At 65.0% G+C, this 57,516-nt stretch carries 53 protein-coding genes and 1 riboswitch; of the genes, 18 read left to right on the top strand and 35 right to left on the bottom strand.

From position 1 onward, the window contains the following. Window positions 1–29: 29 nt before the first annotated feature. From CFR71_RS02660 to fzlA, 3 genes are read right to left on the bottom strand one after another with little or no spacing between them, the layout of a single operon-like run. Complete coding sequence (locus CFR71_RS02660) at window positions 30–1,409, bottom strand: MBOAT family O-acyltransferase (protein WP_110526751.1); 1,380 nt, start codon at window positions 1,407–1,409, stop codon at window positions 30–32. Then, window positions 1,409–2,638, bottom strand: a complete 1,230-nt coding sequence (locus CFR71_RS02655) for a BaiN/RdsA family NAD(P)/FAD-dependent oxidoreductase (RefSeq protein WP_110526749.1) — start codon at window positions 2,636–2,638, stop codon at window positions 1,409–1,411. Before CFR71_RS02655 ends, CFR71_RS02660 begins: the two co-directional genes overlap by 1 nt. Before the next feature lie 8 nt (window positions 2,639–2,646). Beyond that, complete coding sequence (gene fzlA / locus CFR71_RS02650; RefSeq protein WP_110526747.1) at window positions 2,647–3,315, bottom strand: FtsZ-binding protein FzlA; 669 nt, start codon at window positions 3,313–3,315, stop codon at window positions 2,647–2,649. 243 nt (window positions 3,316–3,558) lie between these two features. Between fzlA and minC the strand changes: the two genes are divergently transcribed. From minC to minE, 3 genes are all read left to right on the top strand, one after another. After that, entirely contained in the window at window positions 3,559–4,290 is a 732-nt protein-coding gene (minC, locus tag CFR71_RS02645) for a septum site-determining protein MinC (RefSeq protein WP_110526745.1), read from the top strand. 138 nt (window positions 4,291–4,428) lie between these two features. Then, window positions 4,429–5,241: a septum site-determining protein MinD gene (minD, locus tag CFR71_RS02640; RefSeq protein ID WP_110526743.1), complete on the top strand. Its 813-nt coding sequence runs from the start codon at window positions 4,429–4,431 to the stop codon at window positions 5,239–5,241. 2 nt (window positions 5,242–5,243) lie between these two features. After that, on the top strand, window positions 5,244–5,519 hold the full coding sequence (gene minE, locus CFR71_RS02635; RefSeq protein WP_110526740.1) for a cell division topological specificity factor MinE: 276 nt from the start codon (window positions 5,244–5,246) through the stop codon (window positions 5,517–5,519). Window positions 5,520–5,606: 87 nt separating this feature from the next. Here minE and CFR71_RS02630 read toward each other — a convergent pair whose 3' ends face one another. The 5 genes from CFR71_RS02630 to CFR71_RS02610 form a co-directional block, all read right to left on the bottom strand. Next, complete coding sequence (locus tag CFR71_RS02630; protein ID WP_110526738.1) at window positions 5,607–6,281, bottom strand: GntR family transcriptional regulator; 675 nt, start codon at window positions 6,279–6,281, stop codon at window positions 5,607–5,609. 135 nt (window positions 6,282–6,416) lie between these two features. After that, window positions 6,417–7,271: a carboxylating nicotinate-nucleotide diphosphorylase gene (nadC, locus tag CFR71_RS02625; protein WP_110526736.1), complete on the bottom strand. Its 855-nt coding sequence runs from the start codon at window positions 7,269–7,271 to the stop codon at window positions 6,417–6,419. Further along, window positions 7,268–8,836 (bottom strand): L-aspartate oxidase, encoded by a 1,569-nt coding sequence (locus CFR71_RS02620; protein WP_110526734.1) that lies wholly within the window; start codon window positions 8,834–8,836, stop codon window positions 7,268–7,270. Before CFR71_RS02620 ends, nadC begins: the two co-directional genes overlap by 4 nt. After that, window positions 8,833–9,813 (bottom strand): quinolinate synthase NadA, encoded by a 981-nt coding sequence (nadA, locus tag CFR71_RS02615; RefSeq protein ID WP_110526732.1) that lies wholly within the window; start codon window positions 9,811–9,813, stop codon window positions 8,833–8,835. Before nadA ends, CFR71_RS02620 begins: the two co-directional genes overlap by 4 nt. Before the next feature lie 163 nt (window positions 9,814–9,976). Then, a complete protein-coding gene (locus tag CFR71_RS02610; RefSeq protein WP_408889191.1) occupies window positions 9,977–10,879 on the bottom strand; it encodes an NUDIX hydrolase in 903 nt (300 codons plus the stop codon). 194 nt (window positions 10,880–11,073) lie between these two features. On the opposite strand from CFR71_RS02610, the gene CFR71_RS02605 reads away from it, so the two are divergent. Then, on the top strand, window positions 11,074–11,637 hold the full coding sequence (locus CFR71_RS02605; RefSeq protein WP_110526730.1) for a ferritin-like domain-containing protein: 564 nt from the start codon (window positions 11,074–11,076) through the stop codon (window positions 11,635–11,637). 231 nt (window positions 11,638–11,868) lie between these two features. Next, entirely contained in the window at window positions 11,869–13,317 is a 1,449-nt protein-coding gene (gene aldA / locus CFR71_RS02600) for an aldehyde dehydrogenase (RefSeq protein WP_110526728.1), read from the top strand. 112 nt (window positions 13,318–13,429) lie between these two features. Here aldA and coaA read toward each other — a convergent pair whose 3' ends face one another. Beyond that, the gene (gene coaA / locus CFR71_RS02595; protein WP_239019217.1) at window positions 13,430–14,335 is read right to left on the bottom strand and encodes a type I pantothenate kinase; all 906 of its coding nucleotides are present in this window, start codon (window positions 14,333–14,335) and stop codon (window positions 13,430–13,432) included. A gap of 375 nt (window positions 14,336–14,710) precedes the next feature. Here coaA and CFR71_RS02590 point away from each other — a divergent pair, with 375 nt between their 5' ends. Continuing rightward, a complete protein-coding gene (locus tag CFR71_RS02590) occupies window positions 14,711–16,033 on the top strand; it encodes a glycerate kinase type-2 family protein (RefSeq protein ID WP_110526723.1) in 1,323 nt (440 codons plus the stop codon). A 22-nt stretch (window positions 16,034–16,055) separates the two neighbouring features. Here CFR71_RS02590 and CFR71_RS02585 read toward each other — a convergent pair whose 3' ends face one another. From CFR71_RS02585 to CFR71_RS02575, 3 genes are all read right to left on the bottom strand, one after another. Further along, window positions 16,056–16,451, bottom strand: coding sequence for a hypothetical protein (locus tag CFR71_RS02585; RefSeq protein ID WP_239020241.1), 396 nt, complete (start codon window positions 16,449–16,451; stop codon window positions 16,056–16,058). A 101-nt stretch (window positions 16,452–16,552) separates the two neighbouring features. Then, a complete protein-coding gene (recA, locus tag CFR71_RS02580) occupies window positions 16,553–17,593 on the bottom strand; it encodes a recombinase RecA (protein ID WP_110526721.1) in 1,041 nt (346 codons plus the stop codon). Window positions 17,594–17,833: 240 nt separating this feature from the next. After that, a complete protein-coding gene (locus tag CFR71_RS02575; RefSeq protein ID WP_408891640.1) occupies window positions 17,834–19,246 on the bottom strand; it encodes a gamma-glutamyltransferase in 1,413 nt (470 codons plus the stop codon). Between the two features lie 285 nt (window positions 19,247–19,531). On the opposite strand from CFR71_RS02575, the gene CFR71_RS02570 reads away from it, so the two are divergent. Beyond that, window positions 19,532–20,329 (top strand): DsbA family protein, encoded by a 798-nt coding sequence (locus CFR71_RS02570; RefSeq protein ID WP_239020240.1) that lies wholly within the window; start codon window positions 19,532–19,534, stop codon window positions 20,327–20,329. A 7-nt stretch (window positions 20,330–20,336) separates the two neighbouring features. Beyond that, entirely contained in the window at window positions 20,337–20,882 is a 546-nt protein-coding gene (locus tag CFR71_RS02565) for a GNAT family N-acetyltransferase (protein ID WP_110526717.1), read from the top strand. A 181-nt stretch (window positions 20,883–21,063) separates the two neighbouring features. On the opposite strand, the gene hemA is transcribed toward CFR71_RS02565, so the two are convergent. Together hemA and CFR71_RS02555 are read right to left on the bottom strand one after the other, a co-directional pair. Continuing rightward, the gene (gene hemA, locus CFR71_RS02560; RefSeq protein ID WP_110526715.1) at window positions 21,064–22,359 is read right to left on the bottom strand and encodes a 5-aminolevulinate synthase; all 1,296 of its coding nucleotides are present in this window, start codon (window positions 22,357–22,359) and stop codon (window positions 21,064–21,066) included. A gap of 246 nt (window positions 22,360–22,605) precedes the next feature. Beyond that, window positions 22,606–23,124 (bottom strand): hypothetical protein, encoded by a 519-nt coding sequence (locus CFR71_RS02555; RefSeq protein ID WP_133250246.1) that lies wholly within the window; start codon window positions 23,122–23,124, stop codon window positions 22,606–22,608. Window positions 23,125–23,305: 181 nt separating this feature from the next. Between CFR71_RS02555 and CFR71_RS02550 the strand changes: the two genes are divergently transcribed. Genes CFR71_RS02550 through CFR71_RS02540 form a run of 3 tightly spaced genes read left to right on the top strand, consistent with a single transcriptional unit; the run spans window position 23,306 to window position 27,679 of the window. Beyond that, entirely contained in the window at window positions 23,306–25,414 is a 2,109-nt protein-coding gene (locus CFR71_RS02550) for a transketolase-like TK C-terminal-containing protein (protein WP_408891574.1), read from the top strand. Window positions 25,415–25,433: 19 nt separating this feature from the next. After that, a complete protein-coding gene (gene gap / locus CFR71_RS02545) occupies window positions 25,434–26,456 on the top strand; it encodes a type I glyceraldehyde-3-phosphate dehydrogenase (RefSeq protein ID WP_110526711.1) in 1,023 nt (340 codons plus the stop codon). Further along, window positions 26,456–27,679 (top strand): phosphoglycerate kinase, encoded by a 1,224-nt coding sequence (locus tag CFR71_RS02540; RefSeq protein WP_110526709.1) that lies wholly within the window; start codon window positions 26,456–26,458, stop codon window positions 27,677–27,679. Before gap ends, CFR71_RS02540 begins: the two co-directional genes overlap by 1 nt. 238 nt (window positions 27,680–27,917) lie before the next feature. Here CFR71_RS02540 and ftsY read toward each other — a convergent pair whose 3' ends face one another. From ftsY to CFR71_RS02520, 4 genes are all read right to left on the bottom strand, one after another. Further along, complete coding sequence (ftsY, locus tag CFR71_RS02535; RefSeq protein ID WP_110526707.1) at window positions 27,918–28,910, bottom strand: signal recognition particle-docking protein FtsY; 993 nt, start codon at window positions 28,908–28,910, stop codon at window positions 27,918–27,920. Window position 28,911: 1 nt separating this feature from the next. Then, on the bottom strand, window positions 28,912–30,162 hold the full coding sequence (gene mtaB / locus CFR71_RS02530) for a tRNA (N(6)-L-threonylcarbamoyladenosine(37)-C(2))-methylthiotransferase MtaB (RefSeq protein WP_110526705.1): 1,251 nt from the start codon (window positions 30,160–30,162) through the stop codon (window positions 28,912–28,914). Continuing rightward, on the bottom strand, window positions 30,159–30,983 hold the full coding sequence (gene dapF / locus CFR71_RS02525; RefSeq protein ID WP_110526703.1) for a diaminopimelate epimerase: 825 nt from the start codon (window positions 30,981–30,983) through the stop codon (window positions 30,159–30,161). Before dapF ends, mtaB begins: the two co-directional genes overlap by 4 nt. Window positions 30,984–31,060: 77 nt before the next feature. After that, complete coding sequence (locus CFR71_RS02520) at window positions 31,061–31,462, bottom strand: VOC family protein (protein WP_110526701.1); 402 nt, start codon at window positions 31,460–31,462, stop codon at window positions 31,061–31,063. A gap of 142 nt (window positions 31,463–31,604) precedes the next feature. Between CFR71_RS02520 and CFR71_RS02515 the strand changes: the two genes are divergently transcribed. From CFR71_RS02515 to CFR71_RS02505, 3 genes are all read left to right on the top strand, one after another. Further along, on the top strand, window positions 31,605–32,252 hold the full coding sequence (locus CFR71_RS02515; protein ID WP_110527448.1) for a class I SAM-dependent methyltransferase: 648 nt from the start codon (window positions 31,605–31,607) through the stop codon (window positions 32,250–32,252). 149 nt (window positions 32,253–32,401) lie between these two features. Then, window positions 32,402–34,273 (top strand): hypothetical protein, encoded by a 1,872-nt coding sequence (locus CFR71_RS02510; protein ID WP_110526699.1) that lies wholly within the window; start codon window positions 32,402–32,404, stop codon window positions 34,271–34,273. Between the two features lie 111 nt (window positions 34,274–34,384). After that, on the top strand, window positions 34,385–34,756 hold the full coding sequence (locus CFR71_RS02505; RefSeq protein WP_239019210.1) for a hypothetical protein: 372 nt from the start codon (window positions 34,385–34,387) through the stop codon (window positions 34,754–34,756). A 165-nt stretch (window positions 34,757–34,921) separates the two neighbouring features. On the opposite strand, the gene CFR71_RS02500 is transcribed toward CFR71_RS02505, so the two are convergent. From CFR71_RS02500 to gcvT, 6 genes are all read right to left on the bottom strand, one after another. Beyond that, a complete protein-coding gene (locus tag CFR71_RS02500) occupies window positions 34,922–35,668 on the bottom strand; it encodes an ABC transporter ATP-binding protein (protein WP_110527442.1) in 747 nt (248 codons plus the stop codon). Window positions 35,669–35,685: 17 nt separating this feature from the next. Continuing rightward, window positions 35,686–36,696: a FecCD family ABC transporter permease gene (locus CFR71_RS02495; RefSeq protein ID WP_110526697.1), complete on the bottom strand. Its 1,011-nt coding sequence runs from the start codon at window positions 36,694–36,696 to the stop codon at window positions 35,686–35,688. A gap of 11 nt (window positions 36,697–36,707) precedes the next feature. Next, the gene (locus CFR71_RS02490) at window positions 36,708–37,808 is read right to left on the bottom strand and encodes an ABC transporter substrate-binding protein (protein WP_239020239.1); all 1,101 of its coding nucleotides are present in this window, start codon (window positions 37,806–37,808) and stop codon (window positions 36,708–36,710) included. Between the two features lie 177 nt (window positions 37,809–37,985). Continuing rightward, on the bottom strand, window positions 37,986–40,871 hold the full coding sequence (gcvP, locus tag CFR71_RS02485) for an aminomethyl-transferring glycine dehydrogenase (protein WP_110526692.1): 2,886 nt from the start codon (window positions 40,869–40,871) through the stop codon (window positions 37,986–37,988). A 44-nt stretch (window positions 40,872–40,915) separates the two neighbouring features. Next, a complete protein-coding gene (gcvH, locus tag CFR71_RS02480; protein ID WP_110526691.1) occupies window positions 40,916–41,281 on the bottom strand; it encodes a glycine cleavage system protein GcvH in 366 nt (121 codons plus the stop codon). Window positions 41,282–41,334: 53 nt separating this feature from the next. Further along, window positions 41,335–42,468, bottom strand: a complete 1,134-nt coding sequence (gene gcvT / locus CFR71_RS02475) for a glycine cleavage system aminomethyltransferase GcvT (protein ID WP_110526689.1) — start codon at window positions 42,466–42,468, stop codon at window positions 41,335–41,337. Window positions 42,469–42,767: 299 nt separating this feature from the next. After that, window positions 42,768–42,855, bottom strand: a riboswitch (glycine riboswitch). A gap of 147 nt (window positions 42,856–43,002) precedes the next feature. On the opposite strand from gcvT, the gene CFR71_RS02470 reads away from it, so the two are divergent. Next, complete coding sequence (locus CFR71_RS02470; protein ID WP_110526687.1) at window positions 43,003–43,317, top strand: putative quinol monooxygenase; 315 nt, start codon at window positions 43,003–43,005, stop codon at window positions 43,315–43,317. A 354-nt stretch (window positions 43,318–43,671) separates the two neighbouring features. Here the strand turns inward: CFR71_RS02470 and CFR71_RS16385 are convergent, their stop codons facing one another. After that, window positions 43,672–43,866, bottom strand: a complete 195-nt coding sequence (locus CFR71_RS16385) for a hypothetical protein (RefSeq protein WP_165832024.1) — start codon at window positions 43,864–43,866, stop codon at window positions 43,672–43,674. A gap of 40 nt (window positions 43,867–43,906) precedes the next feature. On the opposite strand from CFR71_RS16385, the gene CFR71_RS02460 reads away from it, so the two are divergent. Next, the gene (locus CFR71_RS02460; protein WP_165832023.1) at window positions 43,907–44,617 is read left to right on the top strand and encodes an FkbM family methyltransferase; all 711 of its coding nucleotides are present in this window, start codon (window positions 43,907–43,909) and stop codon (window positions 44,615–44,617) included. Window positions 44,618–44,712: 95 nt separating this feature from the next. Here CFR71_RS02460 and CFR71_RS02455 read toward each other — a convergent pair whose 3' ends face one another. From CFR71_RS02455 to CFR71_RS02430, 6 genes are read right to left on the bottom strand one after another with little or no spacing between them, the layout of a single operon-like run. Then, on the bottom strand, window positions 44,713–45,513 hold the full coding sequence (locus CFR71_RS02455) for a M55 family metallopeptidase (RefSeq protein WP_110526681.1): 801 nt from the start codon (window positions 45,511–45,513) through the stop codon (window positions 44,713–44,715). Then, window positions 45,497–46,558 carry a DmpA family aminopeptidase gene (locus tag CFR71_RS02450; RefSeq protein ID WP_207781316.1) on the bottom strand — a complete coding sequence of 354 codons (1,062 nt, stop codon included), beginning with the start codon at window positions 46,556–46,558 and terminating at the stop codon, window positions 45,497–45,499. The genes CFR71_RS02455 and CFR71_RS02450 overlap by 17 nt, the downstream gene beginning before the upstream one ends. Further along, complete coding sequence (locus tag CFR71_RS02445; RefSeq protein ID WP_207781315.1) at window positions 46,555–47,301, bottom strand: ATP-binding cassette domain-containing protein; 747 nt, start codon at window positions 47,299–47,301, stop codon at window positions 46,555–46,557. Before CFR71_RS02445 ends, CFR71_RS02450 begins: the two co-directional genes overlap by 4 nt. Next, window positions 47,298–48,365: an amino acid ABC transporter permease gene (locus CFR71_RS02440; protein WP_207781314.1), complete on the bottom strand. Its 1,068-nt coding sequence runs from the start codon at window positions 48,363–48,365 to the stop codon at window positions 47,298–47,300. The genes CFR71_RS02445 and CFR71_RS02440 overlap by 4 nt, the downstream gene beginning before the upstream one ends. 11 nt (window positions 48,366–48,376) lie before the next feature. Beyond that, on the bottom strand, window positions 48,377–49,219 hold the full coding sequence (locus CFR71_RS02435; RefSeq protein WP_110526677.1) for a type 2 periplasmic-binding domain-containing protein: 843 nt from the start codon (window positions 49,217–49,219) through the stop codon (window positions 48,377–48,379). Then, window positions 49,216–50,106, bottom strand: a complete 891-nt coding sequence (locus tag CFR71_RS02430) for a D-amino-acid transaminase (RefSeq protein WP_110527433.1) — start codon at window positions 50,104–50,106, stop codon at window positions 49,216–49,218. The genes CFR71_RS02435 and CFR71_RS02430 overlap by 4 nt, the downstream gene beginning before the upstream one ends. A gap of 153 nt (window positions 50,107–50,259) precedes the next feature. On the opposite strand from CFR71_RS02430, the gene CFR71_RS02425 reads away from it, so the two are divergent. Beyond that, on the top strand, window positions 50,260–51,273 hold the full coding sequence (locus CFR71_RS02425) for a LysR family transcriptional regulator (RefSeq protein WP_110526675.1): 1,014 nt from the start codon (window positions 50,260–50,262) through the stop codon (window positions 51,271–51,273). A 69-nt stretch (window positions 51,274–51,342) separates the two neighbouring features. On the opposite strand, the gene speE is transcribed toward CFR71_RS02425, so the two are convergent. From speE to uvrA, 3 genes are all read right to left on the bottom strand, one after another. Beyond that, window positions 51,343–52,221, bottom strand: a complete 879-nt coding sequence (speE, locus tag CFR71_RS02420; protein ID WP_110526673.1) for a polyamine aminopropyltransferase — start codon at window positions 52,219–52,221, stop codon at window positions 51,343–51,345. Window positions 52,222–52,355: 134 nt separating this feature from the next. Continuing rightward, on the bottom strand, window positions 52,356–52,820 hold the full coding sequence (gene speD, locus CFR71_RS02415; protein ID WP_110526671.1) for an adenosylmethionine decarboxylase: 465 nt from the start codon (window positions 52,818–52,820) through the stop codon (window positions 52,356–52,358). Between the two features lie 172 nt (window positions 52,821–52,992). Continuing rightward, window positions 52,993–56,058, bottom strand: coding sequence for an excinuclease ABC subunit UvrA (gene uvrA / locus CFR71_RS02410; RefSeq protein WP_239020238.1), 3,066 nt, complete (start codon window positions 56,056–56,058; stop codon window positions 52,993–52,995). A 280-nt stretch (window positions 56,059–56,338) separates the two neighbouring features. On the opposite strand from uvrA, the gene ssb reads away from it, so the two are divergent. Further along, a complete protein-coding gene (ssb, locus tag CFR71_RS02405) occupies window positions 56,339–56,881 on the top strand; it encodes a single-stranded DNA-binding protein (RefSeq protein ID WP_110527430.1) in 543 nt (180 codons plus the stop codon). Window positions 56,882–56,933: 52 nt separating this feature from the next. Here ssb and CFR71_RS02400 read toward each other — a convergent pair. Continuing rightward, on the bottom strand, window positions 56,934–57,516 hold a 583-nt coding region (locus CFR71_RS02400; protein WP_133251085.1), incomplete at its 5' end, for a transposase.

Here is a 57,516-nt window from a genome sequence, read left to right as displayed (position 1 = left end):
CATCCTTTTGCGCGCCAATTATCGCGCCATCAGAACTGGAAATAGATGAACGGGTCGGGAATGCGCCCCCCGATCAGCAGCACCAGCAGGACAAAGGCAATGCCCGCGCCAGCCGCGACCCATGGCGCGGGCGGCATGTCGCGCAGGATCGCGCGTTGCGAGGACGGGCCGGCCAGCGCGACGACCAACGCGATCAGCAGCACCGTCCCGTGATGCCCGACCGTGACAGGTTCATGCCCGCCCCGCCCGGCCAGCGCCATGAACATCCGCCATGCCGTTGGCATGTCCGCGGCGCGGAAGACCACCCATGACAGCACGACGAACGACAGGGTCAGCACCCATCCCGCCAGCGCGGGCATCGCGCGCTGGCGTCGCCGCCACGCATGCGCCATCGCCAGCGCCACACCATGCGCGCCGCCCCATGCCAGATAGGTCCAGCCCGCCCCGTGCCATGCCCCCGCCAGCAGCATTGTCGCCACCACGTTCGTGGCCTGCCGCGCCGCGCCGCACCGGCTTCCCCCCAGCGGGATGTAGATGTAATCCCGCAGGAACCGCGACAGCGTCATATGCCACCGCCGCCAGAAATCACGGATGGAAACCGCCCGGTACGGCGCATCGAAATTGAACGGCAGGCGCAGGCCGAACATCAGCGCCATGCCGATCGCCATGTCGGAATACCCCGAAAAATCGAAATAGATCTGAAGCGTATAGGCCACCGCCGCCATCCATGCCTGACCCGTCGGCGGAAGATGTCCCTGCGCGCCCAGGGCGAAGACCGGGTCGCACATGCTGCCCAGCGTATCGGCAAGCCCGGCCTTTTTCGCCAGCCCCACCAGCAGCAGGATCGCCCCGCGCGACAGGTTTTCCCACATCGCGTCGCCTCGCGGGCTGCGGGCGAACTGGGGCACGATTTCATTGTGCCGCACGATCGGCCCCGCGATCAGCTGCGGAAAGAACGTCACGAATTCAAGAAAGTCCACCAGCCCGTACACCGGCGCCTGTCCGCGCAGCAGATCCACGAGGTAGGAGATTTTCTGGAACACGAAAAATGACAGGCCCAGCGGCAGGACGATATCCCACGGCTGATGCATCTGCCCGCGCAGGGCCGCAAGCATGGCCGCGATCCAGTTGGCGTCCTTGAAAAACACCAGCACGCCCAGATTAAGGACGATCCCCGCGATCGGCCATGCCCGGCGTCGCGTCCGGCCCCACAGGCAGGCCAGCACCCAGTTCAGCACCGTCATGCCCACCAGGAAGGGCACGAAACGCCAGTCCCACAGGCCGTAGAACACCAGCGACGCCGTAATCACCAGCCACTGCCGCGCAGGCCGCGACGACGCGCACAGGTAATACAGCGACAGCACCACCGGCAGGAACAGCAGCAAGAAGCCCTGCGTGCTGAACAGCATCAGTCTGGCCGTTCAGCCAGGGCCCGTCCCGCCGCGTGCCCGCTGGACCATGCCCACTGGAAATTATGACCGCCCAGCCAGCCGGTCACGTCCACCGCCTCGCCCACCGCGAACAGGCCGGGGACATCGCGCGCCTCCATCGTCTGGGACGACAGGCCGGCCGTGTCGATGCCGCCGCGCGTGACCTCCGCCTTGGCATATCCTTCGCTGCCGGTCGGCATGAGACGCCATGACGACAGCAGGCCCGCAAGCGCGTCCAGCACGCCATCAGGCATTTCCCCGACCGGGCCATCGGGCAGGTGACGCGCGGCAAGCAGGTGCGCCAGGCGCTGCGGCAGCAGGCTTGCCAGCATGGCCGCCCCCCCCATGCGGGGACGGGCCTTTTTCAGTTCCCGCAGGCATCGCGCCGCGTCGCGTCCCGGCAGGCAGTCGATATCCAGCGACGCGCCCGAACGCCAGTAGGAGGACGCCTGCAGGATGGCAGGACCGGACAGGCCGCGATGGGTGAACAGCATCCCGTCGCGAAAGACGATGTCACGGCCGCGCCGCCCCTGGGACACATGGCATTTCGCGCCGATTTCCATGGAAACGCCCGCCAGCCCGGTCATCCATTCGCGATCGCACGGCCCGAATGTCAGGGGCACCAGCGCGGGCGCGGGCTCGATGATCTTCAGCCCGAAACGACGCGCCACGTCATGCGACAGCCCCGTCGCCCCCAGCTTGGGAATCGACAGCCCGCCCGTCGCCAGCACGATGGCGCGGGCGTGCAGGACCATGCGGTCCGTCTCCACCACGAAAATGCCATCGGCATCGCGACGCACGGCAATGATGCGGTTCGACAGGTGCATCGCCACATTGCCCTGCTGGCACTCACGCACCAGCATCCCGACGATTTCACTGGCGGAACGGTCGCAGAACAGCTGGCCCGGCGTCTTGGCGTGCCATGCGATGCGATGGCGCTTTACCAGTTCAAGGAAATCGGCGGGCGTATAGCGCGCCAGCGCGGATTTCGCGAAATGCGGATTGGCCGACAGGAACATGCCCGGCCCCGAATCCAGATGCGTGAAATTGCACCGCCCGCCCCCCGAAATCAGGATCTTGCGCCCCGGCTGCGCCGCATGGTCCAGCACCGCGACGCGACAGCCCCCCTGCCCCGCGGTCGCCGCCGCCATCATCCCGGCCGCCCCGGCCCCAAGGATCACGGCATCCAGCGCGTCGGCCCGTTTCACCGAAACGCTCAGAAATCGAGGTCGGCGTAATGGGCGGGGGGCGTCATGCCGCTGACACGGTCCTGCAGCAGCGTGCGGAAACACGGCCTGCTCTTGATCCGGGCGTACCAGTCCTTGGCCGCCGGGGCCTTGTCCCATGCCACGTCGTCAATGAAATCGAGGCATGACAGATGCGCCGCCGCCGCGAAATCCGCCAGCGACAGCATGTTGCCCGCCATCCACTGCCGCGTTTCCGCCAGCCAGTCGATATAGGACAGGTGGAAACGGATATTGGCGTACCCCGCCCGCAGCGCCCCGCCATCGGGATTGCCGCGCCCGGAAATGCGCTTCATCACCTTTTCATTGAGCAGGTTGCGCGAAACCTCGTTGCCGAATTTCTCGTCGAACCAGACGACAAGGCGTCGCACCTCCACCCGTTCCGCAAGCGTGCGCCCCAGAAGCGGCGTGTCGGGATAGGCTTCCTCCAGGTATTCGCAGATGACCCACGAATCGGGGATGGACAGGCCGTTCTCCTCCACCAGCATGGGAACGGTGCCCGCCGGATTGACCGCGAGATAATCGGGACGACGTTCCCATACCCGCTCCATCTTCAGTTCGAACGGCAGTCGCTTTTCCCCCAGGGCAAGGCGGACCTTGCGGGAATAGGGTGAAAGGGGAAGATGATAGAGGATACGCATGCATCCGCTTTATTGCATCGCCCCACCCTAAGCCAAGCCTTCATGTCAACAAAACCGCATTGCATCGGACAGGGGGCATGGCGGCGCGACATCATCCCATGCGCCGCACGAGCCCGTCATGGATGAAGGGCCATTACGGACCGTGGCCTCGGCCGTTTTTTTCTGGCACATTGCACGCGCAGAAACGATAACCCACCGGTTCCAGACATACGAATCCCAAGGCAGACGAAGGCTGTAACCACTTTGTCCGACGAATTGCGTTCCCTTCCGAAAATACGCGCCCGTGGCCGTTCCTTTCTGGCGCTGGTCCTGTCCCCCGAACCCGGCCTGTCCGACTGGATGGCCGGACTTGATGCGCAGATCGCGCGTTCCGCCGCCTTTTTCGCCAGCAAGCCCGTCATCCTCGACCTGTCGCTCCTCGGGCCGGATGAACCGGGCCTGGGCAAGCTGTATCCCGCCCTGCTCGAACGCGGAATCCGCATCATCGCGATCGAGGGGGCGGATCCCGCGACCCCCGCGATCTCCCACTGGCAGTGGCCCGCGGGGCTGGATGGCGGACGGGCTTCCGGCGCGGTGACAATCCCCGAGGACCATGTCCCCGTCCCCGAACGCATCCAGGGGTCATCGCTGATTTTCGAGCAGCCGATCCGTTCGGGCCAGACGATCATGAACCCCGATGGCGACATCATCATCATCGGGTCGGTGGGGTCCGGGGCGGAAATCACGGCCGCCGGGTCCATCCATGTCTATGGCACGTTGCGCGGACGCGCGATCGCCGGCATGAACGGACAGCCCGAGGCGCGGATCTTTGCCCATGACATGCGCGCGGAACTTCTGGCGATCGACGGATATTATATGACGGCCGAGGATATCGACCCCCGGCTGTCGGGCAGTCCATCGCAGGCGATGCTTAATAATGACACAATCGTGGTGCAACCGCTCGCGCTGCGGATGGCTGTCGCTCAAAGAAGATGAATTTGAGATACTGTTTTACCCGTATGGCAGTTGCATACCCCCCCGCTGCCCCCTTACTAATTGACAACGATATTTCAACCGTTCCGGCCTACCGTTCCCCGGTCGCGGACGCAAACCACAGGACAAGGAAAATCTAGAATGGCGAAAGTGCTGGTCGTCACCTCCGGAAAGGGCGGGGTCGGCAAGACAACGTCCACCGCGGCACTGGGCGCGGCGCTGGCACAGACAGGGCAGAATGTGGTTGTGGTCGATTTCGACGTCGGGCTGCGTAACCTCGACCTCGTCATGGGGGCGGAACGCCGGGTCGTCTATGACCTCATCAACGTCATCCAGGGCGATGCGAAACTGTCGCAGGCCCTGATCCGCGACAAGCGGATCGAGACGCTGTCCATCCTGCCCGCCTCCCAGACGCGCGACAAGGACGCCCTGACAGCCGAAGGCGTCGCCAAGGTGATTGGTGAACTGCGGGAGAAATTCGACTGGATCATCTGCGACAGCCCGGCGGGCATCGAACGCGGCGCGCAGCTTGCGATGTATCATGCCGACTGCGCCGTCGTGGTCGCCAACCCCGAAGTCTCCTCCGTCCGTGACAGTGACCGCATCATCGGGATGCTCGACAGCACGACCGAAAAGGCCAAGGGCGGCAGCAAGATCGACAAGTACCTGCTGGTGACACGCTATGACCCCGGCCGCGCGGCCCGTGGGGAGATGCTGCGCACCGATGACGTGCTGGAAATCCTGTCGATTCCGCTTCTGGGCATCATTCCCGAAAGCGAGGAAGTGCTGCGGGCCTCCAACCTTGGCTCCCCCGTCACGATTTCCAGCCCCCAGAGCGCCCCTGCCCGCGCCTATTCCGAAGCGGCGCGGCGCCTGGAAGGCGAAAAGCTCGAAGTCACCGTACCCACTGAGCGTACCGGCCTGTTTGGCTGGCTGTTCAAGGGAAGATCATGATCATGGGCCTGCTTGACACCCTTTTCGGCCGTTCCCGCAGTTCCGCGCCCGTGGCGCGGGACCGGTTGCAGATCCTGCTGGCGCATGAACGCGCGGGCGCCGACGGCCCGGAATCAGAACTCCTGAACACGTTGCACAGCGAAATCCTCGCGGTCATCAAGAAGCATATCCCCGTCGATCAGGACAAGGTCCAGATCAAGGTCGATCGCGGCACGTCGGTTTCCATGCTGGAAATCGATATCGAGGTCCCGGCCCTCGAAAAAGGCAGGGAACGCTGAACCGACGGCACGACGGGGCATCGCTGGCACCGACAATGCCCCGTCGTGCTGCATCCGCCCCGGTGGGGGCGGTGCTGTTTCGTGCCGTCAGGCCAGCATCGGTTCGATCCAGATACGCGCCGTATTGAAATCCCGGGTAATCGCCTCGCGCGCGGCCTGCGGGTCGCGCGCGCGCAGGGCGTCGATCAGGGCGGCATGGGGATGGACCTCCCCCATGCTGCGCATGGGCGGCATCGGGCGTGAAAGGGCATAGAGCGGCCCGATCCGCACCCACAGGTTGCGCAGGATATTGGCGGTCAGGGGCAGATCGGCCAATGTCGCGATCGTTGTATGGAAATCAGCGTTCAGCGCGGCCACGGCCCCATCATCGCGAATGGCCAGCGCCTCGGCAAACTGGTGGTGCAGCATGGCAAGCGTCTCGATCCCGTGCTGGCTGGCCTTCAGGGCGGCAGCTTCTGCCAGGCGCACTTCCAGATCGGAACGCAGGGCGTGAATTTCGGCGAAATTGCGCCGCGTCATCGCCGGGACGACCGCCGTGTTGCGGTCATTGAGTTCCAGCGCATGTTCGGAAACCAGCCTCAGCAGCGCCTCGCGCACCGGGGTGGGGCTGAGACCGAGTTCAGCGGCAAGCGGCCGCAGGACAAGACGTTCGCCAGCGCGGTAACGACTGCGGATCAGACCGCGCCGGACATGTTCATAGGCGTCAACGCTGAGTACACGTCGGGGGGTCTTGATGTTCGGGTCCGTACGATCCGCCGCCATGCTGGTTTCTTATCCTTCATGCAAATATATCTTATTAATCCGCATAAATAATGATCTCAGCACAGATGGCAACTTGTACTGCATGTCGATCACGTTTTTTCTGCTTATCCAAACTTGATGACATGCATCCGCATCCTATGGTTGATAATCAAGTCCGATATCCATCGCCCTGACACTGTGGGTCAGCCATCCCATGGACACCAGGTCCACCCCGGTGGCGGCAATGGCGGCGGCGTTGTCCGGCGTGACGCCGCCCGATGCCTCCGCAATGGCGCGATGGTCGATCATGGCGACAGCCCTGCGCAGCTGTTCTGGGGTCATGTTGTCCAGCAGGAACACATCCACCCCGCCGACCTCCAGCCCCTCGGCCAGCTGCTCAAGGGTATCGACCTCCAGCTCTATGCTGACCAGATGACCCGCCACGGCGCGCGCGCGCGTCAGGGCCGGGCGTATCCCACCGGCAATGGCAAGATGGTTGTCCTTGATAAGGATCGCATCATCGAGCCCGAAGCGATGGTTGCTGCCGCCGCCCGCGCGCACGGCGTATTTCTGGATCGCGCGCATGCCGGGCAGGGTCTTGCGCGTACAACTTACCTTGGTGCCATAAGGTTGCACGGCCGCGACAACCTGCGCCGTCGCCGTCGCGATCCCGCAGAGATGGGAGAGGAAATTCAGCGCCACGCGCTCCCCCGACAGGATGCCGCGCGCCGGTCCCCGCACGCTGGCGATCACCTGTCCCGGGGTGACGTGCGTGCCATCGGGGGCCGCGACCTCGAACACGATCGCCGGGTCCATCAGGGTAAAGGCCAGACGCGCCAGATCCAGCCCGGCGACCACCCCGGCCTGCCGCGCCGACAGCACGGCGTGCGCGGACAGGGTTTCATCCCCCAGCGTCGCGTCGGTGGTCAGGTCCCCGCCCCGGCCCAGATCCTCCATCAGGCCGGCGCGGACCAGGGGTTCAAGCATGATGTCAGGCAGGGGGCGGATCATGCGACCACTCCATTGTCAGGGGTTTGTGTCATCTCGCCTGCCTTCGCGGCAGGGGTGGCGGCATGTTCGCGCACGTCCGCCAGCGTCAGGCGCGACGCGGTGGCGACGGCGGCGGCCTGCGGGAAATCCGCCCGGAAATGGCCGCCACGGCTTTCCTCGCGCCGCAGGGCCCCGCACAGCACCATCGCGCGGACAAGCGCCCCGTCATCCCCGTCGGCAAGGGGGGCAAAGACACGCAGGGCCTCGCGCATGTCATCGCGCGTGCGGATGACGCCCGCATCCCGCGCCATCCTTCTGCGCCATGCCTCATGCGACGCGGGCCGGACGGTCGCGGCCGCCCCCATGTCGCGCGGAGGTTCGGCCGAAGTGACAGGCGCAAGCGTGGAAAGGTCGCGCGCGACCCACGTGCCGAACGAAACGGCCTCCAGCAGGGAATTGCTGGCAAGGCGGTTGGCCCCATGCAGGCCGGTGCAGGCGACCTCGCCACAGGCCCACAGGCCGGGCACGGTGCTGCGGCCGCGCCCGTCCACGACGATGCCGCCCATATGGTAATGGGCCGCGGGCCGCACCGGGATCGGCTGGCGCGCCGGGTCAATGCCCTGCGCGCGGCACAATGCGTCGATGGCGGGAAAGCGCGTGGCAAAGCGCGTGCCAAGCACCTGACGCGCATCGAGAAAGACATGGTGGCCCGCGCGCATGTGACGCCACACGGCGCGCGAGACGATATCGCGCGCGGCAAGCTCGGCGGTGAAGCGTTCGCCGCCCTCGTCAATCAGCACCGCGCCTTCGCCGCGCACCGCCTCGCTTATCAGCGGCATCGGGCCTGCGACATGCCGCGCGGCAAGGGCTGTCGGATGGAACTGCACGAACTCCATATTGCCCAGGACGGCCCCGGCCCGCGCGGCCAGCGCAAGCCCCTGCCCCACCGCGCCAAGGGGATTGGTCGTATCGCCAAACAGGCCGCCGATGCCGCCTGTCGCCAGCACCACGGCGGGCGCGGGCCATGCGATGTCGCGGCCATCCATCGTGACGCGCGCGCCCACCACCGCCCCGTCATGGCTTTCCAGCGCATGCACCCGGGCATTTTCAAGGACCGTGATGCGCGGTGTCCGACGGACACGCGCGACCAGTGCCTCCATGATCGCGGCGCCGGAGGCATCGCCACGGGCATGCACGATACGGTGGCGCGAATGCGCGGCTTCCAGCCCGAGGACCAGCGCGCCATCGGCGGCCCGGTCGAAACGCACCCCGAACGCCGCCAGCCGGGCGATGGCGTCGGGTCCATCGGCGGTCACGCGTTCGACCACGTCCGGGTCGCACAGGCCCGCCCCCGCCGCCAGCGTGTCGGCGGCATGCAGTGCCGGCGTGTCGTCCGCGCCCACGGCGGCGGCAATGCCACCCTGCGCCAGCATGCTGGACGCCGCCGCCGGATGGCTGGCCCCCAGCGGTCCGGATGACAGCAGCACGCACGGCCGGTCATACATCAGGGCGGTCATGACCCCCGCCAGCCCGCCGCCGACAATGACGGGCTGTCCGGCCAGGCCACGCAGGTCGGGAATGGTCATATCGCCAGCATGCGTTCGACCGCACGCCGCCCGCGCGCCGCCAGCGCCGGGTCGATCGTGACCTCATGCGTCATGGTTTCCAGCGCATGCCGCAGGCCCGACAGGGTGATGCGCTTCATGTGCGGGCACATGTTGCACGGACGGACGAAATCGATGTGCGGATGCAGCAGGGCGAGGTTGTCGCTCATGGAGCATTCGGTCACCAGCAGCACCTTGCCGCTGTCGTGCGCCTGCACGTAATCGCTCATCATCGCGGTGGAGCCGGAGAAATCGGACACCGCCACCACCTCTGGCGGGCATTCGGGATGCGCAAGCACCGTCACGCCGGGATTGTCCTCGCGCATGCGGGTGATTTCCCCGGGCGTGAAACGTTCATGCACCTCGCAGTGCCCCGGCCAGGTAATCATCTTTATGCCGGTTTCCGCCTCGATATTACGGGCAAGGAATTCGTCGGGGATCATGATGACCCGATCGGTGCCGAGGCTTTCGACAACACGTTTCGCATTGCCCGAAGTGCAGCAGATGTCGCTTTCGGCCTTCACCTCGGCCGAGGTGTTGACATAGGTCACCACCGGCACGCCGGGATGGCGTTCGCGCAGGGCACGGACATCGCGCGCGGTAATGGAATCCGCCAGCGAACATCCCGCCTTCATGTCCGGGATCAGCACCGTGCTGTCGGGGTTGAGCATCTTGGCCGTCTCGGCCATGAAATGCACGCCCGCCATGACGATGACATCGGCGCTGGCCTCCTGTGCCTCACGCGCAAGGGCAAGGCTGTCGCCACGGATGTCGGCGACGCAGTGGAAGATTTCCGGCGTCTGGTAATTATGCGCCAGGATGATCGCGTTGCGCTGCTGCTTGAGGTCTTCGATGGCGCGGATATCGTCCAGGAACGTCGCCCATTCCATTTCCGGCACGAGATGTCGCACGCGGTCATAAAGCCGGTCAGCCGTTTGCCGGGGACCCAGTTGATTCATGATTGCCCTCCCTGCCGGAGACCTTCGTCCATAATTTTATACTCAATTTGAGTATAAGTGCGACGCCATAACCCGGCCGGACACTTCCAACGTGAAACCCCGCCTGTGTCAATCAGGATTTTCGTGAACGCCGCCCCGCGACCTTGCATGGCCGGGGCCATGCCTAACCCGAATGGACGATCGGAAGCTTGGTGCCCGCGAACTGCCGGGCGCGCCGCACCTCCCCGCAGAAACGGAACAGGCGCGCGGGCCGGCCACCCGTTTTTTCCTCGATCCTGCCTGTTTCCTCAACAAGTTGCTGCTGCGTGATGAGGCGGCGGAAGTTCTGTTTGTGGACATGGCAGCCCGCCAGGCTTTCGACCGCGCGCTGCAACTGGAACAGCGTGAACTCCTCGGGCATCAGCTCGAACACGACGGGGCGGTAACGTATCCTTGCACGCAGCCGTGCCATGGCGGTGGCAAGGATGCGGCGATGGTCGCGATGCATGTAGCGTCCGGGAATCGCCTGATCGGGGGGGCAGGCCGCCTCCATCACCAGCTTCGCCTCGTACAGAAGTTCATAGCGCTGCAGCACGAGTTCGTCGTCCCAGCCCCCCCCGTCGCCGATGGCGAACAGCGCCATGCAGCGCTGCCACTGGCGCATGCGGGTTTCAAGGTCGGTCATCCCCGCCACCCACGCGCACAGGCGGCGTTCGATCAGGTTCGTGATCTCCTTGCGGCTTTCGCTGGTGCGGTCTTCCCACGGGAAATAGTCATACCAGTCCCGCCATCCCGTCTCGCGCGCCTCGCTCCGCGTCAGGGCGAGGTAGGAGATCGAGATGCTGCGCCCCTGTTCGGGATGCAGGGTGCGGTCATGGTCGGCAAAGGTATAAAGCTGCTCCACATGGCCGATGGGATGGCCGGTCTGCTGTTCCACCCACGAACGTACCCCCGCCTGGAGCGAGCGGTGGCCGCTTTCCAGCGGACCGGACGGCAGAAGGCGCCCGTCATCGATCGTCATCACCTGCGGCACCCCGTCGCGCACCGCCGTCAGCACGGCGATGAGTTCGGTGACCACGCGCGACATCCTACCCTGCGCACTTTCCCCCTGCACGTTCACCGCATCGTCCCCCTGTTCCGTCCGCCGGGACGTGCCCGTGTGTTTCATATGCCACTGTTTAATATGCAACCGTTCCGGCCCTATCCCGTTGTGACGGACACAGCCCGACACGAACGCGCAGGACGCAGTTCCCGTTCATCACCCGCAAAGGAGAAACAGGAATGGCGAAAGCCCCGGAAAATACATTCCTTACCGACGTACAGACCCTGCGTGAACGCGCAAGAAAATCCATTGAACAGGGCGCCCTGACCCCTGCCTATCAGGGGAATGTCAAGACGGCCATCGACCTTCTGCAGACGGTTGTCGCAACGGAACTCGTCTGCGTGCTGCGCTATACCATGCATTCGATTTCGGTCGAAGGCATCACCAGCGAAAGCGTCGCCGCCGAATTCGCGACCCATGCGAAGGAAGAGCGCGCCCACATGATGTGGGCGGCCGAGCGCATCGACCAGCTTGGCGGCATTCCCGACCTGTCCCCCGAAGGGCTGGCGACACGTTCGGCCAGCGAATACGGACAGGGCGGCAACCTTGTGGAAATGGTGCGCCAGAACCTTGTGGCCGAACGCCTGGTGATCGAGCATTACCGCGAACTGATCCGCTATTTCGCGGACCACGATCCCACCACGCGCATCATGCTTGAAAAGATCCTCGCCGAGGAAGAGGAGCATGCCACCGACATGCACGACCTTCTGGTGGCACACGAAGGCAAGCCCTTCCTGTCCTGATCCCCTGGCCACCTGCCCCGTCCCGATATCCCGCGCGGCGCCCTGCGCCCCCACCTGCCATGGCCCTGTTCTGGCGGGGGGCAGGCGCGCGCCATGGCGACAACCGTGACGCGGCGGACAGATCCCCGATACGACAACGACATCTCAACCAGTTGGTGTCATCCTGAGGATGACGGCCAGAACGGTTGATGTCGAGCAACACGATCGAACATTCACTACGGAGAAACTGACATGACAGACGTCAGGAACTATGACCTTTTTGTCGGCGGCGAATGGGTGCCCGCCACGGCGGAGGAACGCGACACCATCCGCAACCCCGCCACGGGCGAAACCCTTGCCACCGTCGCGGTCGCCAGCAAGGACGACGTGGACCGCGCCCTGAACGTGGCGCAGGAAGCCTTTGGCACGTGGAGCCGCCTGATCGCCACAGACCGCGCGGATTACCTCTACAAACTGATCGACCTGATCCGCCGGGACGAGGACAGGCTGGCGCGCATCATCACCACCGAAAACGGCAAGCCGCTGAAGGAAGCGAAGGTCGAGGTCAATTTCGCCATCCAGCTGATCCGTTTCGCGGCCGAGAACGCGCGGCGGCTGGAAGGCAACATCATTCCCGGCAGCCGCCCGGGCGAGAAAATCCTGATCGAAAAAATCCCCCATGGCGTCGTCGCCGGGATTTCGGCATGGAACTTCCCCCTTGCCCTGACGGCGCGCAAGCTTGGCCCCGCGCTGGCGGCGGGCAATACCTTCGTCATCAAGCCGCATGAGCTGACGCCGCTGGCAACGCTGGCGCTGGCGGAACTGTCGGTGGAGGCGGGATTCCCCAAGGGCGTGTTCAATGTCGTCACCGGCGGCGGCGCGACGGTGGGCAACCAGCTGGTCACCAGCCCGATCACCAAGCTGATCACCATGACCGGCAGCACCCCCGCGGGCCGCAAGATCATGGCGGCCGCGTCCGAGGGCCTGAAGGAAGTGCGGCTGGAACTGGGTGGCAAGGCGCCGTTCATCGTCATGGACGACGCGGATATCGAGGCCGCCGCCACGGCCGCCGTTTCCGCGCGCTTCATGAACTGCGGGCAGGTCTGCACCGCCAACGAACGGACCTATGTCCATGAAGCGGTGTATGACCGCTTCCTCGACCTGCTGCGCAGGAAGATCGCGGACATCAAGGTCGGCAATCCGCTGGATCCCGAAACCACCATGGGTCCGAAAATCAGCAAGGCCGAAATGGAAAAGGTCGACGGGATGGTCAAGCGCGCCGTGGCGCAGGGCGCGAAGGTGGAACTGGGCGGCAGGGAACTGACGGGCGGCATCTACGACACCGGCAATTTCTATGCCCCCACCCTGCTGACCAACGTGACGAACGAAATGGACATCAGCCAGGACGAAGTCTTCGGCCCGGTCCTTTCGCTCATCAAGGTGCAGGATTTCGACGAGGCCCTGATGATGGCCAACAAGTCGCGCTATGGCCTGTCGGCCTACATGTTCACGCAGGACCTGAAAAAGGTCATGCGCATGAGCAACGAGCTGAATTTCGGTGAAATCTATGTCAACCGCGAAGGCGGCGAAGCGGCGCAGGGTTTCCACCATGGCTATGGCGACAGCGGCATCGGCGGCGAGGATGGCCAGTACGGGCTGGAGGCCTATGTGGATACCAAGACCATCTACCTCAATTACTGATCCGGCATCATCAGCCCGCGATGACGACAGGGGACCTTCGGGTCCCCTGTTTTTTTGGGGGGCTTTTTCCCCGCACCATCACCCGCGCCGCGCAACCCGCGTCAGGACATCCTCAGATCTGGCGCATCCAGACCGTGCTGACGCTGTGGCTGGGTCCCTTGCGAAGGATCAGCCGGGCGCGTTCGCGCGTCGGCAGGATGTTTTCCTCCAGATTGGGCAGGTTGATGCGCTGCCAGATATCGCGCGCCACCTTTTCCGCCTCCGGCGGGGTCAGGTCGCGATAATGATGGAAATAGGAGGTCGGCTTGCGAAAGGCGGTCTGCTGCAGGAACTGGAAACGCTGCACGTACCATCGTTCGATGTCCGCCGTATCGGCATCGAGATAGATCGAGAAGTCAAAGAAATCCGAAGCCATGAAAGGCTGTTCGGAGGCGGTCTGGAGCACGTTCAGCCCCTCGAAAATCAGGATGTCGGGCTGGTCCACCACCTGATAGCGGTCGGGAATGACGTCATAGGCCTCATGCGAATAGATCGGCACCTGCAGTTCGCGCTCCCCGCCCTTCAGCGCGGCGAGGAAGGCGATCATCTGCCGCAGGTCGTAACTTTCGGGAAAGCCCTTGCGCCCCATCAGGCCCCGTTCCTGCAGCACCCGCGTCGGCAGCAGGAAGCCATCCGTCGTCACCAGCGACACGTTGGGATGATCGGGCCAGCGCGACAGCACCGCCTGCAGCAGGCGCGCGAACGTGCTCTTGCCCACGCCCACGCTGCCGGCGATGCCGATGATGAAGGGCATCGTCCGGCGCGGCGCGCCGAGGAAGGCGCTCTTGACCATGTTATTGAGGCTGCGGCTGGCGAGGACATGCAGGTTCAGCAAGCGCGACAGCGGCAGGTACACCTCCGCGATGTCCTCGAGGGAGACAGGTTCGTTGTGGCCACGCAGGGACGCGACGTCCGCCTCGCTCAGGAACTGGGGCACGTTGGCGCGCAGGGCCGCCCATTCGGGGCGGGGGAAAATCATGTATGGCCGGGTCGCGGCGTATGACGGGACCTGCGGCGTGGCGGGACTGTTACCCTTTACGCTCTCCAAGGGCCGCTCTCCTCCTGATGGCGGACCCGGGCACGGATGTCCGGATCACGACCGGCGGCGTAACATCATACCTTTCCCCGATCCAGAGCCATCGGCCCCAATTTCGCGTGTGCAGACCCGCAGGGCGCGTCAGATGGCCCCACCTGATACAGTCGTGAAAATTGTGACACGCCCTCCCCCTTGCCCCATCCCCATGGCTGGACTTCATGAAAGGAAAGATGCCATCCGCCACGCCACGCCCTCATGCCACGCCGCCCGACAGCCACCCATTGCGCCACTTCCCGCACGACGGAACCTTTCATGACCATGCCATCCGCCCCGTCCTTCCCCGCCGACCGCGATGCGTCCGGGGGACATGAATGGCACGATGACAGCGCGCGTCTGGCGCTGCGGCGGATATTCGACGCCGCCGTGCGCAGCGCCCTGCCCGAACGGGTGCTGGCCCGTCACCTTCCGCCGCCACCACGCGGCCAGTGCGTCGTGGTGGGCGCGGGCAAGGCTGCGGCCTCCATGGCGGCCGCGCTGGAACAGGCATGGCCCGATGTCCCGATGCGCGGCGTCGTGGTGACGCGGGACGGGCACGCTGTCCCCACGTCGCGCATACGCGTGATGGAAGCCGCCCATCCCGTCCCCGACAGCCGGAGCGAGGACGCCGCCCGCGCCATGCTGGAGGCCGTGCGGGGACTGGGACCGGACGACCTGGTCATCGCCCTGATTTCCGGCGGGGGATCGGCCCTGATGGAACTCCCCGCGCCCGGCCTGACGCTGGCGGATCTACGCGAACTCAACCAGGCGCTGCTGCATTCCGGGGCGGATATCGCGGACATGAACCTCGTGCGCCGTCACCTCTCCGACATCAAGGGCGGGCGTCTTGCCATGGCGGCGGCCCCTGCCCCGGTGCTGACGCTGGCCATCAGCGACGTGCCGGGCGACAGCCCCCTGACCATCGCCAGCGGGCCGACAGTGCCCGACCCCACGACCCCGGCCGAGGCGCTGGCGGTGCTGCAGCGCCGCGACATCGCGGTGACGCCCCGCATCCTGCACGCGCTGGCGCGTCCCGCACCGCCCCGCGCCCCGATGCAGGGCGCCAATAGGTATGTCCTGATTGCCACCCCCATGATGGCGCTGAAGGCTGCGGCGGACGCGGCGCGCGGCCTTGGCCTGACGCCGCTGATCCTTGGCGATGCGCTGGAAGGGGAAAGCCGGGAAGCCGCGATCATCATGGCCGGCATCGCGCAGTCCGCGCGCCATCACGGCGTCCCCGTGGCGGGGCCAGCCGTGCTGCTGTCGGGCGGGGAGACGACCGTGACGATCCGCGCGCACGATGGCGCGCCGGGACGGGGAGGACGCAATACGGAATTCCTCCTCTCCCTTGCCCTCGGCCTGCGGGGCGAGGCCGGGATCTGGGCCATTGCGGGCGACAGCGACGGCATCGACGGGACGGAAGACGCGGCAGGCGCCATCATCACCCCCGATACGCTGTCACGTGCCCGCATGCTGGGGCTGGACCCGCGCGACGTGCTGCGCCGCCATGACAGCTACACCCTGTTCGACGCCACGGGCGATCTGGTGCGGACCGGCCCCACGATGACCAATGTCAACGATATCCGCGCGATCATGGTGCGATAGGGCGGGAAAAGGACGCAACGCCTCAGTTCGCGCCACTGCCTTTCGGCTTGCCATAGCTGACCTGGGTATCGGGGACGACGAAATGCTTCCCGTCCTCCTGATCCTGGTCGTCATCGTCGCCAGCCTGTGCGGGGTCGTAGCCTGACGAGATCATCTGCATCGCCGCGGCATCGGGCATGGAATGATAGGCTTCGGTCGCGGCATCCGGATCGGGGTCGACACGCGGGAGCTGGCGCACATGCCCGGCGGCGGAAGCCTGGGCCGGTGGCGCCCGCACTGTCGTGCCATTGGCGCGATGCCCGCCGATCGGGGGCATCGCCTCATCAACATCGACCGGATCGGTGGGGTCCCCGTGCATTGTATCAGCGCACGATGACAGGCACAGCAATACCCCGATCATGACAAGACGCGATTTCATATCCGCACAGTATCATCCCGCATCAGCACACAAAGCATGATTATTGCATATCCAGCCGTCACGCCATGGTGACGGCCGCCGATGCGGGTGGGAAGGCGTCCCTATTCGGCGTCATCTTCGGGACCGACCAGCATGGCTTCCGCCACCACGCCGGCCTGTTCACGCACGCGGCGTTCGATATCGGCCGCCATTTCGGGATGGTCGCGCAGGTACTGCTTGGCATTTTCACGCCCCTGCCCGATCCGCTGGCTGTCGCAGGAGAACCAGGCCCCTGATTTCTCGACAATGCCGGCCTTTACGCCCAGGTCGATCAGCTCGCCCATCTTGCTGATGCCTTCGCCATACATGATGTCGAATTCCACCTGGCGGAACGGGGGAGCCATCTTGTTTTTCACGACCTTGACGCGGGTCTGGTTGCCCACGACCTCGTCCTTGTCCTTGATGGAGCCGATACGGCGGATATCCATGCGGACGGAGGCATAGAACTTCAGCGCGTTACCCCCTGTCGTCGTCTCGGGACTGCCGAACATGACGCCAATTTTCAGGCGGATCTGGTTGAGGAAGATCATCATCGTGTTCGAACGCGACACCGATCCCGTCAGCTTGCGCAGCGCCTGGCTCATCAGGCGGGCATGCAGGCCGACATGGCTGTCGCCCATGTCGCCCTCCAGTTCCGCGCGGGGGACAAGGGCCGCGACGCTGTCGATCACCAGCACGTCGATCGCGCCGGAACGCACCAGCGTATCGGCGATTTCCAGCGCCTGCTCACCAGCGTCGGGCTGGCTGATGAGGAGGTTGTCCACATCCACCCCGAGCTTGCGCGCATATCCCGGGTCAAGCGCGTGTTCGGCGTCGATGAAGGCGCAGGTGCCACCCTTCTTCTGGGCCTCGGCAATGGCGTGGAGCGCCATCGTCGTCTTGCCCGAACTTTCCGGTCCATAGATTTCCACGATGCGGCCACGCGGCAGGCCCCCGATGCCAAGGCCGATATCCAGCCCGAGCGAGCCGGTGGAAATCACGTCCACCTCCGTCTTGGGCCGTTCGCCCATGCGCATGATGGAACCCTTGCCGAAAGCGCGTTCAATCTGGCTCAGAGCGCCTTCGAGAGCCTTGCCTTTATCAATACCCGGAGCCTGTGCCATGGCCTGCCTACCTTTTCGACGAAGCTGTGTTTCGCGCATTCCATGTTCCCGTATCCGGGGCGGCACGAGAACCCGCCGGGCATGACGGTCATGCCCGCGACCCTGCTGTGCATGGAGGCTGCGTTGCTCCATCCTATATGGAACAAAACGGGACCATTTACAACCGTGCCCCTGCCTGCAACCCGCCCCTGTCATCCATTATCGCGTTACCCTGTCCGCGCCATGCGCAGCGGGCGATCCCTATCGCGGCCCGACCGCAAGTCCCGTTTCGCGTGGGTCCGATCCTGCGACACAGCTTGCCCCGTCGCCCGGCAGGCCACGGGGACAGGCGATCGCATTGACGCGTCCCTCGGCCGTAACCGCGCGCGACGCGGGCGCCTGCCCTGACAGGACCAGCTTCATTTCCTCAGCCACGGCGGCGGCGGCATCATTCTGGCCCGACCCGGCCACGGCGGCACGGAAGGCATGCCCGTCGCTGGCGATGGCGGCGGACAGCAGCGGGGCAGGCATTCGCGCGGGCGATGCCGCCAGCACGATGCCGGTGTTCCCCGCGATACGCCCCGTGCCGAACAGGTTGTCCATCGTCAGGCTGCATGCAACCGCCATGCCGGCATGGTCCACCACGGCAAAGGAGGTCGAGGCCGGAAGGGGCGGCAGGCTGCCGCTGCCCGATGCGCCCGAATCAAGGAACGCCTGCGCGCGGGCGGTCTGGTCATCGACGGTCTGCTTGCCCTGCGTATCGCCACCGCGCGCGCGCCAGGCCGCGACACTTCCCTGCGACAGGGCCTCGGGGCTGCCCTGTCCGGCAAGCAGCGCGCGGAAGGCGACCGCGCTGCCCAGGCCACCATCGGCGGGTGGCGGCAGGAAGGCGACGGTCAGGCCACCACCCGCATTGACATGCAGCGGCAGGCGTTCGGACGGGATGGCAGCGCGCAGGTCACTGGTCTGCAGCCCGCCGCCCGCCGCCTGACTGCCGGCGCTGAAGGACTGTGCCAGCGCGCCGTTATACATGTCCCCCACGCCCATGCTGCGGATCTGTTCCAGCACGCCGGACAGGCGCGTCTGCACCAGGGCGTCGCCTTCCACCAGCGCCGTGCCGTCGGTGCGGCTGAAGATCGCGCGCATGCCCGCATCCGCCAGCAGCGCGCCCTGCACCGTGGCAAGGTCACTGGCAAGCTGGTGGCTGACATTGATCCCGTTGGCGGCCAGCGATATCGCGTCCGGCAGGATTTCCCCGAACGACGTGGTACCATACTGCAGGTGCATCAGGTACATGCCACGCGCCAGCATCGGCACGGCGGCGGGACGGTCGGCATGGGGCGCGCCGACGATCCCCTCGGTCGTACCCGGACGCGGGGTGAAGACAAAGGCCCGGCCGCCATCGGTGTCACCGGGACGATAGGCCAGGCACGCGCCCCCCGATCCCATCGACGCGCGCGACGGCAGCGTGACCGCCAGCGCCATGCCCATGGCTGCGGCGGCATCCGCCGCGTTGCCGCCACGCGACAGGATGTCGCGCCCGACCATGACGGCCTGCGGTTCGTCGGCGGCGACGGTCCCCACCAGCGCCCCGGGCGAGGGACCGAACATGTGGGTGACAAGGCGCAAGGGAGAGGCGGGGTGGCTGCATCCGGTCACGGACACCGCGAGCATTGCCGAAAACGCAAGTCGTACGGCCCTGCGTGCAGGGGATTTCATGGAATGCTCTGGCACGCGTGTTTTTCTCCATATCGACCACGACAGCATGCGCCACGCCACAGGCTCTGCCACAAGCCATGACACCGGCACACCGGGACATTCCGCCATTAGCGGTCTTGCGCGCCCCCGGCAACAGGCCACATGAGGAGGCAGGCCGCATCTTTCCCATCCCGTCTTCTTTCTTTACCTCGCTGCTTCCTCTACACAACCCCCATCCTGACCGATCAACGGAGGCCGCCCGTGCCCATATCCAACAGCATCCGCCGGCTGCGCCGCCTGTTTCCCGCCGCGACGGCAGCCGCACTCCTTGCGGGGGCGTCCTGCATCCCCACCGCGGGATTTGCGCAGGGTGCCGCCACCGACGTCTTTTCCCCCGCGCAGCGCAAGGCAATCGTGGAAATCGTGCGCAACGCGCTCAAGACCGATCCCACCATCCTGTCCGACGCCATCACCTCGCTGCGGCAGAATGCGGCCAACCAGCAGCAGCTTTCGGCACAGCAGGCGCTGGCGGCCCATCGTTCCGCACTGCTCAACCCGGCGGCATCGGATGCGATCCTGGGCAACGCGCAGGCCAAGGTGACCGTCGTCGAATTCTATGACCCCCGCTGCCCCTACTGCCGCAAGGTGCTGCCCGATCTGGACCGCATCGTCGCGGAGGACAAGGATGTCCGCATCCTTGAAAAGGTGGTGCCCGTCCTGGGACAGGGCAGCCTGATCACGTCGCAGGCGCTGGTCGCCGCCTTCGAGGAAGGGGGACAGGGCGCGTATTTCAAGCTGCAGCATGCCATCATGACCGATTCCGCCGCCCCCACGGTGGAACGGATGCGCACCCTGGCCAAGCAGTGCGGACTGAACGCCGACCAGTTGGCCAAGGACATGAACAGCCCCAGGGTCACCGCCATCCTTCAGGCCAACATGGAGCTGGGCCATGGAATCGGGCTGGATGGCACGCCCACCTTTGTCATGAATGCCCGCCAGATCATTCCCGGCGCGGTGGATTATGACGAACTCAAGCAGGCGATCGCCCATACCCGCTGATCCTGACATGGCCGGAACGGCGGCCTTTGCCATCCGTCCGGCCCGCCCCGGCGACGCCGTGGCCCTGCCGGACGTGGAACGCTCGGCCGCCCGCCTGTTTGGCGCGATCCCCGCGCTGGCATGGCTGGCATCGGGCGATGTATGCGACATCGAAACCCACGCCGCCTGCATCGCGCAGGGCACATGCTGGGTCGGGGTGGACGCAAAGGGTGGAATCGCAGGCTTCCTCAGCGCGCGCGCAACCGGCGACAGCCTGCACATCATCGAGCTTTCCGTCCGTCAGGATGCGCAGGGACACGGGCTGGGGCGCGGGCTGCTGCATGCCGCCATGCAATGGGTGCGCCATGCGCCACAGGCGGCAGGACGCCTGACGCTGACCACGTTTCGCGACGTTCCATGGAACGCGCCATTCTATCGCAAGATGGGGTTCGGGGTCATGGACCAGCCACCGCCAGAACTGGCGCGAATGCTGGCAGAGGAAGAAGCCCATGGCTTCCCGCCGGGATCACGCTGCGCGATGCAGTGGCGCGCGGGGCATGAAAAAACCGCGTGAAAGAATTGGTCGGCAGAAAATAATGAAAGTTTTCGGGTGTCGCCTTTTTTCAAAAAGGCGATGTTCTTTCGAAGCTTTTTGAAAAAAGCTTCACCAAAAACTTCTTTAGGATTTACGGGCTGTTTTCAGGACAGACATTCTGAAAACAGCCCGTAAATCATCGGATCAGTGGATCATCAGATCAACGGGCAGGTTCGACCACCTTTTCGCCCACCACCGCAGGGGCGGCCGTGCGGATTCCCATCAGGGTGGACAGGGCGGCGACCATCTGGTCCATCATCGCATCGGTATGGAACGGCCCCGGCGTCAGGCGCAGGCGCTCTGTCCCGCGGGGCACGGTGGGATAATTGATCGGGGTCGCATACAGCCCGTATTCATTGAGCAGACGGTCGCTGAGTTCACGGCACCGCTGCGCATCGCCCACCGGGATCGGGACGATATGGCTGGGTGTCATGGTAAAGGGCACCCCGGCCTTGCGCAGACGCGCGCGAAAGGCATTCACGCGCTCGAACATCCTGTCGCGCCGCCATCCGTCCTTGCGCACCTGACGCACGCTGGTCAGCGCGGCGGCGACAACGGCGGGTGGCAGCGCGGTGGTGAAGATGAAGCCCGACGCGGCCAGGCGCAGATATTCGATAATCTCGCTCGACGCGGTGACATAACCGCCATGGACGCCAAACCCCTTGGCCAGCGTGCCCTCGATGATGTCCACCTGATCGGCCACGCCATCACGTTCGGAAATCCCGCCACCCTGCGCGCCGTACAGGCCGACGGCATGCACCTCGTCCAAATAGGTCATGGCGTTGTACTTGCGGGCCAGCGCACAGGTCGCGGCGATATCGGAAATGTCGCCGTCCATGGAATACACGCTCTCGAACGCGATCAGCTTGGGCGCGTCGGCAGGGGCCGCCGCCAGCTTGGCCTCGAGGTCGGCAAGGTCGTTATGTTCGAAAATTACCGTGGTGGAACCACGCGCGCCCTTGATCCCCGCGATCATGGATGCATGGTTCAGCCGGTCCGAAAAGCAGATCCAGCCCGGCATGCTCGTCAGGATCGTCTGCAGGCTGGCCTGGTTGGAGACATAGCCCGAAACGAACAGCAGCCCCCCCTCCTTGCCATGCAGGTCCGCCAGTTCGCGTTCCAGCGCGGTATGGAGCGGGCTGGTCCCCGCGATGTTGCGCGTGCCCCCCGCACCCGCGCCATGTTCGCGGATCGCGGCGATCGCGGCGTTCATCACCACGGGTTCGACGCCCATGCCCAGGTAATCATTCGCCGACCAGACCACGACCTCGCGGTCATGGTCGCACGCGGGGGTGGCTGGCGTCGCGGGGGCCTCTTCCTGTTCATAGACGGGATAGCGATCCGCCTCGCGCGCCAGCGGCGTGAACTGGCGATAACGACCCTGCGTCCGGATATCCGCCAGTGCCGTGCGGCAGAACCTGTAGAATGGATGGCCGTCCGAATGATTACTGGACACTGATCTTCCTTTCCATGCGAACTCGTTCCATGCCCACGACCAACCGTCATTTCACCCGGGGGCAAATGCCCCCGCATGTCATCGGCGACGGGTTTCACCGTGCGATCTTCCACGGCATGGAACGGCTATGTCGCGCCCCACGGGCCGGATTACTTCATATCCACCCAGTATTATATGCCTTCGGCCGCCGGGTCACCATGGCTGGGCTGTCGTGAAATTTAAAAAATCTCCACTTTTGGCGCGCCGCTAGCGGACATAGATGCGGATGACCGGCGCGCTGGCGGCGCGATCCGTCGTGGCCGTCATCTCCATCTGGGCCGGGTCCGCCCCGTCCTGGACAATCTCCGCCGCGACGGACTGCGCGTCTGTCGCGACGACATGCGACAGCAGGGCGGCCTGTTCATCGGCCGTACCGGCGTCGGGAATGACGCTGACGACGGTGAACAGCACATTGGGCTTGCGCGCCAGCGCGTCCGCGACACCCTTTTTCAGGTCGGCCTGCCATTGCGCCACCGGTGTTCCGGCCATGATTTCAATCAGGGGCGGGACATGGCGCACCTGCGTGGGCGGCGGCGGCGGGATCACCACGCGCGGCGGGTCCCCCGCATGGGGGTTGAACGTCTTTTGCCCCACCAGCGTGCATGCCGGCAGCCATGACAGGCTGGCGGCAAGGGCGACACGGACGGCAGGCGGCGCGAAGCGGCGTGATGCAGGCATGATCGCAAAGCGATACAGCATCCACGATACGGGGCAAGGGGCGGACACGATATTTCCATCCTTCCGGCCCGCAGCCGCCTTCGCGCGGGCCTCGCGACGCGACCGGGGTGGCGCGCCATCCACCGGCATGCGAAACGATCAAACGCCTGTGACCGGCGACGGGCCTCGCCCCATGCATGGGGACTTGCGATCAGGAAGCATCATCCTGTAGTCGTTGAGGGATCACGCGATGCCCGACATGACTGGCGCGGCACGACACATCCTGTCCGCCACCGGCACGTTCGCTTTCCTTCATGAACCCCACAGGTGGATCAGGCCATACGGCATGGAACAGCCCAGCAATACCCGACCTGAGCATACCGGCCCCACCGCCCCCGGTCCCGTTTCCCCCGATCCCGGCACCCCCATGGCCCGCGCGCCAATGGACCAGACAGGCCGCCTTGCCGCCGCCATCCGGCAGTTCATCCGCACGCACGAACCCGACAGCCACCACGTCATCCATGCCTGCGCGATGGCGGCGGCCTGCGCCGTGCTGTGGAGCCGGTACCTGAGGTTCGATCCCGTCGCCCCGTCATGGTTCGACCGCGACCGTTTCGTGGTGTCCTCGGTGCGGTACCGCACCCTCGTCAACGCGCTCGTCTGCCTGTCGGGACAGGCGGCACCCACGGGTGGGAATGATGTCCCCCACCCGGCGACGACCATGGGCTTCGGCCCCAGCGGGCAGGGCCTGGGCGCGGCCATCGGCATGGCCATGGCGGAACAGCACATGGCCGCGCGTTTCGGGCGCACGCTGGTCAACCACCGCATATGGGCCATCAGCTGCTGGTCCGAACTGTCTACCGGCGTGGCGCTGGAGGCGGCGGCCCTTGCGGGACAGATGGGGCTGGAACGCATTACCGTCCTGGTGGGGCTGTCGGAACATGAACGCGTGCAGGCGGAGGCAGCACTCCCCCGCTATGCCGCGTCGGGATGGTCGGTGCGCAAGGTGGCGGCGGACCAGCCCGACCAGATCGCGACGGCGCTTGCGGCATCCATCCGCACGCACCGTCCCTGCCTGATCGCCTGCCTGTCGCCCCCGCCCGTGGCCGAAACGGCCGAACCGTTCGTGGATGACCCCGGGCTGTGGGCCTCGGCCGCGCGACGCGGGGCGACGGCCCGGCGGTCATGGCTGCGGCGGCTGGGCAAGGACCGCCAGCGCATCGATTTCGAGCGCATCATTTCAGGGCAGCGTCCCGCCCTGTGGCATACGGACTGGCGCAGGTCATGGCAGGGGGCCGGGCGGCACCATGCGTCCCATCCCGCCCTGCCGACCACCAGCTATGCCCGGCGGGGGCTGGATATCCTGCGCGAACTCCTGCCCGAAGTGCTGTGCCTGCGCTCGCGCCTCGGGCTTGCGTCCGGTGGCAACGTCGCGCATGGGCCGACCGCCCTGCCGACGCGATGCGACACCCAGGTGCATGGCATGGCGGCGCTGCTGAACGGGATCGCGATGCATGGCGGGTTCCTGCCGTGCGGGACGGCGACCTTCGTGGCGGTGGACCGCATGCGTCCCGCCCTGCGCTTTGCCGCCATGATGAAACGGCAGGTGATCTATTTCCTGACCGACGGAGGCCTGTCACCTGAAGAGGACGGCCCCGCATGGTTGCCGGTGGAACAGCTCGCCAGCCTGCGCGCCATGCCCAATGTCGCGGTTTTCCGCCCGGCCACGCGGCGCGAAACCATGGAATGCATGGAACTGGCCCTTGATCGGACAGACGGGCCCAGCCTGCTGACGCTGTATCCGTTCATTCCTGCCGTTGACGTCGCAAGTGATGCAACCATGCCCGAGGCCCCGGCGCTGACGAACCAGTGCGCACGCGGCGGCTATGTGGTGGCCGAGTCCCCATCGGCGCGACAGGTGACGCTGATCGCCACGGGGCAGGAACTGGCGACCGCGCGCACGGCGCAGCTGATGCTGCGCGAACGCGGGATTGGTGCGGCGCTGGTGTCCCTGCCATGCTGGGAACTGTTCGCGGCGCAAAAAATATCCTATCGTGAAAGGGTGCTGGGAACGGCACCCCGGATCGGCGTGGAAGCCGCGTCCGGTTTTGGATGGGAACGCTGGCTGGGACAGGAAGGGGCATTCATCGGGATCGACGGTTTTGGCAGGGATGCACCCGCTGATGGACAGCAGGGCCGCAGCGGCGCCATCCAGCCCGAACATATCGTCGCCAGGGCAATGGAGCTGGTCCATGCCGCCGACAACAGCACCCAGGCCCATGGCCAACGCCATCGGCCGCATGACGGGGATCTTCCTTTTTCGGGCGCGTCCATACGAAACGCTGCATTACAGAACTGACCTTAACGGAGAATAAGAAATGGCTGTCAAAGTCGCGATCAACGGTTTCGGTCGCATAGGTCGCCTCGTCCTGCGCGGAATTATCGAAAGCGGACGCACGGATGTCGTCCCTGTCGCCATCAACGACCTCGGCAGTGTCGAGGCGAACGCCCACCTCCTGTCCTATGACAGCGTGCATGGCCGCTTCCCGGCCGAAGTCCGCGTCGAAGGCAGCAGCATCATCATCAGGGCCAACGGCCGCACCTATGACCCGATCCATGTCTCGGCCGAGGCGGACCCGACGAAGGTACCCTTTAAGGGCGTGGACGTGGCCATGGAATGCACCGGCCGCTTCACCGACAAGGAAAATGCCTCGCAGCTGATCCGGGCTGGCGCGCGCAAGGTCATCGTCTCCGCCCCCGCGTCGGGCGTGGACGCGACGATCGTCTATGGCGTCAACCAGGACGTGCTGACGTCCGACATGACGGTCATTTCCAACGCATCATGCACGACCAACTGCCTTGCCCCGGTGGCAAAGGTGCTGGACGACGCATTCGGCATCGAATGCGGCTACATGGTCACGATCCATTCCTATACCGGCGACCAGCGCACGGTCGATACGCTGCACAAGGACCCGCGCCGGGCGCGTGGCGCGGCGCTGAACATGATCCCGACCTCCACCGGGGCGGCGCGCGCCGTCGGGCTGGTCCTGCCGCACCTGAAGGGACGCCTCGACGGGACGGCGATCCGCGTGCCGACGCCCAACGTCTCGCTCGTCTCGCTCGACTTCGTGCCGACGCGCGCGCCCTCCTCCGTCGAGGAGGTGAACGAGGCCATGCGCAAGGCCGCCGCCGAAGGGCCGCTCAAGGGGATCCTTGACTACAACACCGCCCCGCTGGTGAGTTCGGATTTCAACCATTCGGTTGCCTCCTCCACCTTTGACGCGACGCAGACGGCGGTGATCGACGGCGGGAAGCTGGTGCGCATCTGCAGCTGGTATGACAACGAATGGGGCTTTTCCAACCGCATGTCCGACACTGCCGCGCTGTTCGGGTCCCTGTAATGGCTACCGTTGCTTTCAAGACGCTGGATCAGCTTCAGCCCGCAGGCAAGAAGGTTCTTCTGCGCGCGGACCTGAACGTTCCGGTACAGGGTGGGCAGATTACCGATGCCACCCGCCTGCTGCGCCTGTTGCCGACCATACAGGAACTGGCGCAGAAGGGCGCACGCGTCATCGTGGTCAGCCATTTCGACCGTCCCAAGGGCCAGCGCGTGCCGGAAATGTCGCTCGCCCCGATTGCCGATGCGCTTGGCGACGCGCTGGGCCGTCCCGTGACCTTTGCCGAGGACTGCGTCGGCCCCGTCGCGCAGCAGGCGGTGGACGCCATGCAGGACGGGGATGTCGTGGTGCTGGAAAACACCCGTTTCCACCCCGGGGAGGAAGCCAACGATCCCGAACTGGCGAAATCGCTGGCGTCACTGGCGGATTTCTACGTCAATGATGCCTTTTCCGCGGCCCACCGCGCCCATGCCTCCACCGAGGGCGTGGCGCGCCACCTGCCGTCCTTTGCCGGACGCCTGATGGAGACGGAGCTGAATGCGCTGAACATCGCGCTGGAAAATCCCGAACGCCCGGTGGGCGCGATCATTGGCGGGGCCAAGATTTCCACCAAGCTGGACCTGATCGGCAACCTGCTGGAAAAGGTGCAGGTGCTGATCATTGGCGGCGCGATGGCCAACACGTTCCTTGCGGCGCAGGGCGTGAAAGTCGGGCGTTCCCTGCAGGAAGGGGAAATGCATGACACCGCGCGCGCCATCCTGGCGAAGGCCAAAGAAAAGGGGTGCGAGGTCGTGCTGCCGGTCGATGCGGTCACCGCGACCGAATTCAAGGCCAACGTGCCCACGCGCGTTGTCGCCATCGACGCCATCCCGGATGACGCGATGATCCTTGATATTGGTCCGCAGAGCGTGCGTGACCTGTGCGCGCGCATCGCGACGCTGAAGACGCTGGTGTGGAACGGTCCGCTGGGCGCGTTCGAAATCGCGCCGTTCGACGCGGGCACGAACGCCGTGGCGCAGGAGGTCGGCCGCCTGACGCAGGAAGGCAGGCTGAAAAGCATCGCAGGCGGCGGCGATACGGTATCCGCACTGCGGCATGCCGGCGTGACGAAGGAGATTTCCTATATCTCGACCGCCGGTGGCGCCTTCCTTGAATGGCTGGAGGGCAAGACCCTGCCGGGCATCATGGCGCTGGAATCCGTGTTCGAGCGCGCATTGCCGATCTGATCGGCAATCTGTCACTGCCCGTATGGGCGCGGGGGATCATCCTTGACGGGATGGTCCCCTTTTTGTGCCTGTCCGCCGCAAAAGACACAAAAATCAGCAGGATCCGGCGGCCATTTTCATGCGGATAAAAGTTTTTGGGGGGCCGCCTTTTATCTAAAAAGGCAGCGTTTCCCGAAGCTTTTTGAAAAAAGCTTCACCAAAAACTTCTTTTTATTTTCAGTATATTATCCGGGGCAGGTCATTCCGCAGAAGGGGGAGCCTCTTCTTCCTTTTCCGCGTCTTCCGCCGGGACTTCACGGTCGATGACCTTGATGTCGTCGCCCACCAGTCCCTGCGCGAACGCCTGCGCGGAGAAGGGGCGCAGATCCTCAGCCTGTTCGCCAACGCCCACCATGTGAACCGGCAGGCCGAACGCATCGGCCAGCGCCACGACAATGCCGCCACGCGCCGAACCGTCGAGCTTCGTCACCACCAGTCCCGTGACATTCACCAGTTCCTTGAACACGCGCACCTGCTCCATCGCGTTCTGGCCGGTGGTGGCATCCAGCACGAGCAGGACGGAATGGGGCGCGGTTTCATCGAACTTGCGCATCACGCGGATGATTTTCGCCAGCTCCTCCATCAGCGCGCCCTTGTTGTGCAGGCGCCCCGCGGTATCGACCAGAAGCAGGTCCGCCCCTTCCGCCTTCCCACGCTTCAGCGCCTCGAACGCAAGGCCGGCGGCATCGGCATTGGGGGGGCCGGCGATGACCGGCGCGCCGACGCGTTCGCCCCAGACCTGAAGCTGCTCCACGGCGGCGGCGCGGAACGTATCGCCCGCGACCATCATGACCTTCTTGCCCTGTTCGCCGTAATAACGGGCCATCTTGCCAATGGTCGTGGTCTTGCCCGTGCCGTTGACGCCCACCACCAGCACGACATGCGGCTTGTGCGCGGGGTCGGGTTCGAACGGAATGGCGACGGGTTCAAGGATCTTCGCGATTTCTTCCGCCAGCGCGGCACGCACTTCCTCGTCCGTGACTTCCTTGCCGAATTTGGAGGTGCGGAAGGAATCGATGACCTTCGCCGCGACATTCGGTCCCAGGTCGGCGGAAATCAGCAAATCCTCCAGATCCTCCAGCGCCTGGTCGTCAAGCTTGCGCCGCGTGAAGACCGCGCTCAGCCCGCCGCTGAGTTTCTGGGTGGAGCGCGAAAGCCCCGCCTTGAGTCGTGAAAAGAAACCAAGAGCCATATCAGGGTAATTCCGCCACCAGTCCGTTATCGTCAAAAGCCACGGGCCGCACCGTCTCGATCCGTCCCGCCTCCGACGGCGCGACGCCATCGGCCAGTCGCACGGGGGCGAATTCCTCGGAATGCCCGCTGGTCCGTGTTTCCATCAACACCCGCAGGGGCCGCCCCAGAAGGCCCGCGTGATAGGCACGCGCCGCCTGCGCCCCCGCAGCCCGCAGCCGTGCGGCACGTTCGCGACGCTGCGCCATGGGAATGGCGGGCATCCGCGCCGCCGGCGTGCCGGGACGTTCGCTGTAGGGAAAGACATGCAGGTAAGGCAGGCCCTGACGTTCAATGAAATCGAGCGTTTCGTTGAACAGGGCCTCGTCCTCCGTCGGAAAGCCGGCGATCACGTCCGCGCCGATGCCGATTTCGGGACGCAGGCCGCGTGCCCGGGCGATCACGGCCGCCACGTCCGCCGTCAGGTGCCGCCGCTTCATGCGCTTGAGGATCATGTCGGATCCCGCCTGCAGCGACAGGTGCAGATAGGGCATGAAACGTGCCTCATGCGCCAACAGTTGCCACAGATCCTCGTCTATTTCCACCGGATCGACCGACGACAGCCGCAGGCGTTCGAGTTCCGGCACCAGCGCCAGCAGCCTGCGGCACAGCTGTCCCAGCGAAGGCTTCCCCGGCAGGTCCCCCCCCCACGAAGTGATGTCCACGCCCGTCATCACCACCTCGCGGTAGCCCGATGCCACCAGCGCGCGCACCTGTTCCACCACGACGCCCACGGGGACAGAGCGCGACGGCCCGCGTCCGAAGGGAATGATGCAGAAGGTGCAGCGATGGTCGCATCCCTGCTGCACCTCGACAAAGGCGCGGGTGCGCCCGGCGAATTCGGTCACCAGATGCGGCGCGCTTTCCCGCGCGGCCATGATGTCGGAAACGGCGTTACCCTGCGACAGGGCGGTCTCGCTCCAGCTTTCCGCCGCCAGCTTTTCCCGGTTGCCAAGGACGCGCGTCACGCCGGGAAGCGCGGCCCAGCGTTCGGGGTCGATCTGCGCGGCACAGCCCGTCACCACGATCCGCGCATCGGGCCGGTCGCGATGGGCGCGGCGCACCGCCTGGCGTGCCTGACGCTCGGCCTCGGCCGTGACGGCGCAGGTGTTGATGATGACCACATTGTCCAGGCCGGCCGCATGGTTACGCATCACCTCGCTTTCGTAGGTGTTGAGCCGGCAGCCGAAGGTCAGGATTTCAGGCTTTTTCATCGGGGATAGGTATCCAGCGCCACAAGACCCCTGAAACTCTGCACGGCGGGGCCGCTCATCAGCACATGTCCGTCGGTTTCGCGCCATGTGACCGACAGCGCGCCGCCATCCATCTCCACCCGGCATGTCCGATCAAGCAGTCCGCGCCTGACGCCATTGACCACCGCGGCGCAGGCCCCGGAACCGCAGGCCAGCGTCAGCCCCGCGCCGCGTTCCCACACCCGCAGCCGCATTTCCCGCGCGGAGCGCACCTGCGCAAAGCCGATATTGGCGCGTTCGGGAAACAGCGGGTCATGTTCCAGCAGCGGCCCTCGCTCGCGCGGGTCCGTCATGTCGTCAGGGAGCAGGAATACGGTGGCATGCGGGTTGCCCATCGACGCCGCCGCCGGCTCGCCCCACAGTGGCAGGCGCAGGGTATCGACCTCATGCGACAGGGGAATATCGCGCCATCCCAGCGCGGGTGCCCCCATGTCGACGGTTATCATGCCGTCATCCCCGATTTCGGTTCCCAGCAGGCCCGCGCGCGTCTGCAGGACCGGGGCCGCGATCCCCTCCTCACGCCCGACCAGGGCGGCGACACAGCGCGAGGCATTGCCGCACGCGCCCGATTCGCTGCCATCAGCATTGAAAAAGCGCACGAACACGTCCGCCCCCTCGCGGCAGGCGGGACGCAGGAGTACGAACTGGTCGCACCCGATCCCCCTGAACCGGTCCGAAAGCGCGGCGATGCGCGCGGGCGTCAGGTCCAGGCGGCCACGACGTTCGTCCATGACGACGAAATCGTTCCCAAGGCCATGCATCTTGTAAAAGCTGGTGTCCATTTCCGCCCTATATACGGCACATCACGCCCCGGCGCGAACATGATCGCGCACTCCGCTGCTTCCCGCCGACGCGTTTTTTACAGAAAACGCCCCGGCGCGCCACGCTGCAGCACCTCGATACGGTAACCATCGGGATCGGTGATGAAGAAAAACCGCCCGACAAAGCGTTCCCCGCAATACATGTCCCTGATCGGCAGCGGCGACAGGCCCGCCTGCTCCAGCCGGGCATGTTCGGCATCCACGTCGGCAACCGACACCGCCAGGTGCCCATAGCCGTCACCCAGGTCATAGGGACGGTCGCGATCATGATTGACCGTCAGTTCCAGTTCGAACGTCTGCTCGTCATTCGCAAGATAGATAAGCGTGAACGTGTCGAACACAAGCCGGTCCACCGGTTCAAGCCCAAAGGCACGCCTATAGAACGCCTCGCTGGCGCGGGCGTCGCGCACGCGGATCATGGAATGGATCATTCTCGCCATGCCTGTGATTTCTCCTTTCTGGCAATCTGTCGTAAATGGCTGCCACTGGCGGCGTTGCCAACACGCCGTGGCGTCCTTTCACGCACGACGGAACGTGCAGGCGACCGGCCGTTTCGTCCCACCCGTCGCATGTGGCACATTCATGAACGATCTGCACGGCTTTCACCCTGGTGCCTTCGTCTGCGCGTCATCCGAATCCGATACCGCCTTCTGGTCCACCCGTCCGTCCGGACCGATGCTTGACGCGGGCGCGTGCACGGCTGTCACCGCGCTGTATCGCACCATGCTGCCCGAAGGGGGGCGGATACTGGACCTGATGGCCGGAAGCGACAGCCACCTGCCAGCGGATGTCCCCTTTGACGAGGTCATCGGCATCGGGGTCGAAGCCCCGGCGCTGGAGGCGAACGGGCGCCTCACCCAGCGGATCGTCCAGGACCTGAACGAAACGCCCGAACTGCCGCTGGCCGATGAATCCCTTGACGCCGTGTGCCTGTGCGATGTCGTACCCTATCTGCGCCAGCCGGTGCCGCTTTTTCGCGAAACCGCACGGGTCCTGCAACCCGGTGGCCTGGTGCTTGTCACATACGGTAACGGTTTTGTCGCCCAAAAAGCCGTCGCATTGTGGCAGGCACTTGAGACAGACGACCGCCAGCGCCTTGTCCGCATCCTGATGCAGCGCGGGGGTTTTGAACATACCGATACCGGCAGCGTGGCGCCCCCGCCCAACGATGCCGTCTGGCACGACACGATCTATGGCGTTACGGCCCGGCGGGAGGGCGACATAGTATAAATACAGGCTGGTCCGCAGCCATTCCGGCTGTCATATATTACAAAGTGTAAAAACATTCTTCTTAAAAGAAATTATCATTTACGCCTGTGTCGGGAAATGTTTTGACACACAATAGTCTTGACCCGTAGTCCGAGGCCCACTGGTAATATATGCGGAAATTTTCTTCCCGTCCCGCTGGCTGGCTCTGCCTGTCAGGCGCGCTGCTGCTGTGCTCTTTCATCGTGCCTGTCTCGGCCAGCCGGGCGGAAGATGATCCGGAATCGCTCGATATCATGGAGCGCCAGATGGAACGCCTGCAGCAGCAGCAGATGGAACTGCAGCGCGACCTGATGACCATGCGCAAGCAGATCGCCCAGCACCGGGCGCATCTGGGCGGCTCCACCGGCACGGGTGGCCATTCATTGCAGGTATCCGGCAGCGCGGGCCACGTGCGGGGCGGCTGGACCCCGCAGGAAGGACAGCAGACCGCCATGGGCGAACGCATGCCCGCATCGATGGGCAATCCCCGCATCGGTGGCCATTCCGACAATCCCAACGGGTCGTTCATCGACACGCCGACATTTGAATCCGTCGTCGCCCACCGTGACGAGGACCTGATTTCGCACATGGCAAACAACAATGTCGGCCCGCACACCCGCGAAACCGTGGGCGCGCAGTCGGCAGGCGCGCTGGGCAGCAAGGTTTTCCATGCCGGTTCGGTCTCCATCATCCTTGGCGGCTTCTTCGATGCCGCCGCGGTGGAGGAAAACCGCCATGTGGCCTCGGGCATCTTCAATTCGTGGGCAAACATCCCCTTCCACAACAGCCCCAATTTCCACACGGATAATTTTACCGGCGATGCGCGTTATACCCGCTTCTCCCTGATGGCGCGCGCGCCGCTGAACGCGCATACGACCGTCGCGGGATTTGTCGAAAGCGATTTCGGCGCCAGCGCGGAAACGACCAATCCGTATGAAAGCAATTCCTACGTCCCGCGCCTGCGGCAGGCTTACCTGACGCTCGATGACGCAAAACGCAACGTGCATTTCCTGATCGGGCAGGCATGGACGATGCTGACCCCAGATCGTGTCGGCATCATCCCGCGTCAGGAAAGCCTGCCGGAAACGATCGAATCCTCCATCCTCGCGGGGCAGACATGGACGCGGCAGTGGCAGGTCCGCATGGTCAAGGACTTCCTCGAGCATCGCCTGTGGACGGGCCTGTCGATTGAAAATCCGGCCACGATTTACGACACCACCGGCTTTGGCGCCTATAACGGCAGCGACAATGGCGAATACGCCCTGCCCGGCAATGGCAATTACGCCAAGGTGGGATCGAACGGCGTGGGCCTGACCGGGTCGACCACCAACTATTCCAACGAAATCGCCCCCGATGTCATCGCCAAGGTGGCCTGGGACCCGTCATGGGGCCATTATGAAATGGAAGGCATCGTCCATTTCCCGCATACCCGTTCGGTCGTCGATGGCGTGGGCGAAAACCATACCGCCGTGGCATGGGGCGGTGGCGGGTCCATGATCCTGCCGGTCATTCCGCATCGTCTGGAAATACGCCTTGCCGGGCTGGCGGGAAAGGGTATCGGCCGCTATGGCTCGGTCCTGCTGCCGGACACGACGCTGAAGGAAAATGGCGCGCCCGGCCTGCTGAGCAGCGCGCAGGCCACGGCGGGAGTGATCGCCCATCCGAACAAGCTGTTTGACGTCTATGGTTATTTCGGCATGCAGCGTTCGGGCCGCAACTATTTCGATGCCGATGGCTCGGCCTATGGCTATGGCAACCCGATGTCCGAGAATACCGGCTGCTGGAGCGAAACGTCATCCGCCGCCTGTACCGCCAGCATCAAGTCGGTGGAGGAATTCACGATCGGCGCCTGGTACCGCTTCATCAAGGGCAAGTACGGCACGGTACAGGCGGGCACGCAGCTGGCTTATTCGCGGGTGCATACATGGGGGGCGATTGGCGGATCCCCCACCACAAGCCTGAGCGAAATCTTCTTTGATTTCCGCTACCTGCCGTTCCAGTAATCGCCCTGCGCCATCGCCGGGGCAGATAGGACGGGCGACGCCTTGCGCCAGACAGGAAAAAAGGGGATGTTGCCTTTTCCTGTCTGGATGAGGCGAAAGGTCGGAACACTCATGTCGGTAAAGCTGCGACACTGGTTGATCGCCGGAAGCCTTGGAATGGGAATGGTGCCGGCCATCCTGTCGTGCCCCCCCGCCATGGCGCAGGAAGATCAGGACGAAGCGGCGTTCAAGCGTCACCAGTCCCTGCACGAGCTTGCGCGTCATCCCCCCGCGGCCCGTCTGCACATGGATTACGGCCAGTTCCGTTTCATTCCCCCCGGCGACAAGATCAAGGAACAGCCAGACGTCAACAGGCTGCTGTTCTGGACGCAGCATGGCGAACCCGACGGCTATGCCGAACGGCATGGCGGGGCGATCGTGTATTACGACCGGACGGGCAAGGCGGTACGCGTCGATAACGTTCCGCCTTCAAGCGCCCGCTGAAAGACTGGCTGAAAATAACCTGTTGGTAAAAACAAAAGTTTCTGGGTGTCGCCTTTTGTCCAAAAAGGCGACGTCCTTTGAAGCTTCTTGCAAAAAGCTTCACCAGAAACTCTTATGACTTCAGGGTATTATCGGGGCTCTCCCGTGCGAACGGCTTCCAGCCCCCTACCCTGTTGAAACGTCCGTGGTCCCGGCAGGGGCCGGTTCGGTGTCGCGTGCATACAGCCGCGCGATGCCTGTCTCATCGAGGACCCGTGCAGCCGGCCCGCTGTCCATCACGCGGCCATGGCGCAGCAGTACCGCATGGTCGAACGCCACCGCGGCACGCAGCGGATCATGCGTTGTCGCCATGATGGCATACCCGTCGGTCGCAAGTTCCCGCAACAGGCCATACAGCCGCTGCTTCTGGCCATAATCCAGTCCGGTTTCCGGTTCGTCCAGGACCAGTATCCGCCCGCCCTGCGCCAGCGCGCGGGCGATCAGCACGGCCTGGCGTTCCCCACCGGACAGGTCGGTATAGGGACGCTCCGCCAGATGGGAAATCGACAGCCGCCCCAGCGCTTCCGCCACGATGGCCATGTCCTCCCGCCCGACATGCCGCGCAAAAGGCGAGTACGACACCCGCCCCAGCGCCACCACGTCACGCACGACATAGGGAAACAGGGACATGTGCCCCTGCGGGACATAGGCGATGCGCCGCGCGATCTCACGCCGCGCGCAGGTGGACAGGTCCCGTCCGTCCAGCACGACCCGTCCCGTATCGGGCCGCAGCAGCCCCAGCAACAGGCGCAGCAGCGTGCTTTTCCCCGCGCCATTGGGACCCAGCAGGCCCGTCATCCGCCCGGCACCTATCTCCAGCGAGACATCATCAAGCACATGCCTGCCCTGCCGGCGCAGGCTGACATGGTGCATGCCCAGAACCGCCTGCGTCACAGCCGCCACCCCCGCCGCAGCAGGCGCAGGACCGAGATGAAGATCACCACCCCCAGCAGGTCCGTCAGCAGTCCGACAGGGATCTCCTCCACCGACAGGCAGCGCGCCAGATCATCGCAGACCAGCAGGAACATCGCCCCCAGCCCGGCACTCAGCGGCACGACGCGGGCATTGTACGGTCCCGCCAGCAGGCGGGCGACATGCGGGATGATCAGGCCGATCCAGCCGATCATGCCCACCGCCGACACCGTCAGCGCCGAAAGGCCGGTGGCAATGCCGATCGTGCCATAGCGCAACGCCACGACCGGCACCCCAAGCGTCCGTGCCTCGTCATCGCCCATCGCCAGCGCGTCAAGCATCCGCCCGCACGCCGACAGCGCGACAATCCCCACCAGCACCGGCCCGGCCATGATTTCCAGCCGCAGGACATCAACCTGCGTCAGGCTGCCCAGAAGCCAGAAAACGATATCGGGCAACTGCTGCTGCGGATCGGCGACATATTTCAGCATGGACATCAGCGCGGTGAACAGTGCCGAGCTTATCAGCCCCCCGAAGACCAGCATCAGGACCGAGGCGGCATCGAACATGCGCGCGACCCCCACGCCGAACAGCACGGCCATGATACCGCCCGTAAACGACAGGGCCTGCACGCCCAGTGTCCCCATATTGGTAATAATGCCCAGTGCCGCGCCAAACCCGGCCCCCGCCAGCACGCCCAGCAACCCGGGCGAGACAAGGGGGTTGCGAAACACCGCCTGATACGTCGCGCCCGATACCGACAGCGCCGCGCCAACGCAGACCGCCGCCCCGATACGCGGCAGGCGCGCGCCCGTCAGGACGGCATGCACCATCTCATATTGGGCGGGGGACAGGGCATGCCCCCCCATGGCCGTCACAATGAAGCGGAGAATGACACCCGGCGCGATGGCATAGCGTCCCAGACAGGCCGAAACCACGATACACAGCACAAGACCACCCGACACCAGCCACCCGGCATGGCGTTCCATCGCGTGACGGCTCAATGGGCGCCAGTCCCCGTGACAGGTCCGGTCCCGGTCGCGTCGTCAAGGGGGGGAAGACCTGCCAGTATGCGCCCCGCCTGCGCGGCGTCGAGGTCGTAATGGAAAAACTCCCGATAGAACGCGCGGGTCTGTTCCACCATGTTGGTGCCGGCGAACAGGTCGGGATGCAGCATCTGCGCCGCCCATGCGACCTGAAGGGGGAATTCGCTTCCGTAACGGTCCCACGGAAACACGCCCGACGGGTTATGAAGGATGCGTCCTGCCTTGACGGCGGCGATGTTGCGCCACACGCCCCCATCGGCCGCCGGGTCGAAACTGCCGCTGTCGGGGCCAAGGATCAGCACATCGGGATTCCATGCCGCGATTTGCTCGACCGAGACGGGCTTCATGTTTCCATCCACCCCGTCCGCCGCGTTGCGTGCGCCCGCGATCGACAGCCATTCGTCGATGATCGTATTGCGCCCGTCCACCCGCAGGGGATGTAGCGACTGGATATGCACCACGCGCGGCCTGCCGCCGGGGGGCAGCGTATCGGTGCGCGCGCGCGTATCACGGACCACGCGATCCAGCATGGCTTCATAGGATTGGGCGACATCGCGCGCCTGCGCCGTGCCGATCACCTGCGCCGTCATGTCCAGCGAACGCCGCAACGTCGCGACATCTGAGAACCCGGCCACCAGTACGGGAATTCCCACCGCGCGCAGCGCCGCCGCCGTTGCCGACCCATTAGGGACAAAGGCGACATCCACCCCGGCCTGCAGCAGGCTTTCCGCATTGACCGCCGGGCCGTTGACGCCGATCGCGTGATACAGTGCCGGTGCGACGCGGAACATCCATGGCCGGGTCGCCGGGCGGTCCACCGTCACCGCGATCCGGTCCGCGGCACCCAGCATGATCGTCAGTTCATTATGGGCGAACCACAGGTCGGCGATGCGGCGGGGCTGCCGGGGAACCTGCTGGATCTGTCCCGTCATGTCGGCAACCGGGCGGGTCGCCTGCGGCTGCGCCGCATGGGCGGAAAACGCCACCAGCAATGACGCGCCGATCACGCCCATGCCCCACCTTCGCGTCTGCCGCATTCCCTGATCGTCCCTCATGCCTGATGTCATTGCACCATATCCTATTGGATACATCCGCCGCCAGAGACGATCGGTAGACGATATCGCATCCGCCACCCCATCTTCTCCATCCCCGTCCCGATACGAAGAAAGCCGCCCCGAAGGCGGCTTTCCTGCGTCACTGCGACGATGCCCCCGGCGCGGCGGGGGGATCAGTCAGTCCTCGGCATAGGTGGAGATGTCCGGGCAGGAACAGACAAGGTTCCGGTCGCCATAGGCATTGTCCAGACGGTTGACCGGGGACCAGTATTTGGTGCCGGCCCCGACCTCGCCCGGCAGGCAGGCACGCGCGCGGTCATAGACACGATCCCACTGCGAATCGGTCACGTCGCGCACGGTATGCGGCGCATGACGCAGCGGGCTCTGCTCCACCGTCAGTTCACCGCTGAGGATTTCAGCGATTTCCGCATGGATGGCGATCATCGCGTCGCAGAAACGGTCCAGTTCGCGCCGCCCTTCGGATTCCGTGGGCTCGATCATGAAGGTACCCGCCACGGGAAAGCTGACGGTCGGCGCGTGGAAGCCATGATCGACCAGACGCTTGGCAATGTCGTCCACCGTGACACCGGCCGTATCGCGCACGGGACGCAGGTCGATGATGCATTCATGCGCCACCCGTCCGTTCGCCCCGCGATACAGGACCGGATAATAATCCGACAGCCGCGCCGCGATGTAGTTGGAATTCAGGATCGCGACCTCGGTCGCGCGACGCAGCCCGGCGTCGCCCATCATCTTCATGTAGGTCCATGAAATCGGCAGCACGTCGGCCGATCCGAACGGGGCCGCGCACACGGCATTGGCCTCGCCCAGTTCGGGACGCCCCGGCAGGAACGGCGCAAGGTGCGCGCCCACGCCGATCGGCCCCATGCCGGGACCGCCGCCGCCATGCGGGATGCAGAACGTCTTGTGCAGGTTGAAATGGCTGACGTCCGAGCCATAGGACCCCGGCCGCGACAGCCCCACCTGCGCGTTCATGTTCGCCCCGTCCAGATAGACCTGCCCGCCCGCAGCATGCACGAGGTCGCACAGTTCGCGCACGTTCTGTTCGAACACGCCATGGGTGGAGGGATAGGTGATCATGATCGCGGCCAGTTTCGGCGCGTGCTGCGCGATGCGGGCCCTGAGGTCGTCCATGTCCACGTTGCCATGTTCGTCGCATTTGACGACGACGACCTTCATCCCCGCCATCTGCGCGGATGCCGGGTTGGTCCCGTGCGCGGACGCCGGGATCAGGCACACGTCGCGTCCCTCGTCGCCCCGCGCGCGGTGATAGGCGCGGATGGCCAGCAGGCCGGCATATTCCCCCTGCGCGCCCGAATTGGGCTGGAGGGAGACCGCGTCATACCCGCTGATGCGGCACAGCATGTCCTGCAGATCGGCGAAGAGTTCGGCGTACCCTTCCATCTGGTCCGCCGGGGCAAAGGGGTGGATGTCGCAGAATTCCGGCCACGTGATGGGCATCATTTCCGCCGTGGCATTCAGCTTCATCGTGCATGACCCCAGCGGGATCATCGAACGGTCAAGCGCCAGGTCCTTGTCCGCCAGACGCCGCAGGTAGCGCAGCATGTCCGTCTCGGAACGATAGGCGCTGAAGACCGGCTGGGTCAGGAAGCTGCCCTTGCGCGTCAACGAGTCCGGAATGGCCGTGCCGGGGGCAGACAGCGTGCCCTCCATCGCGCCGACACGCGCGGCATCGCCGCTGAAACAGGTCCAGATGGCGCGCACCACCTCGGGCGTCGTGGTCTCGTCCAGGCTGAGGCCCAGCGTGTGGGCATCGACCTGCCGCAGGTTCATGCCCGCCCCGGTCGCGCGCCGGACGATGTCCGCCGTGCGCGTGCCCGTGGCGATGGTCAGCGTGTCGAAGAACGCATCCGTGCGCACGTCCTCGCCCAACGCGCGCAGTCCCGCCGCCGTCACGACACACAGGCGGTGGATGCGCCCGGCGATGGCACGCAGCCCCTCCGGCCCATGATACAGCGCATACATTGACGAGACGACGGCCGGCAGCACCTGCGCGGTGCAGATGTTCGACGTCGCCTTTTCACGCCGGATATGCTGTTCGCGCGTCTGCAGCGCCAGACGGTAGGCGGGCTTGCCCCGCGCATCGACCGACACCCCGACCAGACGTCCGGGCATGTTGCGCTTGAACGCATCGCGCACCGCCATATAGGCCGCATGCGGACCGCCGGCCCCCATCGGCATGCCGTAACGCTGCATCGAGCCGACCGCGATGTCCGCGCCCAGCGCGCCGGGGCTTTCCAGCAGCACCAGCGCCATCGGGTCCGCCGTCATCGCAGCAATCGCCCCGGCCTCGTGCAATGCCGCGATCGCGGCGCGGGGGTCGCGCACCTGCCCGGAGGATCCGGGATACTGGAACAGCGCGCCGAAAACCTCCGCCGCGCGCAGGTCGTGCGCAGGATCGCCCACCACCAGCGTCCATCCCATCGGCTCGGCCCGCGTGCGCAGGACCGAAATCACCTGCGGGTGGCAGTCCGCATCGACAAAGAACGCGTTCGCCTTGCTGCGGGCGACGCGACGCGCCATGGACATCGCCTCCGCCGCCGCGGTGGCTTCGTCCAGCAGGGAGGCATTGGCGACATCCAGCCCCGTCAGTTCGATGACCAGCGTCTGGAAGTTCAGCAGCGCCTCCAGCCTGCCCTGGCTGATTTCGGGCTGGTACGGGGTATAGGCCGTATACCATGCCGGGCTTTCCAGCACGTTGCGCTGGATCACGCCCGGCAGGATGGTGTTGTAGTACCCCTGCCCGATCAGTGACGTCATCACCTTGTTACGCCGGGCGATCTGGCGCAGGCGGTCGAGCGCCTGCGTTTCGGATATCCCCGCGCCAAGGCCCATTTCCCCCTTCAGGCGGATATCGCCGGGAACGGTCTGCGCCATCAGGGCATCAAGGCTTTCCGCCCCGACGACATGCAGCATTTCGCGCACGTCATGGGCATCGGGGCCGACGTGACGCGCGCAGAACGCGTCAGGATCGCCACCCGCGCCCTGCCACAGGGGGGAGTTATCGGTGGAAGACGTCATGATCGGGGAACTCCGTCAGGTCACACAGGCAGGCGGCGTGATTATCAGGCCAGCAGCGCGGCGTAGGCGGCCGCATCCAGCAGCCCGTCAAGCTGCGCCCTGTCCGCCATCGTCATGCGCACGATCCAGCCAGCCGCCTCCGGCTCGCGGTTGATGAGGGAGGGATCCTCCGACAGCGCGTCGTTGAAGGAGACGACCGTGCCGGACACGGGGGCATAGATGTCGGACGCGGCCTTGACCGATTCCACGACCGCGACGCTGTCACCCTGCGCGACTTCGGTCCCGGCGTCCTTGGCCTCGACGAACACCAGTTCGCCAAGCTCGTCCGCCGCATGCTGCGTGATGCCGACGACGACCTCGTCGCCCTCGATGCGCAGCCACTCATGTTCCTTGGTGTAATAGATGCTCATGATCCGCTCGTCTTCTTGATGCTGAATGTTGGAAAACAGGGTAGAACCGGGGCCTAGCGCCGGAAGGTCGGCGCCACGAACGGCAGCGCCACCACATGAACCGGCAGGAAGCGGCCACGCACGCCCGCGAACAGCGGCGTGCCGACGGCCGCGCACGCGCCATCCACGTATCCCATCGAAACCGGGCCGGGCACGCTGGGGCCAAAGGCGCCCGACGTCACATGGCCGACCTGGTGCGTGCCCTCGGCGTCGCTGAACAGGGGTGCGCCGCCACGGATCGGGGCGCGTCCCTCCCCGCGCAGCCCGACGCGACGCCGCTTCGCGCCTTCGCCCAGCTGCCGCGCCACGACATCCGCCCCCGGATAGCCGCCCGCGCGCGCGCCACCGGGACGGCGGCTTTTCTGGATCGACCATTCCAGCGCGCCTTCGACCGGGGATGTCGTCGTGTCGATGTCCGAACCATACAGGCACAGGCCGGCCTCCAGCCGCAGGCTGTCACGCGCGCCCAGCCCGGCCGCCGCCATGTCGGGACAGGCCAGCAGCGCACGCGCCACCTTTTCGGCCTGCGAAGCCGGCATGCCGATCTCGAACCCGTCCTCGCCAGTGTAGCCGGAGCGCGAAACGACGCATTTCACGCCCGCGACCTCGGTTTCGATCACGTCCATGAAGCGCATGCCGGCCGTCTCGGGGGCGAGATGCGCCATCGCCCTGACCGCAGCAGGCCCCTGTGCCGCGATCAGCGCGCGGTCGGAGAGGAATTCCACCTCGCAGACGTCGGAGATACCGGCCTTGATCAGCGCGAAATCGGCCTCCTTGCAGGCCGCGTTGACCACCAGCAGGAACCATGTCCCCATGTTGGCGATCATCAGGTCGTCGCTGATGCCCCCGTCGTCGCGCATCAGCAGGGCATAACGCTGCCGTCCCGGACGCAGGGCCACGATATCGGCAGGCACGAGACGTTCGAGCGCCAGCGCCGCGTCCTCCATCACGCCGGAACGCGGACGGACGCGGACCTGCCCCATGTGCGAAACATCGAACACCCCGCCCGCGGCACGGGTATGAAGATGTTCCGCCATGACGCCGGCGGCGTACTGGACCGGCATCTCGTATCCGGCGAAGGGCACCATGCGTCCCCCCAGTTCAAGATGCAGCGCGTGCAGCGGCGTGCGCAAAAGACCCTGGGTCATGCGAAGACTACCTCGTCATTACGATATGTCCCGACGACGCCACCGGCGCCACGCCCCGCATGCCACGACACGGGGCGCGTCGGGGAAATGCGATTCGCGGCGTCAGGACGCGCGCATGGGGAATATATGGGGGTAAGGGCAGGAAATTGCGAAGTCGTTATGATCTGCGCCGATGGCATGGACATGAAAAGGGCTCCCGCGACTCCGTAATGGATATCACCTGCCCCTTCTGTCACCTGTGCCTGAGATCGCTATCCCGTCGGCGGATGCCCGGCGAGCGGACATCTCTTTCCAGAAGTTATCACCGACCGGTCCTTTTGCCTGAGAGTTTCCGGGGCGGTTGCTCCTTCGGCGCCGGCATGGCCGGTCTCTCCCGTGTCAGTATCGACTGCTTGACATGACACCGGAACACAAGTCAATCCATGAATGACGTTCGCATCCCCGCGCCCGCGCGACCGTCATGGCGGCCACAGGTCCGGCGCGCCCTTGATCCCTCGCGACACGGATGCCGGACCCAACAGGAGGATGACAGACATGACAGACGCCCCCCTCATCATCGTGGCGGAATTCGAGACCACGGCACAGACGCGCCAGCGCTTCCTCGATGCCTGCGTCGAGGACAGCATCCGTTCGGTCACGGACGAGCCGGGCTGCTCCAGCTTTGACGTACTGACCACCAGCGAGGAACCCGATACCGTCATCCTGCACGAGGTATATGACAACGCGGCGGCATTCGACGCGCATCTGGCGACGCCGCATTTCAAGGCATTTGACAAGGCGGTGAACACGCTGAAGGTACGCACCGTCAGCGTGCGCAAGACATCGCGCCACGCGCCCGCCCGCGCCTGAGGCACCAGACGGGAAAAGGGCGGCCCGCTCCCTTGAGGACGGCAGGAGAACACGCCATCCGGCAGTCAGGAGACATCGCCCGCCGCGGACACGTCATCCGTGACAGTCCCGCGTCCTGGCGGATGGTCCGCTGCGGGGCGTCCTGTCAGTCCCGGCCCCTCTGGACACGTATTTGCGCGGCGGCCCGTTGCGGATTGCAGGATGCCCCGCTGGCGCGCGTCCTTAATGCCCGGGATGCCGCCCCCGCCGATGGTATTTTTCATGTATTGGACCAGCCCCGACACAAAATAAACAAGATGGACAGATATTTTCCAACAATGTATGGGGTTTCCACATGAATAAATGCTTTGGATTTTAGATGATGGTGTCTTTTGAAACGCTGGGCTGGAATTCTGAAAAAATAATTCCCATAAAATCCAAAATAATCCAAAATATAAAAAAACGCACGCCTGCCTTGAACCAGGGCGTTTTACATCCACGGTGCATGCGCAAACTTCCCCGCGCGGTATACAAGCAGCTCATCCGGGCAAACGCGCGTGGCGTTCCCATGGATGATGCCATCCTGTGCCGCGTACTTTGCAAGTATAAGATGTTCGTCAATCCGGAAGACCGTGGCCTGTCCCCCCATCTCATACTTGATGGTTACTGGGAACTGTCGGTCACGGAAACCATGATAGACCTGGTCAGGGAAGGCATGACCGCCATCGATGTGGGGGCGAACCTTGGTTATTTCTCCGTGCTGCTGGCGGATCTGGTTGGGCCGGATGGCCACGTCATCGTGGCGGAACCCAATCCGCGCATGGCGTCCCTGCTGACCCAGTCCGTACGGGTGAATGCGTTTGACAGCCGCGTGGAACTGGTTACCGACGCGATAACCGCGGAATCAGGGCAGGAAATGACCCTGACAATTCCAAGGAATTTTCCCCAGAACGGCGCGGTCCATTACGGTGCGCCCCATTCAGGTGAGGATGACAGCAGCACCTCCGTTCGCATCAGGACCAGGACACTTGATGACATTGTGGGGGACCGGCCTGTCGATTTCATCAAGATCGATGTCGAAGGAAGCGAACAGGCCGTATGGGCAGGCATGCAGGGCATCCTCGGCCGTGGAAAGCCCCTTTCGATCATTCTGGAATTCACCCCCGACCGTTATGCGGACCCGATGGCGTTCCTGAACAATTTCCTGCAGGCCGGCTTCGGACTGTCGCAGATTACGGCCAGCGGCAGGCAGTCCGTCACACCTGACGACATCATGAAAGGTCCGCTCAATATTGACCGGATGCTCGTCCTTTCCCGATAATCGCCACTCAAGGCATGCCCGATCTGGCGTGAAAGCAGCACCCTGCCGATCCCGCAGGACAGGGTGCCGGACCTGAACGGGGTCCGCCGCGCGGCCTAACGTGTCAGAAACATGTAGGCACGCTGGATTTCGAAATAGTCCCGCGCGGCGAACGCGACCCGGCAGGGGCCATGAAGGCAGGCACCCGGATACCACTGGACCCGGTAGGCATCATTGGGGGAGCGGAATTCGACAACCAGTTCGTATTCGTCCGCCCCTGGGGGAAAACACCCCTCCACGGGACGGGACAGGGCACGCGCGACGGTATCGCGGATCAGGGCGGTCGCGCGGGCGGGGACGAGGGAGGTCGTCGCAAAGCCGGTCCCGGTCATTGTTTCCACCGCGTCGATCCCCGGCACGAGCGCGCGTGCCTCCGCACAGATATCACGATCGCCACTGATGAAACGCGACGGGACACCGTAACGCGCGGCGCACAGGGCATTGAGCCTGAATTCCGACGCGGGCGCGCCATTGAGCATGACGCTGGCGATGCGGGTCGTCGTCGTATGGGCCAGCGGATTCCCTTCCGCCCCCGCCCGGGCATGGCAGCCGGTATGAAGGGCGGCGTCGAAACTGCCGTCGATGCCGAACATCATGCCATCGGGATGCCCGGCCCAGCCGCGCACGATGGTCACATCCGGCGGCAGGCGATCCACAAGCAGGTTGCGGCCACTGTCATGGGCGTCCTTCACCACGATGGTGGTGGCCCCCGCCTGCCGGGCGCCTTCGCAGGCGGCAACGACTTCATCGGTCATCAGGACGCGAAAGGCCGCGTAATCGGCATGCTGCGGTTCGGTTTCGCTCCACGCCGTAATGCCGGCCGTGCCTTCCATATCCGCGCTAAGAAAGATTTTCATGGATCGGATTTTCTCGCAGCCAGTCGGCAAGGGATGGGAAAAACGCGCCATCGCGACCCGGCGTCGGCGGGGCGGCGCAAAGTGCGTTGAGCACGGCTTCCTGCGTGGCCTCGGCCGCCGCGCGGAAAGGCAGGTCGATCAGTGGCTCGGCAATGCGCATGACGGGCGCGAAGGGCGTCGCCGGATCGTGCGCGACCCTGTCGGCGGTGCTGAAACACAGCGCGATGTCGCCGCTGCCATTGCCCCAGAACGCGCCAAGCCGCGCCAGTCCGGCCGCGCCACGCCGCGCCACGCGCGTCAGCTGGCGGTCATCAAGGGGAAGATCGGTGCCCATGACGACGATGACCGATCCACGCTCCTCCCCACCGGGCGCACGGGGGGACGGACGCCGCCCGTCCGGAAGCACGAGATCGCCCGAAACGCCGAAATTCGCAAGCACGAGCACGCCCAGCGTGAAAGTCCGCCCGTCCAGCGCCATGCGCCGCGAGGCCGTGCCGATACCGCCCTTGAACCCGAACGCCGTCATCCCCGTCCCGGCGCCGAGCGCGCCCTGCGCCACGGGACCGGGACGCGCGGCGGCAAGTGCCGCGTCCGCGTCATCCCCGCTGACCGCGAAGGCCTGGATATCGTTGATCGCGCCATCGTTGCATTCAAGGACAAGCGGATTGATCGTCGAGGTCGCGCGACCGATGGCGGGATTGGCGGCGATGCCCCGGCGGATCAGCCTGTCGGCGCAGGCGCTGACGCCAAACGTATTAGTCAGCAGCAGGGGCGTCTCGATCGTGCCCAGTTCGCGGACCTGGATCAGCCCGACCGATTTTCCAAAGCCGTTGATGACCTCCACCCCCGCGCGGACCTTTTCGCGAAACAGGTCGCCGCCATGGGGAAGGATCGCGGTCACGCCCGTTGCGATCGCGTCACGGCGGATCGTGCGATGCCCGACCGCGACACCCGGCACGTCACACAGCGCATTGAGCGCGCCGGGCCGCAGATGTCCGTCGGGGATCAGCCCGAAGTCACGCGCAAGGGGGAAGGATACGCTCACAGCCGCCCCGCCTTGACAAGGTCACGCAGGAAGGCACGCGTTTTTTCCTGGCGCGGCGCGCTGAAGATTTCCTGCGGGGTCCCTTCCTCATGAACCCGGCCCTGATAGAGGAAGCAGACCCGATCGGAGGCTTCACGCGCAAAGCCCATTTCATGCGTCGCAAGAATCATGGTCATTCCACGTGTCGCAAGATCGCGCACAAGGTCAAGCACTTCGGCCACAAGCTCCGGATCCAGGGCCGAGGTTATCTCATCAAGCAGCAGCAGCATGGGATCCATCATCAACGCCCGGACGATCGCGACGCGCTGCTGCTGCCCCCCTGACAGGCGATCGGGATATTCGTGGGCCTTGCGCGCAAGGCCCACGCGTTCCAGCAGCGCCATCGCGCGATCCGTCGCTTCGGCGCGCGACTGGTTGCGCAGCGTCGTGGGGGCAAGGATGGTATTGTGCAGCACCGTCATGTGGGGGAAAAGGTTATAGGACTGGAAAACGATGCCGATATCCTGTCGCAGGCGGTCAAGGTCGACGCCCGGTCCGGTAATGCGTTCGCCATGGATGCGGATTTCACCCGAACTGGTTTCCTCCAGCCGGTTGATGCAGCGCAGAAGCGTTGATTTCCCGCATCCCGACGGCCCGATCAGGCAGACGACCTGATGTTCATCCACCGAAAGGGAAAGATCGGCCAGGATCCTGTTCGCGCCGTAATATTTGGTGATGTTATCGATTTCCAGAAGGGCCATCATGCATTTCCCGTCCGACGGCTGCGCGCGCGCTGCGTCAGCCGGTCGACAAGCCGCGCCTGCGGGATCGTGATCAGGACGAACAGGATCGCGACCGTTGTCACGGCGGAAAGGTTGAAATTGTTGGCGGCTATGATCTTCGACTGGTTGAACGCGTCGATCGTGCCGATAACGGACACCAGCGCCGTATCCTTCTGAAGGCTGATGCAGTCGTTCATCAGCGGCGGGACAATGTTGCGCAACGCAATGGGCACCACGACATGGCGCAGGGTCATGGCATGGCTGAACCCCAGCGAACGCGCGGCGGCGATCAGGCTGTGATGCACGCCCTCGATCCCCGCGCGGTAGATTTCGGACGTATAGGCGCCATAGGTCAGCGTCAGGGCGATGATGGCATAGGTGCTCGACGACAGGGTGGAGACGAACGGAAGGTTGGTCAGCGGCAGGCCGAAGCCGATAAGGTAGATGGTAATGATTGATGGCAGCCCACGGAACAGGTCGCAATAGACGGTCGCCATCAGCCGCAGCGGCCGTCCCGCCTCACCCGGCAGGGTGCGCGCGATGGCGATCAGAAGCGCCCATACCAGGATCAGGACCATCGAGACGGCGAAGATGACGATGTTGGTGGTAAAGGCGGACAGGATTTCGCCCGCCGAACGCCGGATCAGCGCAAGGTCGAAGAAGGTCCGGCTGACAGCCGCGTCATTCAGCGCCAGAAGCCACGCCAGCCCGACGCCGATCAGCAACGCGCAGGACCATGCCAGGGCGTTCCACGACCGCAGGGAGGCACGCGCGCCCAGTTCGCGCGCGCGATGCACCTCGTCCACCCGTCCGGCCCGCGCCGACAATATTACGGCGCGCCAGCCCAGCGCGATGACATGCACGCAGGCCGCGCACGTCACGGCCGCCACCGCCACGATGATGGGCCATCCGATCCCCTGCCCATGCGCATAACCGCCGATCCGCAGGACCGAAAGCGCAGCCATGCCCCCCGTTCCCAACGCGACCAGCAGGGACAGCAGCGATCGCCCGCGATGGATATGAACCGGACGCGCGGGCCGTCCCATGTCGCCCGTCCTCAATGCCATACCGGAATCGTCGAGGGATCGGCGCCCTTCCACAGGGGGGCGAGGTAGGTCATGTCAAGCGCGCGCAGCGTTCCCTCCGTTCGCATGTCATTGATGATCCGGTCGATCACGGGGGCTTCGGGCGAATGCAGCGGCAGCACCGCCGCGATCGGCGTGCCTTCGGGGAACTGGCCCACCACCCGGAAACGTCCCTGCGCGGCGCCGACCTGCCCAAGGATGACGGACAGGCTGGTGATGACCGCATCCACGTTCCCCGCCGCCAGGGCCGTGAACATCGTGCCGGTATCGTCAAACGCGGAAAGACGGCGGATTTTCAGACTGTCCCGCGCCCACGAGGTAACGTTGGTGCCCAGCTGCGTGCCAACACGGGCCGCGCGCAGGGTGTTTTCGTCCATCCGCGTGGTGGCACGCGTCGCGATGCCATAGCTGTCGAATGCATAGGGCGCGGAAAACGTGACGACCTCATGGTCCCGATGCCGCACGGACACAAGCGCCAGGGCCAGGTCATAATCCCGGTTCCGTCCGGCCACGAGGGAATCGAACGAGGCATTGCGCAGGACGACCCGGTCAAGCCCAAGGCGGTAGGCGATATTCACCGCAAGGCAGAACTCCCGCCCCGAGCGGATGGTCGTGGGCGTATCCCCGTCGAATTCGCCAACGGCCGGAAGGTTGATCAACACGGTCAGCTGCCCCGGCACGGCCGGTGTCACGTGATGCGTCGCGCCATGGCCGAACAGCCTGCACTGCCCATAACCCTCGGCCGCGCGGGCCTGATGAAACGCAAGGCCCACCAGCAGCGCGAACACCACGCCCGTATGCCGAAGCTGCCTCACAAGAGTTCAGGCCCCGGCTTAGCGGGCCGCGCATCGGGTCCCTGTCCGAGGGCCGCCTCAAGGTAATAGCGCTGGAGCCGGCGGGTCATGGGGCCGGGCGTTCCGTCCCCGATGGGAATCGCGCCGACCCGGACAACCGGCGTAACAAGCGAGGAGGCGCTGGTCTGGAATGCCTCGGCCGCCATCGCGATGTCATCGGGCGTGAAGCCACGTTCCTCGAACACCAGATCATGGCGGGCGCACAGGGCCTGCACGGCCCTGCGGGTGCATCCGGGCAGGATGGCGTGGGAATTCGGACGGGTCACCACCGCGCCCGCGCGGGTGATGAGGAACGCGGTCGAAGACGCGCCTTCCGTTATCACGCCGTCCTCGACAAACCAGACATCGGCAAATCCCGTCGCCCGCGCTTCCCGCTTGGCCAGCACCTGCCCAAGCAGCATCGTCGTCTTGATGTCGCGTCGCGCCCAGCGTGGGTCAGGCATCAGGGCGACGCTGATGCCCTGCCTCTGCGCCGGGGTATCGCGGATCGCCCTGCGCTGGGTAAAGGCGAAGAAATTGGGCCGCATGTCGGCGGGATAGACAAAATCACGGTCGGCCTCGCCCCTGCTGACCTGCAGGTACAGCGTGCCTTCCTCCAGTTCGTTACGCGCGACGAGTTCGTGCTGGACGGCCTCGATTTCATGCCTTGGCAGCGGCATGGGAATCGCCAGCGCGGCAAGCGAACGTTCAAGGCGATCAAGGTGCAGGCCATTGTCGATCAACCGCCCGTCCAGAACGACCGTGACCTCGTAAATCGCGTCCCCGAACAGCGTGCCGCGATCAAGGATGCCGAGGCGCGCCTCGCTTTGCGGCATGTACGTGCCGGCACAATATACAGTCCGTTCCATCGGCGCCTTCGTCAGCAGATGATGTCCCAATGCTGGCGGATCGTGCCTGACAAGGCCAATAGCAATTTGGCACAAAGATATTCCATTTCTGTATAACGTAGGAATATCATTGGTTTGACGGATAATCCCCCTTTGGGAAAAGGTCATGGGTAGATGGAACTGAAATGGCTGGAAGATTTCGCGGCGCTGGCTGAGACAGGCAGTTTTTCGCGTGCCGCGGAGCTTCGCCATGTCACCCAGCCCGCCCTGAGCCGACGGGTCCGGCAGCTTGAGAACTGGCTGGGCACGACGCTGGTCAGCCGTGCCTCCCTGCCTGCGGAACTGACGCGCGAAGGGCTGCGCTTCCTTCCGCAGGCGCGCGACATGATCCGGCAGCTTTACGGCGCGCGCGAAGCCTTCAGGGGGGATGCGGCGGCGAAACTGGTGCGCTTCGCAGCGCTGCATACGCTGGCCGTGGCGTTCTTTCCGAACTGGATGGCGGCCCTCAGCCTCGATGCGCCGCCGATCCGTGCGGCGATCCTGCCGGACCGCGGCGGGATCGAGGCCAATCTGTCAGCGCTGGTGGAGGGAGAGGCCGATTTCTTCCTGACCTATGCGCACCGTTACGTCAGCCTGCGGCTGGAGGAAGGGAAGTTCGAATTCCTGAAGGTTTCCTCGGACGAGGCAATCCCCGTGACCGCGCGCGAACTTGTCGTCGATGGCACGAAATGGGTGGGAGAGGGCCTTCTGGACGCGGCACTGACCCGGCCGATCGCGGTGCCCTATGCCACCTATGGCGATGATTCCTTCTTCGGGCAGGTGCTGCGGCGGCTGTTCGATGTCTCGCCCCCCTTTCAGCGCGTGACGGTCCACCAGAATGCCATTGCCCATGGGCTGAAGGCTGTCGTGCTTGCCGGGGGTGGGCTGTGCTGGCTGCCGCGCAGCCTGATCAGGACGGAACTGGCCACCGGCGCGCTTGTCCCTGCCTCGCGCGATGCGCGATGGAATCTCGACATCGACATCCGCCTGTATCGCCACATGGACGAAGGCGGGGGCGACGTGGGCCGCCTGTGGGACCGCGCCAGGCGCAACGCGAACACCGGCGCGCCCGATGCGCCATCGCCTGCCGCGACGCCACCACCCGGTCGTCAGGAAAGCGTCGGGGAACAGCCTGCCGATAAAAAATAAAGGCAGGTTCGGGACGCTGCCGAACCTGCCTTTTCAAACGGTTTTCACCGGATGACGCGAATGCCGGTCCTAACCCTTCCGGCCGTGGCCGGGCAGGTTACGCGCGATGTATGGGGGCAGTGTAAAGGACGCGACGTGCATTTCGGGGGTCCAGTACTGGCATCCCTCGATAATGCCGGCCTTGCGCGCGCGTTCGCGGATCACGCTGACATCGTGCTGTCCGGGGGCTTCGCCCTTGGCGGCGATGCCCAGCGTCATGAACCCGCCGACATAGGTCGGAACGGCCGCGACATAGGCCGAGACATGGGGGAAGAACTGCGCCCGGCGCGCGCTGGTGTCACGCAGTTCGTCGGCCTGCATGAACGGCACGCCGCACTGGTTCACGATCAGGCCGTTATCGGTCAGGATGCGCGCGCAGTGACGATAGAACGAATCGGTAAACAGGACTTCGCCCACGCCAATCGGATCGGTGCTGTCCACGATAATCGCGTCAAAGGACGCATCCGGCGCATTGGCCACGTATTCGATGCCATCGCCCACGATCACGTCCGCGCGCGGGTCGTTCCACGCATCGCCCGCGATGTCAGGCAGGAATTTCCTGGACAGGGAAATGACCTCCCCGTCGATTTCGACCATCACCGCGCGTTCGACCGTGCTGTGCTGCAGCACGCGGCGCAGGACGCCGCCATCGCCCGCCCCGATGATCAGGACATTGCGCGCCGCCCCATGCGCCAGCAACGGCACATGCGTCAGCATTTCCTGATAGACGAACTCGTCACGTTCGGTGATCTGCACCACGCCGTCGAGCATCAGGACACGGCCATAATCCTCGTTTTCAAAGACCACGATGTCCTGAAACGCGCTTTTGGTCTGGGCCAGCATCCTGTTGACACGAAACTGCTGTCGCCATCCATTGTACAGGGTTTCGCTGATCCAGACGTCGGACATCCGTGGTGCTCCTTGAAAAATATCCACGCGAAAACGGGCCGGACATATCGGTCCGGCCTGTCATTACCTCCCTGCGCGGGGGCATCGGCTATAGCAGGGCATGGGAACACTGTGGCGTGTCCCCATGCATGAAATCAGGGCTGGACGCGGCCGCGACGCTGCTCGTCCACCTCGATCCGGCCGGCCTGGAACAGGCGCTGCATGACCGGGATCGCCAGATGCGGGTCACATGCGCCGCACATGAAGATGTCCACGGCGGCGAAATTGCGCTCTGGCCACGTATGGATCGAAATGTGGCTTTCCGCCAGCACGACCACACCGGACACGCCGCCATTGGGCGTGAAGTGATGGAAATGGCTGTGCAGGATCGTCGCCCCGGCCGTCACTGCGGCTTCGCACAGGGTGCGGTCAATCCTGTCGGGATCATCAAGATTGTGCGCATCCCAAAGATCGACAAGAAGATGCGTGCCCGCAAACTTCATCCCGTCTTTTTCGACGAAATAATCTTTCCGGTCGTCGTCGGACGAAAACGGCGCTGAAGAGATCTGGTTATCGCTCGGGAGTTCCGAGACCATCCCCAGTTGAGCAAGTGCGTTCATCACGTACCCCCAAACCAGTAGACAGCCTGTTGGGCAGACATTGCCCCCTTGGGCCAAGAGTGGCGCTGATAGGGCCTCTGCCGGGCAGGATGCAAGCACTTTTCGCCTGTTTGGCGGAATATTTTTCAATTCCGCCCTCCCGCCATGCAACCCTATCGCGCGCCGCCGGGTTTCATTCTGCTTTTTTCGGCTTTTTTCCGCCCTTTTTCGCTTTCCCACCGGCAGGTGCGCCCGACGCGGGCGATTTTGGCGCACGGACGGTCTTTTTCCCGCGCGCCGTGGCGGGGGACGCAACCTTCTTCCCCCGCGCGGGCTTTGGCGGCGGCGTCGCGATCACCGGACGCTCCGCCAGCAGGGGGCGAAGGAATCGGCCGGTATGGCTTTCGGGATTCGCCGCGACCTCCTCGGGCGTGCCTTCGGCCACGATGCGGCCACCACCGTCGCCCCCTTCCGGTCCCATGTCGATCACCCAGTCGGCGGTCTTGATGACCTCCAGGTTGTGTTCGATCACCACGACGGTGTTGCCCTGCGCTACCAGCGCGTGCAGCACCTCCAGCAGCTTGCGCACGTCCTCGGTATGCAGGCCGGTGGTGGGCTCGTCGAGGATGTACAGCGTCCGCCCCGTGGCGCGGCGGGCCAGTTCCTTCGACAGCTTCACGCGCTGCGCCTCGCCCCCGGACAGGGTCGTGGCCTGCTGTCCCAGCGCGACATAGCCCAGCCCCACCTTCTGCAGGATCGCAAGGCGGTCGCGGATGCGCGGCACGGCGGAAAAGAACGGCAGCGCCTCGTCCACGGACATCGACAGCACGTCGGCGATCGACTTGCCCCGGAACTTCACCTCCAGCGTCTCGCGGTTATAACGCGCGCCCTTGCAGGTATCGCATGTCACGAACACATCGGGCAGGAAGTGCATCTCGATCTTCAGCACGCCGTCGCCCTGGCATGCCTCGCACCGTCCGCCCTTCACGTTGAAGGAGAAGCGCCCCGCCTTGTACCCCCGCGCCTTGCTTTCCGGCAGTTCGGAGAACCAGTCGCGAATCGGGGTGAACAGGTCGGTATAGGTCGCGGGGTTGGATCGCGGCGTGCGCCCGATGGGCGACTGGTCGATGTCGATGATCTTGTCGAGCTGTTCGATCCCGTCGATCTCACGATACGGGGCCGGGTTCTGCCCCGATCCCATCAGTCGCCGCGACAGGGCCTTGTACAGCGTATCGATCACCAGCGTGGACTTGCCACCGCCCGACACCCCCGTGACGCATGTGAACGTGCCCAGGGGGAAGCGCGCGGTCACGTCCTTGAGGTTGTTGCCCGTTGCCCCGCGCAGGACCAGCTCACGCTCCGGATCGACGGGACGGCGATGCGCCGGGACCTCGATGCGCCGGCGCCCCGACAGGTACGCGCCCGTCAGGCTGTCGGGATTGGCCGCGACCTGCTGCGGCGTGCCGCAGGCGACGACATGCCCGCCATTGACGCCCGCGCCCGGCCCCATGTCGATCAGCCAGTCCGCGGCCCGGATCGCGTCCTCGTCATGTTCGACGACGATCAGCGTGTTTCCCAGCCGCTTGAGCCGCTCCAGCGTGCCGAGCAGGCGTTCATTGTCGCGCTGGTGCAGCCCGATGGAGGGTTCGTCGAGCACGTACAGCACGCCCGTCAGGCCCGAACCGATCTGGCTGGCAAGGCGGATGCGCTGGCTCTCCCCGCCCGACAGCGTGGCCGAACCGCGCGACAGGGTCAGGTAATCCAGCCCCACATCATCGAGGAAGCGCAGCCGGTCGAGGATTTCACGCAGGATGCGGCGCGCGATTTCCGCGCGCTGCGGGCTCAGCGTGGGTTCCACCGTGGCAAACCATTCCAGCGCGCGGCGGATGGGCATGTCGGAGGCCTGCGCGATGTTCAGGCCCGCCACCTTCACCGACAGGGCTTCGGGCCGCAGCCGCGCGCCGTGGCAGACATGGCACGGCTTTTCGGACTGGTATCGCGAAAGCTCCTCGCGCACCCAGACGCTGTCGGTCTCCGCCATGCGGCGGCGCAGGTTGGTGATGACCCCCTCGAACGGCTTGGTCAGGGTATAGGTGCGCCGGTCGTCGCTGTAGGTGAAGGCGATGGGATCGCGACAGCCGTGAAGGATGACGTCGCGCACCCCTTCGGGCAGGTCGCGCCATGGCGTGTCCATGCTGACATCGTAATGGGCCGCGATCCCCGCCAGGGTCTGCTGGTAATAGGGGCTCTGGCTGTTGCGCCACGGGGCGATCGCGCCGTCCTTCAGCGACAGCCCCTCGTCCGGCACGACAAGATGGGGGTCGAAAAACGTTTCCTGCCCGATGCCGTCGCACGCGGGACATGCCCCCTGCGGCGCGTTGAAGGAAAACAGCCGGGGCTCGATCTCCTCCAGCGTAAACCCGCTGACGGGGCAGGCGAAGCGCGAGGAAAAGACGGTGCGTTCCGCAGGCGTGCCGTCATCGTCCTTTTCGCGCCGCACCTCCTCGGCATAGACAAGGCCGTCGGACAGGGACAGCGCGGTCTCGAAACTGTCGGCAAGGCGGGATTCCAGCCCCTCGCGCACGACGATGCGGTCCACCACGGCCTCCACCGTGTGGCGCAGGCGGCGGTTGAGGTCCGGCACCTCGCCGATTTCATACAGCGTGCCGTCCACCTTCACGCGGGTGAAGCCCTTGCGCTGCAGGTCCGCCAGTTCCTTGCGGCATTCCCCCTTGCGGTCGCGGATGACCGGGGCCAGCAGCATCAGGCGCGTCCCCTCCGGCATGGCCATGATGCGATCGACCATCTGGCTGATGGTCTGCGCCTCGATCGGCAGGCCGGTTTCGGGGGAATAGGGTACGCCGGCACGCGCCCACAGCAGGCGCATGTAATCATGGATTTCCGTCACCGTACCCACGGTGGAGCGCGGATTCTTGGACGTGGTCTTCTGTTCGATCGAAATCGCGGGGGACAGCCCCTCGATCGAATCGACGTCCGGCTTGCCCATCAGTTCAAGGAACTGCCGCGCATAGGCCGAAAGGCTTTCGACATAGCGGCGCTGCCCCTCGGCATAGATGGTGTCGAACGCCAGCGACGATTTCCCCGACCCCGACAGGCCCGTCATGACCGTCAGCGCGTCGCGGGGGATGTCGACATCGACATTCTTCAGGTTGTGCGCCCGCGCGCCGCGCACCCGAATCGCGGGTCCCGTGACCTGCGGCACACCGGCCCCCGCCCGCGCGGGAGAAGAATCGTCCATGTTATCCTCCTGCCCCGCGGGCATCCCGCGGGAACCGAATGTGATGTTGCCATGTTGTTCTGTCCCCATCCGCACGACAGGGCAAGGGGGCGAAAAGGCGAGGCATTTTTTTCGATGACGCGCCACCCTTCCGGTCGCCGCCCATTTCGGTCTAGGATGGGGGCATCATGAACGGCCGTTCCGCCGCAGGGTGGACATGGCGGTTTCCGACGGACCGGCCCGGCCCCCCGGGGCCTGGGAACAGGCCGCCGGCGAACCCGAACAGCAAGCAGGACATCAAATGGCGGGTAGCGTCAACAAGGTCATCCTCGTAGGTAATCTGGGCAAGGACCCGGAAATCCGCAACAGCCAGAGCGGCGCGAAGATCGTATCGCTGACCCTTGCGACAAGCGAGACATGGAACGACCGCGCCTCTGGCGAACGGCGCGAACGCACCGAATGGCACCGGGTGGTCATCTTCAACGAACGCATCGGCGACGTGGCCGAACGCTTCCTGCGCAAGGGGCGCAAGGTCTACCTCGAAGGGACGCTTCAGACGCGCAAGTGGACGGACCAGTCGGGGCAGGAACGCTACACCACCGAGGTGGTGGTCGACCGCTTCCGTGGCGATCTCGTCCTGCTTGACAGCAATCGCGGCGGCGAAGGCGGCGACATGGGCGGTGGCTATGGCGGCGGAAACGGCGGTGGCGGATATGGCGGCGGCAATCCCGGCCGCACGTCACAGCCCCCCCGTTCGGCCCCGGCCGGCGGTTCGGGCGGCGGTGGTGGCGGCTGGGACGCGCCAGCGGGCGGCAGCGACCTCGACGACGAAATTCCGTTCTAGCAGCCTGTCGGGTTGGGCATTTTGCGGCTGATAACGCCGAGGCTGACCCGGCTTATGCTGCCTGAAGCCGTGCCATTCTTTTGCAGTTGTATGCGAGAGCGACGAGGGTCCATTCAGTCGTGACTTTTGCAAGGCCACGCAGACTGAATCTTCTGAAGCCCATGATGCTTTTGATAATTCCAAAGACCGGTTCAACGGTCTGTTTTCGTAGTCTGTAAATATTTCCGGCTTTTGTGGTTTCCAGTTTTTTCTTCATGGCAAGCCGCCAGGGTTCGGTGATCCGGCGCGGTTCCCTGTCTTCAGGAGGTGGCCGGAAGTCATAAGGCCTGCGGGCGCAGGGCCGTCCGATGGCGACCAGCGGATCGATGCCTTTTTTCCGCAGGTCCCGGACCGCCTGCCCGCTGGCGTAACCGGTGTCGGCGAGCACTGTCTTTGGGAGACCGATCGTGTGTTCCATCGACAGCACGGTGCTGGCAAAGGATGGCGCGTCCGCTGACGTGGCGACAACGTCGGTTGTCACGATCAGCTGACTGCCTTCGGCGCAGACCACGGCCTGGGCATTGTAAGCCTGCCGGAACTCGTGGGCGTCCGAACGCCGCATGAGGCGGCTGTCGGGATCGGTCAGACTGATCTGC

This window comes from Novacetimonas pomaceti (assembly GCF_003207955.1).
Classification (GTDB): domain Bacteria; phylum Pseudomonadota; class Alphaproteobacteria; order Acetobacterales; family Acetobacteraceae; genus Novacetimonas; species Novacetimonas pomaceti.
Note: the sequence above shows the minus strand (reverse complement) of the source record. Positions and strands in the feature narration are given on the sequence as shown.

Coding starts and splice junctions, on each gene's coding strand:
- CFR71_RS02660 (WP_110526751.1), bottom strand. CDS start 1,409: ATGCTGTTCAGCACGCAGGGCTTCTTGCTGCTGTTCCTGCCGGTGGTG.
- fzlA (WP_110526747.1), bottom strand. CDS start 3,315: ATGCGTATCCTCTATCATCTTCCCCTTTCACCCTATTCCCGCAAGGTC.
- minD (WP_110526743.1), top strand. CDS start 4,429: ATGGCGAAAGTGCTGGTCGTCACCTCCGGAAAGGGCGGGGTCGGCAAG.
- minE (WP_110526740.1), top strand. CDS start 5,244: ATGGGCCTGCTTGACACCCTTTTCGGCCGTTCCCGCAGTTCCGCGCCC.
- CFR71_RS02630 (WP_110526738.1), bottom strand. CDS start 6,281: ATGGCGGCGGATCGTACGGACCCGAACATCAAGACCCCCCGACGTGTA.
- nadC (WP_110526736.1), bottom strand. CDS start 7,271: ATGATCCGCCCCCTGCCTGACATCATGCTTGAACCCCTGGTCCGCGCC.
- CFR71_RS02620 (WP_110526734.1), bottom strand. CDS start 8,836: ATGACCATTCCCGACCTGCGTGGCCTGGCCGGACAGCCCGTCATTGTC.
- nadA (WP_110526732.1), bottom strand. CDS start 9,813: ATGAATCAACTGGGTCCCCGGCAAACGGCTGACCGGCTTTATGACCGC.
- CFR71_RS02610 (WP_408889191.1), bottom strand. CDS start 10,879: ATGTCGCGCGTGGTCACCGAACTCATCGCCGTGCTGACGGCGGTGCGC.
- CFR71_RS02605 (WP_110526730.1), top strand. CDS start 11,074: ATGGCGAAAGCCCCGGAAAATACATTCCTTACCGACGTACAGACCCTG.
- aldA (WP_110526728.1), top strand. CDS start 11,869: ATGACAGACGTCAGGAACTATGACCTTTTTGTCGGCGGCGAATGGGTG.
- coaA (WP_239019217.1), bottom strand. CDS start 14,335: ATGATTTTCCCCCGCCCCGAATGGGCGGCCCTGCGCGCCAACGTGCCC.
- CFR71_RS02590 (WP_110526723.1), top strand. CDS start 14,711: ATGCCATCCGCCCCGTCCTTCCCCGCCGACCGCGATGCGTCCGGGGGA.
- CFR71_RS02585 (WP_239020241.1), bottom strand. CDS start 16,451: ATGAAATCGCGTCTTGTCATGATCGGGGTATTGCTGTGCCTGTCATCG.
- recA (WP_110526721.1), bottom strand. CDS start 17,593: ATGGCACAGGCTCCGGGTATTGATAAAGGCAAGGCTCTCGAAGGCGCT.
- CFR71_RS02575 (WP_408891640.1), bottom strand. CDS start 19,246: ATGCTCGCGGTGTCCGTGACCGGATGCAGCCACCCCGCCTCTCCCTTG.
- CFR71_RS02565 (WP_110526717.1), top strand. CDS start 20,337: ATGGCCGGAACGGCGGCCTTTGCCATCCGTCCGGCCCGCCCCGGCGAC.
- CFR71_RS02550 (WP_408891574.1), top strand. CDS start 23,306: ATGCCCGACATGACTGGCGCGGCACGACACATCCTGTCCGCCACCGGC.
- gap (WP_110526711.1), top strand. CDS start 25,434: ATGGCTGTCAAAGTCGCGATCAACGGTTTCGGTCGCATAGGTCGCCTC.
- CFR71_RS02540 (WP_110526709.1), top strand. CDS start 26,456: ATGGCTACCGTTGCTTTCAAGACGCTGGATCAGCTTCAGCCCGCAGGC.
- ftsY (WP_110526707.1), bottom strand. CDS start 28,910: ATGGCTCTTGGTTTCTTTTCACGACTCAAGGCGGGGCTTTCGCGCTCC.
- mtaB (WP_110526705.1), bottom strand. CDS start 30,162: ATGAAAAAGCCTGAAATCCTGACCTTCGGCTGCCGGCTCAACACCTAC.
- dapF (WP_110526703.1), bottom strand. CDS start 30,983: ATGGACACCAGCTTTTACAAGATGCATGGCCTTGGGAACGATTTCGTC.
- CFR71_RS02520 (WP_110526701.1), bottom strand. CDS start 31,462: ATGGCGAGAATGATCCATTCCATGATCCGCGTGCGCGACGCCCGCGCC.
- CFR71_RS02515 (WP_110527448.1), top strand. CDS start 31,605: ATGAACGATCTGCACGGCTTTCACCCTGGTGCCTTCGTCTGCGCGTCA.
- CFR71_RS02510 (WP_110526699.1), top strand. CDS start 32,402: ATGCGGAAATTTTCTTCCCGTCCCGCTGGCTGGCTCTGCCTGTCAGGC.
- CFR71_RS02505 (WP_239019210.1), top strand. CDS start 34,385: ATGTCGGTAAAGCTGCGACACTGGTTGATCGCCGGAAGCCTTGGAATG.
- CFR71_RS02500 (WP_110527442.1), bottom strand. CDS start 35,668: ATGCACCATGTCAGCCTGCGCCGGCAGGGCAGGCATGTGCTTGATGAT.
- CFR71_RS02495 (WP_110526697.1), bottom strand. CDS start 36,696: ATGGAACGCCATGCCGGGTGGCTGGTGTCGGGTGGTCTTGTGCTGTGT.
- CFR71_RS02490 (WP_239020239.1), bottom strand. CDS start 37,808: ATGAGGGACGATCAGGGAATGCGGCAGACGCGAAGGTGGGGCATGGGC.
- gcvP (WP_110526692.1), bottom strand. CDS start 40,871: ATGACGTCTTCCACCGATAACTCCCCCCTGTGGCAGGGCGCGGGTGGC.
- gcvH (WP_110526691.1), bottom strand. CDS start 41,281: ATGAGCATCTATTACACCAAGGAACATGAGTGGCTGCGCATCGAGGGC.
- gcvT (WP_110526689.1), bottom strand. CDS start 42,468: ATGACCCAGGGTCTTTTGCGCACGCCGCTGCACGCGCTGCATCTTGAA.
- CFR71_RS02470 (WP_110526687.1), top strand. CDS start 43,003: ATGACAGACGCCCCCCTCATCATCGTGGCGGAATTCGAGACCACGGCA.
- CFR71_RS16385 (WP_165832024.1), bottom strand. CDS start 43,866: ATGGGAACGCCACGCGCGTTTGCCCGGATGAGCTGCTTGTATACCGCG.
- CFR71_RS02460 (WP_165832023.1), top strand. CDS start 43,907: ATGTTCGTCAATCCGGAAGACCGTGGCCTGTCCCCCCATCTCATACTT.
- CFR71_RS02455 (WP_110526681.1), bottom strand. CDS start 45,513: ATGAAAATCTTTCTTAGCGCGGATATGGAAGGCACGGCCGGCATTACG.
- CFR71_RS02445 (WP_207781315.1), bottom strand. CDS start 47,301: ATGATGGCCCTTCTGGAAATCGATAACATCACCAAATATTACGGCGCG.
- CFR71_RS02440 (WP_207781314.1), bottom strand. CDS start 48,365: ATGGGACGGCCCGCGCGTCCGGTTCATATCCATCGCGGGCGATCGCTG.
- CFR71_RS02430 (WP_110527433.1), bottom strand. CDS start 50,106: ATGGAACGGACTGTATATTGTGCCGGCACGTACATGCCGCAAAGCGAG.
- CFR71_RS02425 (WP_110526675.1), top strand. CDS start 50,260: ATGGAACTGAAATGGCTGGAAGATTTCGCGGCGCTGGCTGAGACAGGC.
- speE (WP_110526673.1), bottom strand. CDS start 52,221: ATGTCCGACGTCTGGATCAGCGAAACCCTGTACAATGGATGGCGACAG.
- speD (WP_110526671.1), bottom strand. CDS start 52,820: ATGAACGCACTTGCTCAACTGGGGATGGTCTCGGAACTCCCGAGCGAT.
- uvrA (WP_239020238.1), bottom strand. CDS start 56,058: ATGGACGATTCTTCTCCCGCGCGGGCGGGGGCCGGTGTGCCGCAGGTC.
- ssb (WP_110527430.1), top strand. CDS start 56,339: ATGGCGGGTAGCGTCAACAAGGTCATCCTCGTAGGTAATCTGGGCAAG.